General features: G+C 58.7%; 54 protein-coding genes and 1 tRNA gene (1 of these 55 running past the window's edge). 24 read left to right on the top strand and 31 right to left on the bottom strand.

The window, feature by feature from the left end; translation table 11 throughout:
- A protein-coding gene (locus C7964_RS15005; RefSeq protein ID WP_110280485.1) for an HAD-IA family hydrolase crosses the window boundary here: on the bottom strand, positions 1-45 show its 5' end (the start). Its footprint begins 624 nt before the window's first position; the window shows 45 of its 669 coding nt (coding positions 1-45); it begins with the start codon at positions 43-45; the stop codon falls past the left edge of the window.
- Positions 46-165: 120 nt separating this feature from the next.
- Between C7964_RS15005 and glmU the strand changes: the two genes are divergently transcribed.
- Genes glmU through C7964_RS14990 form a run of 3 tightly spaced genes read left to right on the top strand, consistent with a single transcriptional unit; the run spans position 166 to position 4,018 of the window.
- A complete protein-coding gene (glmU, locus tag C7964_RS15000; RefSeq protein ID WP_110280484.1) occupies positions 166-1,509 on the top strand; it encodes a bifunctional UDP-N-acetylglucosamine diphosphorylase/glucosamine-1-phosphate N-acetyltransferase GlmU in 1,344 nt (447 codons plus the stop codon).
- A gap of 2 nt (positions 1,510-1,511) precedes the next feature.
- Entirely contained in the window at positions 1,512-3,335 is a 1,824-nt protein-coding gene (gene glmS, locus C7964_RS14995) for a glutamine--fructose-6-phosphate transaminase (isomerizing) (RefSeq protein WP_110280483.1), read from the top strand.
- Entirely contained in the window at positions 3,335-4,018 is a 684-nt protein-coding gene (locus tag C7964_RS14990; protein ID WP_110280588.1) for a DNA alkylation repair protein, read from the top strand. The genes glmS and C7964_RS14990 overlap by 1 nt, the downstream gene beginning before the upstream one ends.
- Positions 4,019-4,098: 80 nt before the next feature.
- Here the strand turns inward: C7964_RS14990 and C7964_RS14985 are convergent, their stop codons facing one another.
- A complete protein-coding gene (locus tag C7964_RS14985; protein ID WP_181417206.1) occupies positions 4,099-4,572 on the bottom strand; it encodes a D-galactarate dehydratase in 474 nt (157 codons plus the stop codon).
- Positions 4,573-4,658: 86 nt separating this feature from the next.
- Here C7964_RS14985 and moaA point away from each other — a divergent pair, with 86 nt between their 5' ends.
- Positions 4,659-5,663: a GTP 3',8-cyclase MoaA gene (gene moaA, locus C7964_RS14980; RefSeq protein WP_110280482.1), complete on the top strand. Its 1,005-nt coding sequence runs from the start codon at positions 4,659-4,661 to the stop codon at positions 5,661-5,663.
- 16 nt (positions 5,664-5,679) lie between these two features.
- Here moaA and C7964_RS14975 read toward each other — a convergent pair whose 3' ends face one another.
- From C7964_RS14975 to argE, 3 genes are read right to left on the bottom strand one after another with little or no spacing between them, the layout of a single operon-like run.
- Positions 5,680-6,312: an SAM-dependent methyltransferase gene (locus C7964_RS14975; RefSeq protein ID WP_353652422.1), complete on the bottom strand. Its 633-nt coding sequence runs from the start codon at positions 6,310-6,312 to the stop codon at positions 5,680-5,682.
- Positions 6,273-7,436: a M20 aminoacylase family protein gene (locus C7964_RS14970; protein WP_110280480.1), complete on the bottom strand. Its 1,164-nt coding sequence runs from the start codon at positions 7,434-7,436 to the stop codon at positions 6,273-6,275. The genes C7964_RS14975 and C7964_RS14970 overlap by 40 nt, the downstream gene beginning before the upstream one ends.
- A gap of 36 nt (positions 7,437-7,472) precedes the next feature.
- Positions 7,473-8,660 (bottom strand): acetylornithine deacetylase, encoded by a 1,188-nt coding sequence (gene argE, locus C7964_RS14965; RefSeq protein WP_286163980.1) that lies wholly within the window; start codon positions 8,658-8,660, stop codon positions 7,473-7,475.
- Between the two features lie 187 nt (positions 8,661-8,847).
- On the opposite strand from argE, the gene C7964_RS14960 reads away from it, so the two are divergent.
- The 6 genes from C7964_RS14960 (at position 8,848) to yghX (ending at position 15,642) form a co-directional block, all read left to right on the top strand.
- On the top strand, positions 8,848-9,852 hold the full coding sequence (locus C7964_RS14960; protein ID WP_110280479.1) for an ABC transporter ATP-binding protein: 1,005 nt from the start codon (positions 8,848-8,850) through the stop codon (positions 9,850-9,852).
- Positions 9,845-10,864: an ABC transporter ATP-binding protein gene (locus tag C7964_RS14955; RefSeq protein ID WP_110280478.1), complete on the top strand. Its 1,020-nt coding sequence runs from the start codon at positions 9,845-9,847 to the stop codon at positions 10,862-10,864. Before C7964_RS14960 ends, C7964_RS14955 begins: the two co-directional genes overlap by 8 nt.
- Positions 10,865-10,901: 37 nt before the next feature.
- Positions 10,902-12,611, top strand: a complete 1,710-nt coding sequence (locus C7964_RS14950; protein ID WP_110280477.1) for a peptide ABC transporter substrate-binding protein — start codon at positions 10,902-10,904, stop codon at positions 12,609-12,611.
- 121 nt (positions 12,612-12,732) lie between these two features.
- Positions 12,733-13,740 carry an ABC transporter permease gene (locus C7964_RS14945; RefSeq protein ID WP_110280476.1) on the top strand — a complete coding sequence of 336 codons (1,008 nt, stop codon included), beginning with the start codon at positions 12,733-12,735 and terminating at the stop codon, positions 13,738-13,740.
- Entirely contained in the window at positions 13,733-14,683 is a 951-nt protein-coding gene (locus C7964_RS14940; protein ID WP_181417205.1) for an ABC transporter permease, read from the top strand. The genes C7964_RS14945 and C7964_RS14940 overlap by 8 nt, the downstream gene beginning before the upstream one ends.
- Before the next feature lie 71 nt (positions 14,684-14,754).
- Complete coding sequence (gene yghX / locus C7964_RS14935) at positions 14,755-15,642, top strand: YghX family hydrolase (RefSeq protein ID WP_110280474.1); 888 nt, start codon at positions 14,755-14,757, stop codon at positions 15,640-15,642.
- A gap of 95 nt (positions 15,643-15,737) precedes the next feature.
- Here yghX and C7964_RS14930 read toward each other — a convergent pair whose 3' ends face one another.
- From C7964_RS14930 to C7964_RS14920, 3 genes are all read right to left on the bottom strand, one after another.
- Positions 15,738-17,255, bottom strand: coding sequence for an NAD(P)(+) transhydrogenase (Re/Si-specific) subunit beta (locus tag C7964_RS14930; RefSeq protein ID WP_110280473.1), 1,518 nt, complete (start codon positions 17,253-17,255; stop codon positions 15,738-15,740).
- Between the two features lie 12 nt (positions 17,256-17,267).
- Positions 17,268-18,848: a Re/Si-specific NAD(P)(+) transhydrogenase subunit alpha gene (locus C7964_RS14925; protein WP_110280472.1), complete on the bottom strand. Its 1,581-nt coding sequence runs from the start codon at positions 18,846-18,848 to the stop codon at positions 17,268-17,270.
- A 104-nt stretch (positions 18,849-18,952) separates the two neighbouring features.
- Positions 18,953-19,402: a methyltransferase family protein gene (locus tag C7964_RS14920; protein ID WP_110280471.1), complete on the bottom strand. Its 450-nt coding sequence runs from the start codon at positions 19,400-19,402 to the stop codon at positions 18,953-18,955.
- A 79-nt stretch (positions 19,403-19,481) separates the two neighbouring features.
- On the opposite strand from C7964_RS14920, the gene C7964_RS14915 reads away from it, so the two are divergent.
- Genes C7964_RS14915 through kynU form a run of 3 tightly spaced genes read left to right on the top strand, consistent with a single transcriptional unit; the run spans position 19,482 to position 21,796 of the window.
- Positions 19,482-20,240 (top strand): SDR family NAD(P)-dependent oxidoreductase, encoded by a 759-nt coding sequence (locus C7964_RS14915; RefSeq protein WP_110280585.1) that lies wholly within the window; start codon positions 19,482-19,484, stop codon positions 20,238-20,240.
- A complete protein-coding gene (locus C7964_RS14910) occupies positions 20,240-20,593 on the top strand; it encodes a DUF1304 domain-containing protein (RefSeq protein ID WP_110280470.1) in 354 nt (117 codons plus the stop codon). The genes C7964_RS14915 and C7964_RS14910 overlap by 1 nt, the downstream gene beginning before the upstream one ends.
- Before the next feature lie 9 nt (positions 20,594-20,602).
- A complete protein-coding gene (gene kynU / locus C7964_RS14905; protein WP_110280469.1) occupies positions 20,603-21,796 on the top strand; it encodes a kynureninase in 1,194 nt (397 codons plus the stop codon).
- On the opposite strand, the gene C7964_RS14900 is transcribed toward kynU, so the two are convergent.
- The gene (locus C7964_RS14900; protein ID WP_110280468.1) at positions 21,793-22,650 is read right to left on the bottom strand and encodes a YihY/virulence factor BrkB family protein; all 858 of its coding nucleotides are present in this window, start codon (positions 22,648-22,650) and stop codon (positions 21,793-21,795) included. The two genes, kynU and C7964_RS14900, sit on opposite strands and share 4 nt — an antisense overlap.
- 188 nt (positions 22,651-22,838) lie before the next feature.
- Between C7964_RS14900 and C7964_RS14895 the strand changes: the two genes are divergently transcribed.
- Positions 22,839-23,489: a P-loop domain-containing protein gene (locus tag C7964_RS14895; RefSeq protein WP_110280467.1), complete on the top strand. Its 651-nt coding sequence runs from the start codon at positions 22,839-22,841 to the stop codon at positions 23,487-23,489.
- Here C7964_RS14895 and C7964_RS14890 read toward each other — a convergent pair.
- From C7964_RS14890 to C7964_RS14880, 3 genes are read right to left on the bottom strand one after another with little or no spacing between them, the layout of a single operon-like run.
- Positions 23,486-24,796, bottom strand: coding sequence for a TRAP transporter large permease (locus C7964_RS14890; protein ID WP_110280466.1), 1,311 nt, complete (start codon positions 24,794-24,796; stop codon positions 23,486-23,488). The two genes, C7964_RS14895 and C7964_RS14890, sit on opposite strands and share 4 nt — an antisense overlap.
- Positions 24,793-25,332 (bottom strand): TRAP transporter small permease, encoded by a 540-nt coding sequence (locus C7964_RS14885; protein WP_181417204.1) that lies wholly within the window; start codon positions 25,330-25,332, stop codon positions 24,793-24,795. The genes C7964_RS14890 and C7964_RS14885 overlap by 4 nt, the downstream gene beginning before the upstream one ends.
- Before the next feature lie 9 nt (positions 25,333-25,341).
- The gene (locus C7964_RS14880; RefSeq protein WP_110280465.1) at positions 25,342-26,373 is read right to left on the bottom strand and encodes a TRAP transporter substrate-binding protein; all 1,032 of its coding nucleotides are present in this window, start codon (positions 26,371-26,373) and stop codon (positions 25,342-25,344) included.
- Between the two features lie 301 nt (positions 26,374-26,674).
- Here C7964_RS14880 and C7964_RS14875 point away from each other — a divergent pair, with 301 nt between their 5' ends.
- Genes C7964_RS14875 through C7964_RS14860 form a run of 4 tightly spaced genes read left to right on the top strand, consistent with a single transcriptional unit; the run spans position 26,675 to position 30,560 of the window.
- Positions 26,675-27,304 carry a paraquat-inducible protein A gene (locus C7964_RS14875; protein ID WP_286163979.1) on the top strand — a complete coding sequence of 210 codons (630 nt, stop codon included), beginning with the start codon at positions 26,675-26,677 and terminating at the stop codon, positions 27,302-27,304.
- Complete coding sequence (locus tag C7964_RS14870; protein WP_110280464.1) at positions 27,274-27,909, top strand: paraquat-inducible protein A; 636 nt, start codon at positions 27,274-27,276, stop codon at positions 27,907-27,909. The genes C7964_RS14875 and C7964_RS14870 overlap by 31 nt, the downstream gene beginning before the upstream one ends.
- Positions 27,906-29,999 carry a PqiB family protein gene (locus tag C7964_RS14865; RefSeq protein ID WP_110280463.1) on the top strand — a complete coding sequence of 698 codons (2,094 nt, stop codon included), beginning with the start codon at positions 27,906-27,908 and terminating at the stop codon, positions 29,997-29,999. The genes C7964_RS14870 and C7964_RS14865 overlap by 4 nt, the downstream gene beginning before the upstream one ends.
- A 3-nt stretch (positions 30,000-30,002) precedes the next feature.
- Positions 30,003-30,560: a PqiC family protein gene (locus C7964_RS14860; RefSeq protein ID WP_110280462.1), complete on the top strand. Its 558-nt coding sequence runs from the start codon at positions 30,003-30,005 to the stop codon at positions 30,558-30,560.
- On the opposite strand, the gene C7964_RS14855 is transcribed toward C7964_RS14860, so the two are convergent.
- The 6 genes from C7964_RS14855 to C7964_RS14830 form a co-directional block, all read right to left on the bottom strand.
- Positions 30,557-31,402, bottom strand: a complete 846-nt coding sequence (locus C7964_RS14855) for a metal ABC transporter permease (RefSeq protein ID WP_110280461.1) — start codon at positions 31,400-31,402, stop codon at positions 30,557-30,559. The two genes, C7964_RS14860 and C7964_RS14855, sit on opposite strands and share 4 nt — an antisense overlap.
- The gene (locus C7964_RS14850) at positions 31,402-32,259 is read right to left on the bottom strand and encodes a metal ABC transporter permease (protein WP_110280460.1); all 858 of its coding nucleotides are present in this window, start codon (positions 32,257-32,259) and stop codon (positions 31,402-31,404) included. Before C7964_RS14850 ends, C7964_RS14855 begins: the two co-directional genes overlap by 1 nt.
- The gene (locus C7964_RS14845) at positions 32,256-33,113 is read right to left on the bottom strand and encodes a manganese/iron ABC transporter ATP-binding protein (RefSeq protein ID WP_110280459.1); all 858 of its coding nucleotides are present in this window, start codon (positions 33,111-33,113) and stop codon (positions 32,256-32,258) included. Before C7964_RS14845 ends, C7964_RS14850 begins: the two co-directional genes overlap by 4 nt.
- A complete protein-coding gene (locus C7964_RS14840) occupies positions 33,110-33,994 on the bottom strand; it encodes a metal ABC transporter substrate-binding protein (RefSeq protein ID WP_286163992.1) in 885 nt (294 codons plus the stop codon). The genes C7964_RS14845 and C7964_RS14840 overlap by 4 nt, the downstream gene beginning before the upstream one ends.
- A gap of 146 nt (positions 33,995-34,140) precedes the next feature.
- Positions 34,141-37,305, bottom strand: coding sequence for an efflux RND transporter permease subunit (locus tag C7964_RS14835; RefSeq protein ID WP_110280457.1), 3,165 nt, complete (start codon positions 37,303-37,305; stop codon positions 34,141-34,143).
- Positions 37,305-38,405, bottom strand: coding sequence for an efflux RND transporter periplasmic adaptor subunit (locus C7964_RS14830; RefSeq protein ID WP_110280456.1), 1,101 nt, complete (start codon positions 38,403-38,405; stop codon positions 37,305-37,307). The genes C7964_RS14835 and C7964_RS14830 overlap by 1 nt, the downstream gene beginning before the upstream one ends.
- Positions 38,406-38,606: 201 nt before the next feature.
- Here C7964_RS14830 and C7964_RS14825 point away from each other — a divergent pair, with 201 nt between their 5' ends.
- Complete coding sequence (locus C7964_RS14825) at positions 38,607-38,894, top strand: DUF1330 domain-containing protein (RefSeq protein ID WP_110280455.1); 288 nt, start codon at positions 38,607-38,609, stop codon at positions 38,892-38,894.
- On the opposite strand, the gene C7964_RS14820 is transcribed toward C7964_RS14825, so the two are convergent.
- The 7 genes from C7964_RS14820 to C7964_RS14790 are packed head-to-tail and all read right to left on the bottom strand — an operon-like array spanning position 38,891 to position 45,320.
- A complete protein-coding gene (locus tag C7964_RS14820) occupies positions 38,891-39,820 on the bottom strand; it encodes an AEC family transporter (RefSeq protein ID WP_110280454.1) in 930 nt (309 codons plus the stop codon). The genes C7964_RS14825 and C7964_RS14820 overlap by 4 nt on opposite strands.
- A 15-nt stretch (positions 39,821-39,835) precedes the next feature.
- Positions 39,836-40,639 (bottom strand): MBL fold metallo-hydrolase, encoded by an 804-nt coding sequence (locus C7964_RS14815; protein ID WP_110280453.1) that lies wholly within the window; start codon positions 40,637-40,639, stop codon positions 39,836-39,838.
- A complete protein-coding gene (locus tag C7964_RS14810) occupies positions 40,636-41,424 on the bottom strand; it encodes a TatD family hydrolase (protein WP_110280452.1) in 789 nt (262 codons plus the stop codon). The genes C7964_RS14815 and C7964_RS14810 overlap by 4 nt, the downstream gene beginning before the upstream one ends.
- A 10-nt stretch (positions 41,425-41,434) precedes the next feature.
- Positions 41,435-42,541 carry a DNA polymerase III subunit delta' gene (locus C7964_RS14805; RefSeq protein ID WP_110280451.1) on the bottom strand — a complete coding sequence of 369 codons (1,107 nt, stop codon included), beginning with the start codon at positions 42,539-42,541 and terminating at the stop codon, positions 41,435-41,437.
- Positions 42,538-43,146 carry a dTMP kinase gene (gene tmk / locus C7964_RS14800; RefSeq protein WP_110280450.1) on the bottom strand — a complete coding sequence of 203 codons (609 nt, stop codon included), beginning with the start codon at positions 43,144-43,146 and terminating at the stop codon, positions 42,538-42,540. Before tmk ends, C7964_RS14805 begins: the two co-directional genes overlap by 4 nt.
- On the bottom strand, positions 43,143-44,324 hold the full coding sequence (locus C7964_RS14795; RefSeq protein ID WP_110280449.1) for a D-alanyl-D-alanine carboxypeptidase family protein: 1,182 nt from the start codon (positions 44,322-44,324) through the stop codon (positions 43,143-43,145). The genes tmk and C7964_RS14795 overlap by 4 nt, the downstream gene beginning before the upstream one ends.
- Positions 44,325-44,354: 30 nt before the next feature.
- On the bottom strand, positions 44,355-45,320 hold the full coding sequence (locus tag C7964_RS14790; protein ID WP_286163978.1) for an SPOR domain-containing protein: 966 nt from the start codon (positions 45,318-45,320) through the stop codon (positions 44,355-44,357).
- Positions 45,321-45,565: 245 nt separating this feature from the next.
- Here C7964_RS14790 and C7964_RS14785 point away from each other — a divergent pair.
- Both C7964_RS14785 and C7964_RS14775 read left to right on the top strand, forming a co-directional pair.
- A tRNA-Ser gene (locus C7964_RS14785) sits at positions 45,566-45,655 on the top strand.
- Positions 45,656-45,908: 253 nt separating this feature from the next.
- Positions 45,909-46,610 (top strand): tetratricopeptide repeat protein, encoded by a 702-nt coding sequence (locus tag C7964_RS14775; protein WP_110280447.1) that lies wholly within the window; start codon positions 45,909-45,911, stop codon positions 46,608-46,610.
- A gap of 19 nt (positions 46,611-46,629) precedes the next feature.
- On the opposite strand, the gene C7964_RS14770 is transcribed toward C7964_RS14775, so the two are convergent.
- The 6 genes from C7964_RS14770 to C7964_RS14745 form a co-directional block, all read right to left on the bottom strand.
- Positions 46,630-46,953, bottom strand: coding sequence for a hypothetical protein (locus tag C7964_RS14770; RefSeq protein ID WP_110280446.1), 324 nt, complete (start codon positions 46,951-46,953; stop codon positions 46,630-46,632).
- Between the two features lie 136 nt (positions 46,954-47,089).
- Complete coding sequence (locus tag C7964_RS14765; protein WP_110280445.1) at positions 47,090-48,604, bottom strand: sugar ABC transporter ATP-binding protein; 1,515 nt, start codon at positions 48,602-48,604, stop codon at positions 47,090-47,092.
- On the bottom strand, positions 48,601-49,602 hold the full coding sequence (locus tag C7964_RS14760) for an ABC transporter permease (RefSeq protein ID WP_110280444.1): 1,002 nt from the start codon (positions 49,600-49,602) through the stop codon (positions 48,601-48,603). Before C7964_RS14760 ends, C7964_RS14765 begins: the two co-directional genes overlap by 4 nt.
- Before the next feature lie 11 nt (positions 49,603-49,613).
- On the bottom strand, positions 49,614-50,588 hold the full coding sequence (locus C7964_RS14755) for an ABC transporter permease (protein ID WP_110280443.1): 975 nt from the start codon (positions 50,586-50,588) through the stop codon (positions 49,614-49,616).
- 48 nt (positions 50,589-50,636) lie between these two features.
- Positions 50,637-51,434 carry an SDR family oxidoreductase gene (locus tag C7964_RS14750; protein ID WP_110280442.1) on the bottom strand — a complete coding sequence of 266 codons (798 nt, stop codon included), beginning with the start codon at positions 51,432-51,434 and terminating at the stop codon, positions 50,637-50,639.
- Positions 51,435-51,510: 76 nt separating this feature from the next.
- Positions 51,511-52,479, bottom strand: coding sequence for a sugar ABC transporter substrate-binding protein (locus C7964_RS14745; RefSeq protein ID WP_110280441.1), 969 nt, complete (start codon positions 52,477-52,479; stop codon positions 51,511-51,513).
- A gap of 386 nt (positions 52,480-52,865) precedes the next feature.
- Here C7964_RS14745 and C7964_RS14740 point away from each other — a divergent pair, with 386 nt between their 5' ends.
- From C7964_RS14740 to C7964_RS14730, 3 genes are read left to right on the top strand one after another with little or no spacing between them, the layout of a single operon-like run.
- Positions 52,866-54,548: an extracellular solute-binding protein gene (locus C7964_RS14740; RefSeq protein ID WP_353652421.1), complete on the top strand. Its 1,683-nt coding sequence runs from the start codon at positions 52,866-52,868 to the stop codon at positions 54,546-54,548.
- A gap of 23 nt (positions 54,549-54,571) precedes the next feature.
- Complete coding sequence (locus C7964_RS14735) at positions 54,572-55,381, top strand: SDR family NAD(P)-dependent oxidoreductase (protein ID WP_110280439.1); 810 nt, start codon at positions 54,572-54,574, stop codon at positions 55,379-55,381.
- Between the two features lie 60 nt (positions 55,382-55,441).
- Entirely contained in the window at positions 55,442-56,752 is a 1,311-nt protein-coding gene (locus C7964_RS14730) for a M24 family metallopeptidase (protein ID WP_110280438.1), read from the top strand.
- The last annotated feature ends 199 nt before the right edge of the window (positions 56,753-56,951 follow it).

Here is a 56,951-nt window from a genome sequence, read left to right as displayed (position 1 = left end):
TGCCAGCGTGCCGTCAAGATCAAAGATTACAGTGCGTTTTGTCATCAGCTTTCCCTTTGTTGCCATTCACTCTGTAACGCCCTGTAAACTGATGTGAACCCCCTTCCCCTTGTGATACTGAAAAAGGGCAGTAGAAGGCAGGGAACAACAAGGTTCGAGGCAGCAATGGCAACCGCATTGATCATCTTAGCCGCAGGCATGGGCACGCGTATGAATTCCGACCTGCCCAAGGTCCTGCATGAAATCGCAGGCGCGCCGATGCTGGTGCACGCCATGAAAGCCGGTGCCGCGCTGGACCCCGCACGCACCGTCATCGTCGCAGGCCACGGGGCAGATATGGTCGAGAAAGCAGCCAAGGCCTATGACGCTGACGTGACCATCGCAATCCAGTCCGAACAGCTGGGCACTGCCCATGCCGTCGCACAGGCCCGCGACGCTCTGGCAGGTTTCGATGGCGATGCTTTGGTGCTTTATGGCGATACACCGTTCATCCGCCCCGAAACACTCGCCGCCATGACCGCGGCTCGCCTGACCCACGACGTTGTAGTGCTCGGGTTTGAGGCCGCTGATCCGGGGCGCTACGGGCGGCTGATCATGCGGGGCGATCAGTTGGACCGGATTGTCGAATTCAAGGATGCATCGGATCAGGAACGCGCCGTAACACTCTGCAATAGCGGCGTTATTACGGCTGACAGTGCGACACTTCTTGATCTGGTTGCCGCGGTTGGCAATGAGAACGCCGCCGGCGAATACTACCTCACCGATATCATCGGCATTGCCCGCGCGCGGGGGCTTTCCGCTACCGTGGTCCGTTGCGATGAGGCCGAAACGCTTGGCGTGAATTCCCGCGCCGAACTGAGCCGCGCCGAGGCGCTCTTCCAGCAAGACGCGCGATATCAGGCCCAAGAGGACGGCGTCACCCTGACCGCCCCCGAAACCGTTTTCTTCGCCCATGACACCGTCATCGGCCGCGATACGGTGATTGAACCCAATGTCGTCTTTGGCCCCGGTGTGACGGTCGAATCGGGGGCTATGATCCGGGCCTTCAGCCATCTTGAGGGCTGCCATGTCGCGCGCGGCGGGGTGATCGGCCCCTATGCGCGGCTGCGCCCCGGCGCGGAACTGGCCGAGGACGTCAAGATTGGCAATTTCGTTGAGATCAAGAACGCGCAGATTGCCGAGGGTGCGAAGGTCAATCACCTGTCCTATATCGGCGATGCCACAATCGGCGCGCGTAGCAATATCGGCGCGGGCACGATCACCTGCAATTATGACGGCGTGTTCAAACACCACACGACAATCGGGCAGGATACATTCATCGGCTCCAACACAATGCTGGTGGCCCCTGTCAGCGTCGGCGATGCAGCCATGACCGGCAGCGGATCAGTGGTGACCAAGGACGTGCCAGCCGGTGCTTTGGCCGTGGGCCGCGCGCGGCAGGAAAACAAAGCGGGCTTTGCCATACGCCTGTTCGAAAAACTCAAAGCACGCAAAGCAAAAGGGTCTTAACCATGTGTGGTATCATTGGCGTATTGGGCGATCACGAAGCCGCCCCCCTTTTGGTCGAGGCGCTGAAACGGCTGGAATATCGCGGCTATGACAGCGCGGGTATTGCCACGATCAACGATGGCGCACTGGACCGGCGGCGTGCGGTGGGCAAGCTGGTAAATCTCTCGGACCTGCTGGTGCATGAACCGCTGGCGGGCAAATCCGGGATCGGACACACCCGCTGGGCCACCCATGGCGTGCCCAACGTCGTGAATGCTCACCCCCACCGCGCCGGTGGCGTGGCCGTTGTGCACAACGGGATCATTGAAAACTTCCGCGAATTGCGCGCCTTTTTGGCCGAACAGGGCGTCGGTTTTGCCACCGACACGGACACGGAAACAGTTGCCTTGCTGGCAGATCACTTCCGCAACCAAGGGCTGTCGCCCCGCGATGCGGCGGAACAGACGATTGCACGGCTTGAAGGGGCCTATGCGCTTTGCTTCCTCTTTGATGGCGAAGACGATCTTCTGATCGCGGCGCGCAAAGGCTCCCCCCTCGCAATTGGTTATGGCACGGGCGAGATGTTCGTGGGCTCTGATGCGATTGCCCTGGCCCCGATGACCGACCGGATCAGCTATCTCGAAGAAGGCGACTGGGCGGTGATCACGCGCAACACGGTCGAAATCCGCGACGCGAACGGCACTATCGCCAATCGCGCGATCAAGACGATCCAGATTGACAGTGCCATGGTCGACAAGGCCGGTTTCAAGCACTTCATGGCCAAGGAAATCGCGGAACAGCCTGTCGTGTTGCAAGGTGCGCTGTCGCATTACATCAACGCCGAAGCCACCGCCGTCACCATGCCCGACCCCGAGATCGACTTTGCGCAGGTCGAACGGATGACGATGGTGGCCTGTGGCACCGCCTTTTATGCCTGCCTCGTTGCAAAATACTGGTTTGAACAGATCGCAGGCATCCCTGTCGAGGTCGATGTCGCCTCTGAATTCCGCTACCGCGAACCGCCTGTAACCAAGGGCACGGTTGCACTTTTCATCAGCCAGTCGGGCGAGACCGCCGATACGCTGGCAGCACTGCGTTACATGCAGGGCAAAGCGGACAAGATTATGTCGGTCGTCAACGTCCCCGAAAGCTCGATCGCGCGCGAGAGCGATATGCCATTGCCCATTCTGGCGGGAACCGAAATCGGCGTGGCCTCGACCAAGGCGTTTACCTGCCAGCTGACGACGCTGGCCATCCTCGCCCTGCGCGCCGCACAGATGCGCGGCAGGATCAATGATGCGGAACTGGCCGAAAAGCTGGCCGCCTTGCGCAGCCTGCCCGGGCTTTTGAGCCTCGCACTCGGGATCGAGGACAAGACCAAGTCGATTTCGCGCAAGCTGGCCGAGGCGCGCGATATCCTGTTTCTGGGGCGTGGCGCGATGTATCCCCTCGCACTGGAAGGCGCGCTTAAACTAAAAGAAATCAGCTATATACATGCCGAAGCTTATGCGTCTGGCGAACTCAAACACGGCCCCATCGCCCTTGTCGACAAACACGTCCCGATCATCGTGATGGCCCCGCGCGACAGTCTCTTTGAAAAGACCGTGTCGAACATGCAAGAGGTCATGGCACGCGGTGGCAAGGTGCTCTTGATCACCGATCAAAAAGGCGCTGCCGAGGCAAGTACCGGTGTCTGGGAGACAATCATCATGCCCGAAGTCGATCCGTTTCTTGCGCCAATCCTCTATGCCGTCCCTGCGCAACTCTTGGCCTATCACACAGCCGTCGCCAAAGGCACCGATGTGGACCAACCCCGCAATCTTGCCAAATCGGTGACAGTGGAATGATCACACCCAAAACTGCGATCGCCCAACTGCGCGCCCTCGGCGATGCGGCAAAGGCCGCCGATATGCACCGCTATCACAAAGTGGACCGCCCCTATCTGGGCATCGCCAATCCGGTGATTGACGAACAGGTCAAGAGCTGGCGCGCCGGACTCGCGCTTGAAGAACGCCTCGCACTGGCCAGGGGCCTGTGGAAAGGCAACACCCATGAAGGGCGCATTGCGGCGGCGAAACTGCTGACACAAGCACGGATCAGACCGGATGATGCGGGCGCCTGGGCCTTGATTGTGTCATGGGTGCCGGAGTTTGACGCTTGGGCTGTCGCGGATCACGCCTGCATTGCAGGCCAAAAACGGCTGGTCGCAGACCCGTCCCGTCTGGATGAGGTCGCCACATGGACCACCTCTGACCACATGTGGACGCGCCGCGCGGCCCTTGTGATGACCTTGCCGTGGACCAAGCAGAACCACCCCAAACCGGCCGATCTCGCGATCCGCGAGCGGGTGTTGGGTTGGGCTGCAGGCTATGTGACAGACCACGACTGGTTCATCCAGAAAGCGATTGCTTGGTGGTTACGCGAATTGTCCAAACATGATCCTGCGCGCGTAGGCGCCTTTCTGGATGCGCATCAGGCGGATATGAAACCTTTTGCGGTGAAAGAGGCCGGTCGCAAACTGCCACAATAGGCATTCCTGCCGCCTGATTTTCCATGTCCAATCAAACTTCCGCCGGAGGCATCCTGCCTGATGCCGCACATCCTGCCGGTTCAGAGGGCCGCGAATACCGTCAATTTAGGCAAGGACGTCAGTGGCGCTTCAATCAGGCGCATCGCGGCAAGGCTGATCTGGCTGCCTGAACCTGCAGCCCCGCCCGAGGGGCGCAGCTCGATATTGATCGTTTTATCCTGATACGTGACGCGGCCCGGCGTCAACGCTGCCACCAGTGGCGTTTTCAACCAGATGCCAGCCTCGGCAGGCGATCCCAGCGATGCGATTGTGCGGCCCAAGGGCTGCGCAGCCGCAGGTGCGGTCGCGATCGCTGCGGCACGGTCCTCTGCGCTGGTGGTGTCGAATTGCGCGATCGTCACGGCATTTTGAGGCGGGGGTGGCGGGGGCGCCGGGTTGAGTGTTGGCACGGGTGCGGCAATATCAGCATCCGGTGCAGGCCCGAACGGCCCTTGAAACGAAGGCGTGGAACAGCCGGTTAGGGCGATGACGGGGATAGTCAGGATCAGTCTCATACCCACAGACTATGCTTTCGAAAACACAGACACAACGGAGGCCATGTGCCTTGCGCAAGGCACCGCCCGCGCGTAGGTTCGGTGACATGACACAGCCACTCATTGATCCTTTCGCCCGCGCCATCGAATACCTGCGCGTCTCGGTCACCGACCGCTGCGATTTCCGCTGCGTTTATTGCATGTCCGAGAACATGACCTTCCTGCCCAAGAAGGAACTTCTGTCGCTGGAAGAGCTTGACCGCCTTTGCTCGGCATTTGTCCGCTTGGGGGTGCGCAAATTGCGCATCACAGGGGGCGAACCTCTGGTGCGCCGCGAGATCATGACCTTCTTTCGCGGCATGTCGCGGCATCTGGACAGCGGCGCGCTTCACGAGTTGACCCTGACCACCAACGGCAGCCAACTGGCGCGGTTTGCAGATGATCTCTACGCCGCTGGCGTGCGGCGGGTGAATGTATCGCTTGATACGCTGGATGAGGCCAAATTTGCCGACATCACCCGCTGGGGCCGTCTGCCCCAGGTTCTGAAAGGAATTGATGCCGCGCAAAAAGCGGGGCTGCGGGTCAAGATCAATACGGTCGCCCTGAAAGGCTTTAACGAGGACGAGCTGGAGCAACTGACCGACTGGTGCGCGTCGCGCGATATGGACCTGACCTTCATCGAGGTCATGCCGATGGGCGATCTGGGCAATGAAGACCGCTTTGGCCAGTATTGGTCGCTCAAAGACCTGCGCACGCGCCTTGCCGCACGCTCGGAACTGACGGATTTGCCTGAAAAGACAGGCGGCCCCGCGCGGTATGTGCGTGTTGAAAACACCGGTCAGAAAATCGGGTTCATTACACCGCTCAGCCACAATTTCTGCGAAAGCTGTAACCGTGTGCGGATTACCTGCACTGGCCAGATTTACACCTGTCTGGGTCAGGAGGGCCATTCAGACCTGCGCGCCCCTTTGCGCGCGTCAGAGGCCGATATCGATCTGGAAAATGCGATCCGCGCCGCGATTGCGCTCAAGCCCAAGGGCCATGATTTCGACTATTCACGCCAACAAGTCGACGGGCAGGTCAGCCGGCATATGTCGCATACCGGTGGCTAGGTAAGGTGGAACCACCTTACGGTTTGCGCGCGACAAAATCGATCAGCGCCGCTTGTCCTACGTGGGCACTACCGGATCTTTGATCGCGCTCATAAACAGCACAGCGTTCAATCGTCCAACCTGCAAAAGCCTCGCGCAAAAGCGCTTCGGTATACATGTTCTCGATAAACGGCGGCCCGCCGGTGCCCCGTCCGATCTGCTCGGGCCTGTAGCCATGAAGCAAAATCCGTCCGCCACTGCGCAGCGCGGACTGCATGTTGCGGAACTGGCGCGCCCGAAATGCGGGGTCAGCGAATTGGATAAAGATCGCAACGACCATGTCGTATTGCTGTGACCAGTCCCATCTGTCCCAGTCCGACACATGGGCATCGACCACCACACCCGCATCAGCGGCAAGCTCTCCCGCCCGTGTAATGGCCGTCGGGGAGGGATCAAAGGCGGTCACCTTCATGCTATGACGGGCAAGATGCACACTGTTGCGCCCTTCACCGTCCGCCACGCAAAGTGCGGATGCACCTTCGAGAACCACCCATGGGTTTTCAGCCAGAACCGCCGCCGGCGCGGTGCCGAAAAGATAGCCGTCGCTGCTGCTATAGCGTTCTTCCCACATCAGGCCGCTGGCATCCGCTGTTCGACGATTTCCGCCCACCAAGAGCACCCTGCAGGGATCACCTCATCGCTGAAGTTGTATTCAGGGTGATGGACCGCAGCGGTGTTTCCGTTGCCCACAAGAATATAGGCGCCGGGCCGTTCCTCGAGCATGAAGGCAAAATCTTCGCCGCCCATGATCAAAGGTGCGTCCGCACAAGCGCCAGAGACCGACTTCGCCACTTCGGCAGCAAATTCTGTTTGTTCTGCATGGTTCACCATGACGGGATAACCGCGATAGTAGGTGACATCAGCCTTGGCGCCGAAAGCGGCCGCTGTTCCTTCGGCAATAGCTTTGAGCCGCTGCTGCGCTAGGTCGCGCATCGCCGTCGACATGGTGCGTACAGTACCTTTCATATGCACCCGCTGAGCGATGACGTTGAAGGCCTTGGACGAGCTTTCGATCGCCGTGACGGAGACCACGATCTGATCCACAGGATCCGCATTGCGGCTGACAATGGATTGCAGCGCTGTCACCACATGGGCGGCAACAAGCGTGCTATCCACGGTCTCATGCGGCTTGGCGGCGTGACCGCCTCTGCCTTCGATCATGATATCGAACTGGTCGGTTGCGGCAAAGAATGCACCCGGCCTGATCGCGAAGCTGCCCAAGGGAAGACCGGGCCAGTTGTGCATGCCGTAGACCTCCTGCACGCCCCAGCGGTCCATCATGCCGTCTTCGCACATTTCACGACCACCGCCGCCACCTTCTTCTGCTGGCTGGAAAATCACAACAACGGTGCCGTCGAAATTCCGTGTCTCGGCCAGGTATTTCGCAGCCCCCAAGAGCATCGCCGTATGCCCGTCATGCCCGCAAGCATGCATCGCACCGTCTGTCTTGGATTTATAAGGAAGACCGGTCTGTTCGTGAATCGGGAGCGCATCCATATCGGCGCGCAACCCGATGACTTTGCCCGACGTATTGGATTTACCCTTGATGACGCCCACGACTCCTGTGCGCCCGATGCCTGTCACAACCTCATCGCAACCGAACGCTGTGAGCTTTTCGGCCACCATAGCCGAGGTGCGGTGCGTCTCGAACAGGATTTCGGGATTTTCATGCAGGTCGTGCCGCCAAGCGGTGATTTCTGGCAGCAGTTCGGCAAAGCGATTCTTTACAGGCATAAGTCGGGCTCCGGTTGGGGTGTGGCTTTATGTGTCTCACTCGGCCAGCATGTCCACAAGGCGGCGCATGAATGCCTCACCCTGCTGGAACTGGTCAACGGTGATGTATTCGTTGGGCTGATGGGCCTGCGCGATATCGCCGGGGCCGCAGATCACGGCCGAATAGCCGCGTTCCTGAAACTGCCCTGCCTCTGTGCCGTAGCTGACGACATTGCGGGCGTTCTCGCCGGTCAGTTTGCGGACAAGTGCTTCGGCCTTGCCCTCATGCTCGGGCACAAGGCCCGGCACATGGAAATACTGATCCGCAGTGATGCCCGCCTCGGGGCGGATCGCTTTCATCTCGGCCTCGATTTCGGCAAGCTTGGCCTGAAAGCGTGCCTGCCATGCGGCGATATCTTCACCCGGCACAATGCGGAAATCGAAACCGAAGTAGCAATCCTTGGCGGTGATGTTATGCGCCGTTCCGCCGCTGATCGTGCCGACATGCAATGTTGTGTAGGGCGGCACGAATTCCGCCGCCAGATCGCTGGGGGTTTTGGCCGCGTTTTCGGCGTTCACCTCATTGGCCCAGTTGATCAGCTTGGCAGCCATCATGATCGCACTCACGCCTGTGGGTGCCAGAGAGGAATGCACCTCGAACCCACGGAAATGCATCTTGTAGCCGATGCCGCCTTTATGGCCTGTCACGACCTTCATCATCGACGGCTCGCCCACCAGAACCGTATCGGCCCGCGGCAGGCCCATGCTGACCAAATGGTCGATCATCGGCGGCGCGCCTGTGCAGCCGACCTCTTCATCATAGCTCAGCGCGATTTGCAGCGGGCGTTTGATCCCGCGTTCAAGCGCTAGTGGAACAGCCCAGAGCGCCAGCGCATCAAACCCTTTCATATCGCAGGTACCCCTCCCGTAAAGCCTGCCCTGCCGCTCGGTCACCTTGAAGGGGTCGGTATCCCACGACTGCCCGTCAACAGGCACAACATCCGTATGACCAGAGAGCACCACGCCGCCATCAATCTGCGGACCCACATGGGCGTAAAGTGCGGCTTTAGTGCCGTCTTCATTGGGCACGCGGGTGGACTCGATTCCAAATTCGTTCAGATAATCTTCAACAAAATCAATCAGATCAAGGTTGCTCTCGCGGCTGACCGTGGGAAAACCGACAAGGCGGTCCATCAGTTCTCTGGCGGTGAGTGTCATATCAGTCCTTTCAAGATCAGCTGCCATCCTCGCATCTTTTCGCGCAAGATGCCCATATTGATGGCAACCCTACTCTGACGTGTCCAATCTGGGTCTGCAATTAGGTTATCACTTGCGGTACCGCAATTTGATGATACCGTCTGTGGTTAGCGCAACCAGTCACATGAGAATCTGGTGCAAATAACAAAGTACCGAACCACCTGGGAGGTTCCATATGCTCGATGGGGCGCTGCCTGTCCTGGATGTCCGGGACCTCAAAACCGTTTTCAAAACACGCGGCGGCGAGGTTCATGCGGTCAACGATGTCAGCTTCTCGCTGCGCCCCGGTGAATTGCTGGGTGTTGTCGGCGAGAGCGGTTCGGGCAAATCCGTAACGATGATGTCTTTGCTGGGCCTGCTGCCCTCGCCACCGGCTGATGTGCGCGGCGGAACCGTTATGTTCGATGGCAAGGACCTGCTGCGCGTGACACCCGAGCAATTGCGCACGGTGCGCGGTGGCAAAATCGGTTTTGTGTTCCAGGACCCGATGACCTCGCTCAATCCTGTCTATCAGGTCGGGTTCCAGATCATGGAACCGCTGCGCAAACACATGGGTATGAACAAACGCCAGGCCGCAGAGCGTGCGCAAGAGCTGTTGGAACTGGTGGGTATCCCTGATGCCAAGCGCCGCCTGAATGACTACCCTCACCAGTTTTCCGGCGGGATGCGCCAGCGTGTGATGATTGCTATCGCTTTGGCCTGTGATCCGCAGGTTCTGATCGCGGATGAGCCGACAACAGCGCTCGATGTGACGATACAGGCGCAAATTCTGGAACTGATGAAGGAGTTGCGCGACAAGCTGGGGATGGCGGTGATCTGGATCACCCATGACCTTGGGGTCATTGCGGGGATCGCGGACCGTGTGATGGTCATGTATGGCGGCCAAGTGGTTGAACATGCACCGGTGAAAGAGCTCTTCAGCAACCCGCAGCACCCCTACACCCGCGCCCTGCTGAAGACGATTCCGAAGATTCATGGGGCACGGTCCGCCCGTCTGACGATTATCGAAGGCCAGCCGCCGATCATGACCGGTGCGCCCACCGCATGCCCGTTTCGTGAGCGCTGTGATGTGGCCTTTGATCGCTGTGCGGTGGAAAATCCGCCGCGATATGATCTGGGCGAAGGCCACGACGCCGCCTGCTTCTTTGACGCCCGCACCGGAGAGCCACGCGATGCTTGATGACACCAAAAAGCCGCTGGTTTCGGTCAAAGACCTGAAAATGCACTTTCCGATCCATGCCGGGCTTTTGCGCCGCCGTGTGGGTGAAGTGAAGGCGGTTGATGGTGTCAGCTTTGATGTATTTGAGGGGGAAACCCTTGGTCTTGTTGGCGAATCCGGTTGCGGCAAGTCCACCTGCGGGCGCGCTGTGCTGCGCCTTTACGACATCACGTCAGGGTCGATAACAATTGACGGGCGCGAAATCGGCGCGACACCGCAACCTGCCCTGCGTGACATGCGCCCCACGATGCAGATGGTGTTTCAAGACCCGCAGGCCTCGCTGAACCCGCGCATGACTGTCGAGGATATCATCAAAGAACCGCTGGACGAGCATACCAAGCTGTCGGATGCCGAGAAGCGCGAAAAAGTGGGTGAATTGATGGATGCGGTCGGCCTGAACCGCAAATTCGCCAAACGCTATCCGCATGCATTCTCGGGTGGGCAGCGCCAGCGGATCGGTATTGCCCGCGCGCTTGCACTGAACCCAAAGTTCATCGTTTGTGACGAACCGATTGCCGCCCTTGATGTGTCTATTCAGGCGCAGGTGGTGAACCTGCTGGAAGACCTGCAGGAACAATTCGGCCTCACCTATTTGTTCATCAGCCACGATCTGTCGATGGTGCGCCATATCGCGACACGCGTTGCGGTCATGTATCTGGGCAAAGTCGTTGAACTGGCACCGCGCGAAGGGCTCTATGCCGACCCGCTCCACCCCTACACGAAAGCGCTGCTCTCGGCTGTTCCCGAACCGGACCCGAGCCTTGCGCGCGCAACGCGGCGGATCATCCTCAAGGGCGATGTCCCCTCGCCCGCGAACCCGCCCGCGGGCTGTAATTTCTGCACGCGCTGCCCTGCTGTCATGGACATCTGCAAACGCGTGGAACCCGCATACCGCGAGGTGCAGCCAGGCCGTTTCACGGCCTGCCACCTTTATAACGAGACAACGAACACTGCTGACGAAACGGCAGGTTAAGAGGCAAAAAAATGAGCACCAACAAGGAGAAGATAAAATGAAACTCAAAACAGCCCTGATGGGCGCTGTTGCCTGCCTTGCGATTGCGCCGATGGCCCATGCGCAAGAGCGCGGCCGCGACGGCAACGTAAATATCATCTATTGGCAAGCTGTCTCAATCATGAACCCGTTCCTGTCGGGTGGTACAAAAGACATCGAAGCGGCCAGCCTCGTGCTCGAACCGCTCGCGCGCTATGACGAAACCGGCATGATGGTGCCTTATCTGGCAACGGCTATTCCGACCGTCAGCAATGGCGGCGTGTCCGAGGACCTGACATCCATCACATGGCAGATCGACCCCGATGTCGTCTGGTCCGATGGCTCACCAGTAACATCGCGCGATGTCCAGTTCACATTCGAATACTGCACCGCTGACGGTGGTGGCTGTGCGCAAGGCGCGAAATTCTCGAACGTGGAAAGCGTCGAGATGCTTGACGACAAGACAGTGAAGGTGAACTTCACCGGCCCCGCACCGAACCCCTATCAGGCCTTTGTCGGCCACGAATCGCCCATCATTCAGGCGGCCCAGTTTGCAGAATGCCTTGGCCCACGTGCACCTGAGTGCACCGATGCCAACTTCATGCCCATTGGCACAGGTCCGTTTGTAGTGACAGACTTCCGCGTCAATGACGTGGTCCAGTTTGAAGCCAACCCGAACTACCGCGACCCAAGCAAGCCAGCCTTCGCAACTGTGACCTTCAAAGGCGGCGGTGATGCAACGGCCGCTGGCCGTGCTGTTATGGAAACTGGCGAATTTGACTACGCCTGGAACATGCAACTTGCACCTGATGTGATCGCCTCCATGGCCGAAGGTGGCATGGGTGTGCCTGTCTCCGCATTCGGGACCTTGGTCGAGCGGATCGAGATGAACCTGACCGACCCATCGCCAGCACTGGAAGAAGGCGTGCGCTCGACTGTGGCCGCACCACACCCCTTCCTGACAGATGCCCGCGTGCGTGAAGCGCTCTCTATCGCTATCGACCGCGATCTGCTCGTTGAAGTGGGTTACGGTCAGGCTGGTCGTGCGACCTGTAACCTCGTGCCGGCCCCTGCGCTTTATGCGTCCGACAACACCGCCTGTCTGACACAGGACATGGACCGCGCGAATGCGCTGTTGGATGAGGCAGGCTTCATGATGGGCTCCGATGGCGTTCGCGTGAACGCAGACGGCGTGCGTCTGTCGATCCTCTTCCAGACATCCACGAACGCGGTGCGTCAGGACTTTCAGGCCCTGATCAAGCAGTGGTGGGAAGAGATTGGCGTTGAAACCGAACTGCGCAACATTGATGCGGGTGTCTTCTTTGGTGGTGACCCGGGTTCGCCCGACACATTCCAGCGTTTCTATGCGGACGTTGAAATGTACGCCAACAACTTCCCCGGCACAGACCCACAGGCCTATCTGGGCGCTTACTTGTGCGACAACATCCCATCGCCGGAAACACAGTGGCAGGGCGAGAACATCAACCGTGTCTGTGACCCGGCCTATGATGCGCTTTGGGCCGAGTTGGCCGCGACTGCGGATCTCGAAGAGCGGGGCCGCATTGGCCGCGCGCTCAATGATATGCTGACAAAAGACAGCAACATCATCGTGCCGCTGGTCGACCGTGGTCGTGTGTCTGCACATTCCGTCACACTTGGCGGCGTTGTCCTGAACACATGGGACAGCGAGCTGTGGAACATCGCCGACTGGTACCGCATCAGTCAGTAAATCACTGACGCAGCCCCGGACCACGATCCGGGGCCTCTTGCCCCGCGCAAGAGGTCCCGGAGCAAGTCCGGGACTGCGCCGCCCCTTCCTTCTTCCAAAGCCATGTACAGAGGCGTCGTAAATGCTGACCTACACCATCCGTAGATTGCTGCTGTCGATCCCGACGCTTATCTTCATTGCTTTTGTGATTTTCATGCTGCTGGAGCTTGCCCCCGGCGACCCGATGGCCAGCATGCCCCTGTCGATCCCGCCCGAAGTGCGCCAGCAAATGCGCGAGGCACTGGGACTGGGCGAACCTTGGTGGATCCGCTTCCCGCTCTGGCTCAACCAGTTCTTTATCGTCGAGCCGCAATACTGGATCGACAATGCCTTCGGCACCAATTTTGCCGACGGTGCCCAGCGCATCATCAGTTTCCAGTCGCGCAGCCCCGTCTTTGACGTGATCGCACAGCGCCTGCCACAGACGCTCTGGGTTGTGGCGATGTCCTATGTCGTGGGCGTGCTGATCGCCCTGCCCATCGGGATCATCAGTGCCTACAAGCAGTATTCCGTCTTCGACAATGCGGGTACATTCGTCAGCATGATCGGTTTTTCGGTGCCGCCCTTCTTTTCGGGCGTTCTGCTGATCGTGATCTTCTCGGTCCAGCTGCAATGGCTGCCGTCGATCTATGACACCACGCTGGTGGTGAATTCGTGGGAGACATTCAAAACCCAGCTTTTGCAGATGATCATGCCTGTGATGGTGCTGGCGCTGCAAACCACAGCACAGGTCAGCCGCTATATGCGCGCGTCGATGCTGGATAACCTCAGCCAGGATTACGTCCGCACAGCCCGCGCCAAAGGCATGTCGGAAAGCGTGGTCGTGCTCAAGCATGTGCTGCGCAACTCGATGATCCCTGTTGTGACCGTGATTGCCTTGGGCATTCCGTCGATCTTTGGCGGTGCAATCATTACCGAACAGATTTTCAAAGTGAACGGCCTTGGTCAGCTTTTGATTATCGCGCTGCAAGGCTCGGATATTCCGATGGTCATGACAATCACCTTCCTGCTCGCGGTGCTGATCGTGATGATGAACCTGATTGCCGATGTTCTCTACGGCATACTTGATCCGAGGATCCGCTATGACTGATGCAACTGTGGCAAAAGAAGCGATCGAAAAGCCCCGCAACCAGTGGCTGGATGTCTGGGACCAGTTCAGGACCCACAAAGGCGCGGTGTTCGGCTTGGGCTTTCTGATCTTCATCACGCTTTTCGTGACCATTGGTCCATGGCTTTGGCAGGTGGACCCCGGGAAGCTTGATATCCGCAACAAGGATGTGCGCCCGATCTACATGCTGCTGTTTGACAGCGACGCCAAGGTGAACTGGGCCAACCCGATGGGCACCGACAATCTGGGCCGCGATATCATGGCCAATATCATGCAAGGCGGGCGGATTTCATTGGCCGTAGGCTGGACCGCGATGATTTTGGCTGTGTTCCTTGGCACGCTGATTGGTGTGCTGGCAGGGTATTTCCGCCGCCTTGACGGGTTGCTGATGCGTTTCACCGATCTGGTGCTGTCCCTACCGCTCTTGCCGCTCTTGCTGGTCATGATGCTTTTGTTCCGCGATCCGCTGCGTGCGGCCTTCGGACCCGAGAACGGGATCTTCATCCTGATTGTTGTGGGCATCGGGATTACATCCTGGATGCAGACCGCACGGATCGTGCGTGGCGACGTCATGGCGCTCAAAGAGCGGGAATTCGTCCTTGCCGCCCGTTCCATCGGCACACCGCCACGGCGGATGATTACACGGCATATTTTGCCCAATGTGCTCTCTCCGATCATGGTCTCTGCCACGCTGGGCCTTGCCACAGCGATCATTACCGAAAGTGCTTTGTCTTTCCTTGGCCTTGGCTTCCCGTCGGACTTCCCGACATGGGGCAAGATCCTGTTTGACAGCGTTGACCGCATGACAGCCTTCCCCGAGCGCGTGTTGTGGCCCGGCCTTGCGATTTCGCTGACGGTACTGGCGGTGAACTATATCGGCGACGGGTTGCGCGATGCGCTTGATCCACGCATCCGCGGCTTGTGATTTGCCTTAGGGCTTGCGCGGCATAAATCTGTTGGATCGGGACAAACCCGTTCCAACAGGAGATCGCATCAATGACACGCATGACGGCCAAGGACTTTGATCAAGAACTGCTTGATCTATATGATTTCTACGCACACGGCAAAATTTCCAAACGTGAGTTTCTGGATAAGGCGGGCAAATTCGCCGTGGGCGGTCTCACGGCTGCGGCCCTGCTCAGCATGCTCAGCCCCGACTACGCGCTGGCCCAGCAGGTGTCGTTCAACGACCCCGATATCTTGCCCGAGTACATCACCTATCCCTCGCCCAACGGCCATGGCGAGGTGCGCGGCTATCTGGTCAAACCCGCTAATGCCACCGGACCGCTGCCTGCGGTGCTCGTGATCCACGAAAACCGTGGTCTAAACCCCTATATCGAAGACGTCGCCCGCCGCGTTGCCAAGGCAGGGTTCATGGCGCTGGCCCCCGATGGTCTGACATCCGTGGGCGGCTATCCCGGCAATGACGCCGAAGGGCGCGAATTGCAGCGCACGGTGGATGGCGAAAAGCTGATGAATGATTTCTTTGCGGGGTTTGAACACCTGATGACCCGCGACGACAGCACCGGCAGCGTGGGCGCTGTGGGCTTTTGCTATGGCGGCGGTGTGGTGAATGCACTGGCTGTGGCCTATCCTGAAATGAACGCAGGTGTGCCCTTCTATGGTCGCCAAGCAGCGGTTGAGGATGTGCCGCGGATCGAGGCCCCGCTTATGCTGCAATACGGCGCGCTGGACGAGCGGATCAATGAAGGGGCAGCGGCCTATAGCGAAGCACTCGCAGCCAACGGCAAGGTGTTTGAGGAATACTTCTACGAGAACGCCAACCACGGTTTCCACAACGACAGCACGCCGCGTTATGATGAGGCGATGGCCGAACTGGCATGGGATCGCACGATTGGCTGGTTCAATACTTATCTGACGTAAGAGGCGAGGGTTTCACCCACCCTACGTAAATGCAAAGGGGCGGCGCTTTGCAGCGCCGCCCCTTTGCGTAAGGTGGGTTCAAACCCACCTTACCTTCAATCAATCTTGGGCAACAATTCATCCAGGGACTTCTTCGCGTCCCCGTAGAACATGCGCGTATTCTCTTTGAAGAACAGCGGGTTCTCGATGCCCGAATACCCGGTGCCCTGCCCGCGCTTGGACACAAACACCTGCTTGGCTTTCCAGCATTCCAGCACTGGCATGCCAGCAATCGGGCTGTTGGGGTCGTCCTGTGCCGCAGGGTTCACGATATCGTTGGAGCCGATCACGATGGCCACATCCGTATCAGGGAAGTCCTCGTTGATCTCGTCCATCTCCATCACGATGTCATAAGGCACCTTGGCCTCTGCCAGCAGCACGTTCATATGCCCCGGCAAACGCCCCGCAACGGGGTGGATCGCAAAGCGCACGTTCTTGCCCTTGGCACGCAGTTTGCGCACCAGTTCGGACACCGCCTGCTGCGCCTGCGCCACCGCCATACCGTAACCCGGAATGATGATGATGCTGTCGGCCTCGTTCAGCGCCGTTGCAACACCGTCCGCATCAATGGCGATCTGTTCACCTTCAACTGCCATCTGCTCGCCCTGCGGGCCGCCAAAGCCACCCAGGATCACGCTGACAAAGGACCGGTTCATTGCCTTACACATGATGTAGGACAGGATCGCACCGGACGAGCCAACCAGTGCACCCACAACAATCAACAGATCATTGCCGAGTGAGAAGCCGATCGCGGCCGCGGCCCAGCCGGAATAGCTGTTCAGCATCGACACAACGACAGGCATATCCGCGCCGCCGATCCCCATGATGAGGTGATAGCCGATGAAAAGGCCCGCCAGCGTCAGCAGAACCAGCGCCCAGGAACCGCTGCCGCCCATATAAGCGATCAGCAGGATCACAGAAAGGGCCGCCGCACCTGCGTTCAGCAAATGACCACCGGGCAATTTCTTGGCCCCTGTGTCCACTTTGAACGGCAGCTTGCTCGAATTGCCGGCGAGCTTTGCATAGGCGATGACGGAACCTGTAAAGGTCACCGCACCGATCCAGATGCCCAGCACCAGTTCGACCCGCAGAATGCTGATCTCGACACTGGATTTCTTGGCAATCAACTGACCGAATGCGCTCAGCCCGTCATAGATTTCCTTGGGCAGGCCGATGGCCGTAATCCCATCCGGCCCGACAGCGCCCATGACCTGACCATTGGCTTCATACAACGCGCCGATGGTGTTGATCATCAGGTCGGCGTTGAAGCCTACGAAAACCGCTGCCAGACCGACCATTGAGTGCATGATCGCCACAAGCTCGGGCATCTGTGTCATTTCGACCTTGGTGGCCAATTGATAGCCCACCATGCCGCCCAATGCGATCAGGATGACCGACAACAGCCCCAGACCGGAACCCGGGCCTACAAGCGTCGCAAAGACCGCCAAAGCCATGCCTGCGATGCCGTACCAGACCGCGCGTTTCGCGCTTTCCTGCCCCGAAAGGCCACCCAGCGACAGAATGAACAGGATAGCTGCGACCACATAGGCCGCGATTGTGAATGCGTTTTCCATTGCTCTGCCCCTTTAGGATTTCTGGAACATGGCGAGCATACGCCGTGTCACGAGGAAGCCGCCGAAGATGTTGACCGCTGCCATAAAGATACCAAGTGCCGCCAATATCGTGATCAGCGCGTTGCTTGATCCGATCTGGATCAGCGCGCCCAGAATGATGATCGACGAAATCGCGTTGGTCACAGCCATCAGTGGTGTGTGCAGCGAATGCGCGACGTTCCAGATTACCTGGAAGCCGATGAACACCGACAGAACGAAGACGATGAAGTGCTGCATAAAGCTGGCTGGCATACCGGGAATCAGGCCGATCCCGAGGATCAGTGCCGCACCAATCGCCAAAAGCCCGACTTGGGTCTTGGTTTCTTTCTTGAAGGCCGCCACTTCGTTCGCGCGCTTTTCTTCCGCGGTCAGTTCCTTTGGCTTTTCCTTCTTGGGCGCAGCTGCAATCGCCGCCACTTTGGGTGGTGGTGGCGGGAAGGTGATTTCGCCCTTATGCGTCGCGGTCGCACCACGGATGACGTCGTCTTCCATATTGTGGTTTGGCGTGCCGTCTTTTTCAGGCGTCAGATCCGTCATCATGTGACGGATGTTGGTGGCATAGAGTGTCGAGGACTGCGCCGCCATCCGGCTTGGGAAATCGGTATAGCCGACGATGATCACACCGTTGTCGGTGACGATCTTTTCGTCTTTCACAGTCAGTTTGCAGTTGCCGCCACGTTCCGCTGCAAGGTCGACGATGACCGAACCGGGCTTCATCGCCTCGACCATGTCTTTGGTCCAAAGTTCGGGCGCATCGCGGCCCGGGATCAGCGCCGTGGTGATCACGATGTCCATATCAGGCGCGATTTCGCGGAATTTGGCCAGCTGTGCTGCCGCAAACTCGGGCGAGGACACGGCGGCATAGCCACCGGTCGCAGACCCGTCCTGCTGTTCTTCCTCAAAATCGAGGAAGACAAATTCGGCCCCCATGGATTCAACCTGTTCGGCCACTTCGGGGCGTACGTCGAAGGCGTATGTGATGGCACCCAGCGATGTCGCGGTACCGATCGCAGCAAGACCTGCCACACCCGCACCAACAACCAGCACTTTTGCCGGCGGCACTTTACCCGCAGCAGTCACCTGACCGGTGAAGAAGCGGCCAAAGTTGTTACCGGCTTCGATGACAGCGCGGTAGCCCGCGATATTCGCCATGGAGGACAATGCATCCATCTTTTGCGCACGGCTGATGCGTGGCACCATATCCATGGCGATCACGGTGGCGCCTTTCGCGTTGGCAGCCTCCATCAATTCCTTGTTCTGCGCAGGGTAGAAGAACGAGATCAGCGTCTGTCCTTCGCGCAGTTTCTTGACCTCTGCATCCGATGGCGGGCGCACTTTGGCGACGATATCGGCGGCCTTGTAGAGCGCCGCCGCGGTTTTCACCACCTCGACACCAGCGTCTTTATAGGCCTGATCAGAAAAACCCGCAGCGAGACCGGCGCCGGTTTCGATGATGCATTCATACCCAAGCTTTTGCAGGTCTTTGGCGGATGCCGGGGTCATCGCGACCCGGTTTTCGCCCTCGAATATCTCTTTTGGTGTGCCGATCTTCACGGACCATCCCCCATATCTGTTCTGGCAGTTCCCATGCATTATAGCGCGCAAGAATATTTCACAAGGGGATGGCTGGCATGACATTAAGTGTCATGCGCTAACAATCACACCCAGCGGCGCGTCTTTTGGCAATAGCGGGCGAAATCTGCGCGAAATTTGACCCTGAGCCGGTTTTCCTCGGGGATAATGAAGCGCTGCGTGATGGTAAACATAAAGAGCGGGACAAGCAGCAAAGCAACAGGCGCATCCCAGCGCAAGGCGAGCCCCGCAAGCACCAGCGTGTCCCCCAGATAGATCGGATTGCGGGTGCGCTTGAAGATGCCTGTCGTGACCAGATGATCGGCCTCCAGATGCGGCACAATAGTGGTGCGTCTTTTGCGCATCTCGACCGCCGCAAGCAGGATCAGCACAATCCCGCCGCCCACCAGAAGCCCCCCCAGCAGATCCATGACAGGCCCGCCGATGGCCCAGGACATGGGCTGAAGGGCTGCAATCCACCATGTCAGCACGACGGCAAGCAGCAACCACACGGGAGGGATGTCGATCCATTTCATGCCAAGTGTTGTGCCGCAGCGCTTTGCACTTGTCCATGCCCGCTGACCCGTTAGGGTCTGGCAAAACGGAGGAATGATCATGGAACATGCGGGCAAACACGCACTGGTCACGGGCGGCGGTTCCGGTATCGGTGCAGGCATTGCGCTGGCCCTGGCGCAGGCAGGTGCCGAGGTAACAATCACCGGACGACGCGCGGATAAACTGCAAGAGGTTGCATCGCTGTCCCAACGCCTGCACGCCGTCGTCATGGATGTGGATGACGAGGCGTCCGTGCGTGACGTCATCGCGCAAGCTGCCCGCGCCCGTGGCCCGATCCAGATATGTGTTGCCAACGCAGGGATAGCCGAAGGTGGCCCGTTCGAAAAAACCACACTTGCCCAGTGGCGCAAGACCATGACCACCAACCTTGATGGTGTCTTTCTGACCTTTCAGGCCGCCATGGCGACGCTCGAAGATGCCACCCCTGCCCGCATGATCGTGATCAGTTCGATTGCCGGTGTGCGCGGTCTGAAAAACGCCATTCCCTATACCGTGACCAAACATGGTGTCATCGGTTTGATCCGTGGTTTGTCCGAAGAGTTCATGCGCCGCCCCATTACATTCAACGCGCTCTGCCCCGGCTATGTGGACACCGATATCGTGCGCAACCAGTTGCCCGGCCTGATGAACCGCTTTGATCTGGACGAACAGGGTGCGATTGACGTGATCGCCAAGGGAAACCGGCACCGCAAGCTTTTGGAGGTGGATGAAACCACGGCAGCGGCCATGTGGCTCTGCTCGGACGGTGCGCGCAGCGTGAACGGGCAAACGATCCAGATTTCGGGAGGTCAGGTCTAATGATTGGTCCTGTTCTCGTCGTTCTTGTGGCACTGATCCATGCCTATTTCGTGGTGCTTGAAATGTTCCGCTGGGAAGCGCCACGGACCCGCAAGGTTTTTGGTACCACGCCGGAATTTGCGGCCGAAAGCAAAGTGATGGCCGCCAATCAGGGCTTGTATAACGGGTTTCTGGCGGCAGGGCTGGTCTATGGTCTTGTGATGGGGGTCGCTGGCGGGCAGATGGTGGTTTTCCTTCTGCTTTGTGTCGTCGTTGCCGGAATCTATGCCGCGTTTTGCGGCATCAAAGCGGCACTTTACGCACAGACGGTGCCTGCAACGCTCGCGCTGCTTGCGCTTTTCTTGAATATCTAGGAACGCACCATGACTGATTTCGCCGCCACCAAAGCCATGTTTCACCTGCCCGAAGGCATGATCTATCTGGATGGCAATTCGCTTGGTCCTTTACCCAAGGCGACGGCTGCGCGTGTCGCGCGCGCTGTGACCGACGAATGGGGTGAGAAGGTGATTACCGGATGGAACCGTGCGGGTTGGATGGCACAGCCAACCGCTTTGGGCGACCGGATCGGGCGGCTGATTGGCGCAGAACCGGGCCATGTGGTGCTGGGGGATACCCTGTCGATCAAGGTCTATCAGGCCCTCGCCGCCGCCATTGATCTGGTGCCGGATCGCAAGGTGATCCTGACAGATAACGGGAATTTCCCGTCGGATATCTACATGGCCGAAGGCTTGATCAAATCACTGGGGCGCGGCCATGAGCTGCGCATCGTGGACCCCGAGGATGTGGAACATCATATCAATGACGACCTTGCTGTGCTGATGCTGACGCAGGTGGACTACCGCACCGGGCGTTTGCACGACATGAAGGCCCTGACAGAAAAGGCCCATGCGGCAGGCGCGCTCACCTGCTGGGATCTTGCACATACCGCGGGGGCCATGGCGGTCGACCTGCAAGGCTGCAACGCCGATTTTGCCACAGGTTGCACCTATAAATATCTTAACGCAGGCCCCGGTGCGCCCGCGTTTATCTATGTGGCCCCCCGCCATATCGACAACTGCCAGCCCGCGCTGTCAGGCTGGCTGGGCCATGAGGCACCTTTCGCCTTTGATCTGGATTACCGCCCTGGCACAGGGATCGAGCGGATGCGCGTGGGCACGCCACCTGTGTTGCAGATGGCCGCCCTTGATGCGTCACTCGATATCTGGGACCAGGTGGACATGGACGCGCTGCGTTCCGCCTCGATCGCACTGACCGAGCAGTTCATCGCAGGGGTCGAGGCGCGCTGTCCGCAGCTCACACTTGCCAGCCCGCGCGATCCGCATGGGCGAGGCAGTCAGGTATCCTTTGCCTTCGCCGATGGCTATGCCGCGATGCAGGCCTGTATCGCGCGCAATGTCATCGGTGATTTTCGCGCGCCCGACATCATGCGGTTCGGGTTTTGCCCGCTTTTCATTGACGCAGGCGATGTGGACGCAGCCGTGGATGTGATTGCCGATGTGATGGACAACAGGTTGTGGAATGATCCGGTCTATAAACAGGTCGCACGGGTAACCTAGACGTAAGTGGTATCCTCAGCCTCTGGCGGGGTGTCGTAGCCGTGCACCTGAACGTTCAGCGCGGCCCCCAGCAGGATCAGATAGGCGCTGACGTAAAGCCAGAGCAGCAGACCGATGACCGCACCGATTGAGCCGTAAACCTCGTTATAGCTGGCAAAGTTTGTCAGATAGAACGACAGCCCCGCCGAGGCCGCAACCCAGAGCACCACGACCACGAAAGCGCCGACGGTAAACCATCGGCCACGGCCTCCGATCCGTGCGGGGCCGAAACGGTAAAGCAAACTCAGCCCCAGCATCAGGACGCCCAAAGCGATCAGCCAGCGGATACCTTCGAGCAACCACGCCGTTGAATTTGCGACAGGAATGAAGGCCAGACCAATCGGCACAATGACCACCACGAACAGTGCGACAATCGCCAAAGTCACCAGAGCAAATGTCAGCAACAAGGCCACGATGATTTGCCAGATGCCGTTGCGCATCCGCTGACCCGCAATCGCGTTCAGCCCGCCAATCAACGCCGCCACCCCTGCCCTGCAAGACCAGAGTGCCAGCATGATCGACAGGCCAGTGGCCCAGCCCAGAGCATCCGCTGGTGCGGCCACCAGACGCACAACCTGTGACGAAATCAGGTTATAGGCATCGGGCGGGATGATATCCTGCATCAAGGTCAGCTGTTCGGCGATCACCACCGGATCGGCAATCAACCCGAAAATCGCGATCACCGCGGCAATGCCAGGGAAAATCCCGAACATGCCGAAAAACGCGACGCCCGCAGCGATCAGACCAAGATGCTTTTCGCCCGCAGTCGTCCAGACCGCGGCAAGGATCCGCCATATCCGCTTGATTTTGGTCATGCGTCGGGTCGCCTGCCTTTTGTTCATTGCCCTTCAACCTAGTACAAAAGAGCGGCAACCGCCACTTTTCTCAACAGAAACCTGCGGTTGGCTTTGCCATTGACAACATGTCCACAAAAAACGGTCGCGTCAGAGCGCAAGACGCGGTAGGATTTTGAAAAGCCGGGGCCAACCCAGAGGCAGATGCAGTGAACACTTTGAACACACATACCAACACGCTCGCCGAGCGTGTGTTGGAGCAGGACAGTGACCGCTATCTGGTGGCGATTACCGGTGCGCCGGGCTGTGGCAAATCCACCTTGGCCAGCGAAGTCGCGCGGCGTCTGAACGCGCAGGGCCGCAAGACAGCCGTCGTCTCGATGGACGGGTTTCATCTTGATAACCGCATTCTAGAGGCGCGCAATCTGCTGCCCCGCAAGGGTGCGCCTGAAACCTTCGACGCGCCGGGTTTCTTGCGCCTGATCCGCGCACTCATGACCGGCGAAGAGGTTTTTGCCCCGGTGTTTGACCGCACCCGCGATCTGGCCATCGCCGGTGCTGTTGCGGTGCCAGCCGCTGCAAAGGTTGTGATTGTCGAAGGCAATTACCTGATGTTCGACGAAGCCCCCTGGTCTGCGCTTGCAGAGCTTTGGGACCTGTCAGTGCGTGTGAATGTCCCGATGCCGGAACTCCGCGCGCGCCTGATCCAGCGCTGGTTGAGCTTGAACTATTCGTCTGCCGTGGCCACCCGGCGCGCAGAAGGCAATGACATTCCCAACGCCAGGCGCGTGATTGAACGCGCCCTGCCCTGCGATATTGATCTGAACGGCGAACCGCTCCAGAACGGCATGTCAGCCTAGACAAACACCAGCGTGATTGCAGGGAACATCAGCAGAAGAAAGACCCGCACCACATCGGAGCCTACAAAGAAAAGCACCGACCGGTAGGTTGCCGTCATGGGCGTCTCTTTGTCCATGCTGTTGATAATGAACAAATTCATACCCACAGGCGGTGTGATCAATCCCACCTCGACCACGATCAGCACCAAGATACCGAACCAGACCGCCAGTTCCTCGGTCGTCATGCCGAAATCCATGGCCGAGATGACCGGCCAGAAGATCGGCACCGTCAGCAGGATCATCGACAGGCTGTCCATCAGGCAGCCGAGGATCAGGTAGAAGACAAGGATGAGAACCATCACCATCCACGGGCTGAAACCCTGGTCTGTGACCCATGCCGAAAGTTCCTGCGGCACCTGTGTCAGCGCCAGAAACCCGTTGTAGAAAGCGGCCCCTAGCACGATGAAAAAGATCATGCCCGTGCCGGTGGCGGTTTCTGTAATGCTCTGGCGGAACACCTGCCAGTTCAGTGTTCCCGAGAACAGCGCGATCAGCCCCGTGCCCATGGCCCCCACAGCGGCCCCTTCGGTCGGTGTAAACCAACCCTGATAGATACCGCCAACCACCAGACCAAAGACAAGCAACACCGGCCAGACCGCGCCCAGCGCTTTGATGCGGTCAGCGTAGGCAACACGCGGGCGCGTGCCTGCCTGATCGGGGTAGAGCCGGACATAGATGGCAATGGTCAGCATATAGCCAAGGGCCGCAAGGATACCGGGAATAAAGGCGGCTGCAAAAAGCGTGGCGATGTTCTGCTCGGTCAGGATCGCATAGATCACCAGAATCACAGACGGCGGGATCAGGATGCCCAAGGTTCCGCCCGCCGCAAGCGTCGCCGTCGAAAACCCGCCCGAATAGCCGTATTTGCGCAATTCCGGCAGGGCGACCTTGCTCATGGTCGCCGCTGTCGCAAGCGATGATCCGCAGATCGCCCCGAACCCCGCACAGGCTCCGACCGACGCCATGGCCATCCCGCCTTTGCGATGACCCAGCCATGCCTCTGCCGCCTTGAAGAGCGACCGCGACATGCCCGAATAGGTCGCAAACTGGCCCATCAGCAGAAACATCGGGATGATCGACAGGTTGTAGCTTGAGAAGGTGGAAAACACCTCGGATTTCAGCCGTGCCATGAACACAGTGTTGCCGTCGGTCGCCAGCCACAGCCCGCCGATGCCGCACAAAAGCATCGCAAGCCCGATGGGCGCGCGCAGGAAGATCAGCAAGAGCAGCACGGGAAAGGACAAAAAGCCCAAGGTCAGATCGGTCATATGTCGCGCTGCCCTGTCAGGCGCATGGCGGCGCAATAGAGGCTGACGATACTGGCGGTGACTGCGGCGCCAAAGCTTGCCGCATAGGCCCACCAGATCGGGAACTGGATCAGGTAAGAGGTTTCATTATAGCGGATCTTGTCCTGCATCCCCGCAAAAAGCCGCCAAGTGATCAACACGATGGTCGCGGCCATCACAACGGTCCAGAATGTGCTCAGCGCCGCGTTGACGCGTGGCCCGAGACCTTTCGTGAAGACATCGACGCGGGCGTGGGCCCCGCTGAGTTGTGTCAGCGGCAAAAAGGCGAAGATCGCAAAGGCTACGCCCGCTTCGACCAGTTCGAAATCGCCAAGGATCGGACCGACACCCAGATCAATCAGCCACTCACCAAGCCCGCGCAAGGCACCGCCGTGGGCCAGATCGCTGAGTTCGCGCACGCTGACGCTGACGCAGACCATCAGTACCAGCAGGCACAGGACGATGCCGCCAAGCAGGGCCATGACATTGGCGAGTGTATGAATCGCGCGGTGCAGCATCAGCGCGGCTTAGTTGCCTGCGGCGTGTTTGGCAATCAATGCCTGCGCCTCTTGGTAAAGCCCTGTGCCATCAATGCCTGCCGCATCGGCCTGGGCGATCCAGTTGTCAATCGTGGGTTGGCTGGCCGCGCGCCAGTCGGCAACCTGTGCTGGTGTCAGCGTGATTATCGTGTTGCCCGCCTCTTGGGCCAGGGCCCGTCCGGGCGCGTCGTACTCTTGCATTGTGCGCCCCGCGAAAGCGGAAAATTCAAGGCCTGAATTGGCATCGATGACCGCCTGAAGGTCGGCGGGAAGATTGTCATAGGCCTCTTGGTTCATGGCGAAAATGAAGGCGGTTGTATAAAGGGCCTCACCGGGAAATTCGGTGTGGTTGGTGACCAGCTCCTGCACTTTGAGCGAGGGCACGACCTCCCAAGGGATCACAGCCCCATCAATGACACCGCGTGACAGGGATTCCGGCACCGCAGGCACCGGCATCCCGACAGCGGTCGCACCCAGTTCGGTAAACAGCGTTGTTGTCGTTCGGGTCGGGGCACGCAGTTTCAGACCGCGCAGGTCGGCCACGTCTGTGACAGGGCGGTTGGCATGGATCACACCGGGGCCGTGCACCCAAAGCCCAAGGGGTTTGAAGGCGGCAAAATCGGTATCCATCATCCGTGTTTCTGCCAGTTCCCAAAAGGCGCGTGAAGTAGCTTCGGCATCGGGGGAAAGAAACGGCAACTCGAAAACTTCAAGCTGCGGGAAGCGCCCGGGCGTATACCCTGCCACTGTCCAGATAATATCGGCGACACCATCAATCGCCTGATCAATCAGCTGCGGCGGTGTGCCGCCCAGTTGCATGGACGGAAAACGGTCAATCTTGATACGGCCATCACTGTCGGCCTCGACCTGATCGGCCCAGACATCCAGAATATGTGCAGGCACATTGGCCTGCGCTGGCAAGAATTGATGCAGACGCAACGTGACCTCCTGCGCGACGGCAGCTGTGGACAGGCAGGCGGCAGCAAGAACGCTCATCAGCGCGGTACGGGTCGTTTTCATGATGATCCTCCAGAAACAGTTGGCGCCATTGTGGTGATCACAAGCCTGCCCGCAAGGGGCAATTCACCGGTTTGATACGGTCTTCTGTGCGGCAAAGTCACCAGCCTTGTGCCTGATGAACAAAATGCAGCCGATCGGAAAGCATAGCCGTCCGAAACAGACAGCAAGAGAGGCCGGATCGCGCCGCATACTCTCTGCAAGTTGAGTTGTCGTGGCGGCAGACGTAGCATATCTGTCCCATACGCGATAACCTCGCGTGACGTCTGGGGCAGGTCCCCGCGATGGCAGGAGCCCGAACCGCGTGAGCATACACACGACGCCCCTTGATGATCTTGTCGCCTGTCCGCAGTGCGACACGCTGCATATGGCGCATAGCCTACCGGAAAACTCGCAGGCCCATTGCCAGCGTTGCGGGATTGTTTTGATGACCTCGCAACCTTCGGCCATCGCGCGCGTGCTCAGCCTTGCGTTGACCGCCTTCGTGATGATGATTGCCGCAATTAGCTTTCCTTTTCTGACATTGGATGCGGGCGGTCTGCAAAACGCGACATCGGTTCTGGACGCGGTGATGGCCTTTAAGGACGGCTATGCGTTCCCTTTGGCGGTCGCAGTCGCTTTCTTTATCATCGTGATCCCGCTGATCCGCCTGAGCGCGCTGATTTACGCGCTGGGTCCGCTGGTGCGCGAGGCCAAGCCGCGTCAAGGTGCGCGCCAGGCCTTTGCCTTGGCCGAGAAACTGCGCCCTTGGAGCATGGCTGAAATTTTCATCGTTGGTGTGACTGTTGCGCTGATTAAGGTGGCAGGTCTTGCCGCTGTGACAATTGGCCCCGCATTTTGGGCCTTCGCCGGGGTCGTTGTGATTACCGTCCTCAAAGATCAATTGATTTGCAGGTATTCGATTTGGGAAGAGCTGGACAAAGCCTCGGCCTGATTACGGCCCGCAGCGCAGGATTGGTGGCCTGTCAGCGATGCGGACAGGTGCATCCGCTGGAGACGCGCATCTGCAAGCGGTGCGAGGGGCGGCTGGTCAGCCGTGATACCCAGAGCCTGCAGAAGGTCTGGGCGTGGCTGATCGCGGGTATGATCGCCTATATTCCGGCGAATATCTATCCGATGCTGCTGACCTCGACACTGGTTGAACGCTCGGAGAGCACCATCATCGGTGGCGTGGTCGAGCTTTTCGATCACGGCTCTTACGGTATTGCGCTCATTGTCTTTGTCGCCTCGGTGATGATCCCTGTCGGGAAATTCGTCGCCATCATGTATCTGGCCATCAGCGTGCAGCGCCATTCCGGTGAAAACCAGCACGAACGCCACGTGGCCTATGAGGTGGTCGAGTTCATCGGGCGCTGGTCCATGATCGACGTCTTTGTCGTTGCAATCCTGTCGGCACTCGTGCAACTCGACACTATCGCAACCGTCAACCCCGGCATCGCGGCAGTCAGCTTTGCGTTGTCTGTCATTTTTACCATGTTATCCGCACAGGCCTTTGACTCCCGCCTGATCTGGGACGCAGACAGGACCAAGCAGCAATGAGTGATCCGAACACAAACGGGCCAGCACCGCTCGACGTGAGACCCGTGAAAAAGAAGATCTGGCAGCGCCTGTCCTTGGTCTGGCTTGTGCCCATCTTTGCCTTGGCGATTTCGCTTTGGGCCGCGTGGCAGAACTATGCGGATCGCGGCACGCTGATCACGATCAGCTTTGAAAACGCGGCAGGGATCACAGCGGGGGAAACCAGTATCAGATACCGTGATGTCACCATCGGTGAGGTGGAGGATGTCGAGTTTTCGGATGGTCTGACCGATGTGCTTGTCCATGCGCGGATCGACCAGACTGTTGCACCCTTTCTTGATGACGACGCCCAATTCTGGGTTGTGCGCCCTGATGTGTCCGTGCGCGGCATCACCGGTCTCGATACCGTCCTGTCCGGCGTTTATATCGAAGGAAACTGGGACACCGAGGCCGATGTGGCCCAGACACAGTTCATCGGTCTGGAAGAGCCTATCCTGACCCGCGCAAACCAGCGCGGCACCACGGTGACCCTGCGCGCCGATGATGGCGGCAGCATCTCGGCGGGTGCACCCGTGCTGCACAAGGGGATCGAGGTCGGCTATCTGGAGCAGCCGCAGCTGTCCCTCAATGGCAGTCAGGTTGTCGTCACCGCCTTTATCGAAAGCCCCTATGACCGCCGCATAACCAGCAGCACGCGATTCTGGGATACCTCTGGCTTTAGTGTCTCCTTTGGCACCGGGGGCGTGTCCTTGAACGTCAGTTCACTCGCGTCTGTGATCGAAGGCGGGATTTCATTTGATACGGTTGTCTCGGGCGGCCAGCCAATTCAGGATGGCGCCATTTTTGACATCTTCGACAGCGAAGAGGCCGCACGCGAGAGTCTCTTCACCGATCCCAACGCAGAAGTATTGCGTGTTGCGGTGCTTTTCGAACAGTCAGTCAGTGGTCTGGCCGTCGGGTCCGAAGTCCGCTTTCAAGGCATCCGTATCGGCGAGGTCAGCGACCTGAACGCCATTGTGGTGGGCCAAGGTGCCAATGCCGAAGTCCGCTTGCAGGCCGTGCTTGCGGTGGAACCTTCACGCCTTGGCATGGGCAGTGACGCCACTGTCGAAGAGGCGTTCAACCTGTTGTCCGATTTTGTCACACGCGGCCTGCGGGCACGTATGGTGACAGGGAATATCCTTGCAGGCACACTTTTTGTTGAACTGGTGGAAGTTGAGGACGCGCTGCCTGCCATCATGAACCTGACATCCGGCGACTATCCGGTCATTCCCACAACGGATTCGGAAATCTCGGACGTAGCCGCCACCGCCGAAGGCCTGCTGTCGCGCATCAATGCGCTGCCTGTTGAAGAACTTATGGATGGTGCGATTGACCTGATGGACAGCATCGAACGGCTGGCGAATGACGATTCCACCCGCAATGCGCCGGCGGCCCTTGTGTCTTTGCTGGACGAATCCCGTGCCTTGATTGCCTCGGAGGATTTGCAGGCCATTCCCAATGACCTGCGCACTGTCATTAATGACATCAACGGTCTTGTGGCCGAAGCAAGCGAAACCGGCATCATCACGAACCTTGATGCGGCGATCGCCACCGCGGCACAGGCGGCTACGAACATCGAACAGGCCACACAAAACCTGCCGCAGATCACCGCAGATATCCAAGCGCTGACAACCCGCGCCAACCAATTGGAGCTGGAGGCGCTGGTTGCCTCCGCAACCGAGACACTGAACGCGATTGATGCGTTCCTTGGGACCGACGACGCGATTGCATTTCCTGCCGAAGCCAACGCCGCCCTCGTGTCTTTGCGCCGCTTCCTTGATGAAGTCCGCGAAGGCGGTGCCATTGAAAATGTGAACGACGCCCTTGCCTCGGCCAGCCAGGCCGCCAGCGCTGTGGAAGATGCGGTCAGCACCCTGCCCGCCCTGTCCGCGCGCGCAAATGATCTGGTGACCCAGATCACGACGGTCGTGAACAGTTATGGCGAGCGGTCCCGCTTCAGCGCCGAAACGCTGTCAACGCTGCGCGATATTCAAGAAGCGTCCGATGCGATTTCCTCGCTCGCGCGCACCATCGAACGAAACCCCAATTCCTTGTTGATCGGACGGTAAATCATGCTTTCACGCTTCACAGTCCTTGTCCTGACAGCCCTTGCCGCCTGTTCACCCCTGGCCGAGCGGGTCGCAATGACACCGCTCCCCTCCTCGGTCGAGCTGCGTCCCTTGGTGGGCAGTGCAATGATCCGGACGGTGTCTTTGCCAACATATGCCGCCGCAGAAGAGATTGCCGTGAAAACTGCCGACGGGCGCATCACATTACGTGAAGACGTGCTCTGGGCGGACGAGCCAGAGCGCGCTGTCACATTGATCCTGACGCGGACCCTCAGCGACATTCTGAACACCGATGTCGGCCCTGATCCTTGGCCCTTCATCGGCCTGCCCGATGTATCCGTCGATGTGCGGGTCGAACGGATGCTGGGGGGTCTGGATGGCACGTTCGAGCTGCGCGGCCAGTTCTTTGTTGCCAGTGAAGGTGCGGATTTCCGCAACAGCACCCACCGTTTTGACATCATCGAACAGGTCACGGACGGATCAGTCGAAAGTATCGCTGCGGCGCAATCGGCTGCCTTGCTGAAACTGGCCGAACAGATTGGCGCTGTGCTCGGGCGTTAACCTGCTGCGTCACCCAGCGTTGCCGTGGCGCGCCGCACCTTCAGGTTCGCCCGTACGAATGCCACGATAAAGATCGCTGTAAGCACAAGGATAACCGTCGGCGCAGGCGCGCTGTCGAGAAAGAAGCTGAGATAGACGCCCGCAAGACCTGCGAACATCGTCACCCCCACCGCAATCGGCAGCATTAATGCAAAGCGTTTCGTCAGCAAAAACGCAATCGCCCCCGGTGCGATCAACAGACCGATGGACAGGATAATCCCCACCGCCGAAAGCGTGGCGACAATCGTCAAGGAAATCAGCGCCAACAGCCCGTAGTGCAGCCATCCAACCCGCAACCCGACCGCCTGGGCCTGCACTGGATCAAAGGCATGGAGCATGAATTCGCGCTGCTTGGCCAGAATGATGACCGCAACAAAGGCGGCAATTGTGCCAGCCGTCCAAAGGTCTGCGTTATCAACCCCCAGCATATTGCCAAAGAGGATGTGATCGAGGTGCACATCCGTTGTGATCTTTGTGTAAAGCACAAGCCCGAAGCCGAACATGCCCGAAAATACGATCCCCATGACGGTATCCTGCTTGACCCTACTATTGGCCGCCAGAAAACCGGTGCTGAGCGCGCAGGTCATCCCCGCCACAAAGGCCCCGATGATCAGCGGGATGTTCAGCATATATGCAATGACAATGCCCGGCAGAACCGCGTGGCTGATGGCATCGCCCATCAGCGACCAGCCTTTCAGCACAAGATAACAGGACAGCAGGCTTGTCGGCACAGCAATGATCGCCATCATCAGGAAGGCTTTGTTCATAAAGGCGAACTGGAAGGGGAAGAGGAGCGTTTCCATCAATTGGCCTCCAGTGCAGCGGCCGCACGGCGGCGCGCGGCCAGATAGCCGTGTTTAGGTGCGAAAACAAAGGCCCCAAGAAAGATCAGTGTTTGCAATGTCACGATGATCCCGCCTGTGGCGCCATCGAGATAATAGCTGAGATACGCACCCACAAAGCTGGTCCCTGCCCCGATGGTGACGCTCAGCACCAACAACCGTGGGAAACGGTCTGTCAGCAGATAGGCTGTCGCCCCCGGTGTCACCACCATTGCGATGACAAGAAAGGCACCCACGGTTTGCAAGGCGGCAACGCAGGAGGCCGCCAGCAGCGTAAAGAACACCGCGCGCAACAGATCGGGCCGCAGCCCGATGGACCGCGCGTGGTTCTCGTCAAAGAATGCGACCATCAGGTCTTTCCATTTGGCCAGCAGCACGGCCAGGGTCACAAACCCGATGATCGCCAGTTGCAGTGTATCGGAGGGCGTGATCGCAAGGATATTGCCCATTGTGATCGTCTGAACGCTCACCGATGTGGGCGAGAGCGACACCATGAAAAGCCCCAGCCCGAAGAAGGACGTAAAGATCAGACCAATGATCGTGTCCTCTTTCAGCCCCGACCGCTGGTTGAGAAACAGCATCGCCCCTGCGGCCAACCCGCCTGCGGCAAAGGCCCCCAAAGCAAAGGGCAGACCCAGCATATAGGCCCCCGCCACGCCCGGTACGATCGAATGGCTGAGCGCATCACCGATCAGCGACCAGCCTTTGAGCATCAGATAGGCAGAGAGAAACGCGCAAACCCCGCCAACCAAAGCACTGACCCACATGGCGTTGAACATGTAGCCATAGCTGAAAGGTTCCAGCAGCAGCGCGATCATGTGGGCTCTTTCTCGGTGCTGCCGCCCTCGCTGTAGACAACAAAGGGGCGCTCGTCATCGGTGATCACACGGATCTGGCGGCTGTCGTCATCGTCGTGCAGGTCTGAACCGCCCAGCACGAAGTGACGCAACACGCCGCCAAAGGCGATTTCGAGGTTTTCGTGGGTAAAGACATCTGAGGTCAGACCGTAGGCGAGCACCGTTTGCTTGACCAGAATTGTGCGGTCACAGAACTCCGGCACGGACCCGAGATTATGGGTCGAGACCAGTATCACCCGCCCCTCATCACGCAGATCGCGCAAGAGGGCGACGATCGCATCCTCGGTTTGCACATCAACGCCGGTGAAGGGTTCATCAAGCAGGATCACCTGCCCTTCCTGCGCCAAGGCACGGGCCAAAAACACCCGCTTGCGCTGGCCGCCTGATAACTCGCCGATCTGACGCTTGCGGAAATCCGACATATTCACCCGCGCCAGCGCGTCACTCACCGCCGCATGATCGGCGGCTTTGGGGCGGCGAAAGAACCCCATGTGGCCATAGCGGCCCATCATCACCACATCCTCGACAAGGACCGGGAACGACCAATCCACCTCTTCGGATTGCGGCACATAGGCCACGATATTGCGGCGCAGCGCCTCTTGTACCGGCATGCCAAGCACCGAGATTTCGCCGCGTGCGGCAGGCACGAACCCCATGATCGCCTTGAACAGCGTTGATTTTCCGGCACCATTTACCCCCACAAGGGCGGTGATCGTCCCTGTGGGGATTTCAAAGCTCGCGTTATGCAGTGCGGTGTGCCCGTTGCGGTAGGTCACCGTCACATTCTGCGAGATGATGCCGGGGCTTTGGGTCATTCAGTCAGGCCTGCTGCAATGGTTTCTGTGGTGACGCGCAAGAGATCTAAGTAGGTCGGCACGGGGCCGTCCGCCTCTGTCAGGCTGTCAACATAAAGCACGCCCGCATATTCCGCATCTGTCTCGCGCGCGACCTGCTCGGCGGGGGCCTGACTGACGGTGCTTTCGCAGAATACGGCAGGGATGTTGTTCTCGCGCACTGTGTCAATCACGCGGCGCACCTGTTGGGGTGTGCCCTGCTGGTCGGCGTTGATGGGCCAGAGGTAGAGTTCCTGCATCCCGAAATCGCGCGCAAGATAGCTGAAGGCACCTTCACAGCTGACAAGCCAGCGCTGTTCGGCAGGCACGGCAAGGATCTGGTCGCGCAGAGGCGCAATGGTCGCAGTGATTTCGGCTTTATAGGCCTCGGCGTTGGCGCGGTAGGTTTCGGCATTATCGGGGTCATGTTCGACAAAAGCGTCGCGGATATTGTCGACATAAATCAACGCGCTCTCAAGGCTCATCCAGGCATGGGGGTTGGGTTTGCCGTCGTAGGACCCTGACGAGATGCTGAGCGGTGTGATCCCGTCCGAGAGTGTCACGCTGGGCACGTCCGAGAGGTTGCTGAAGAACTGTTCAAACCAGAGCTCAAGGTTCAGCCCGTTCCACAGGATCAGATCGGCATCTTGCGCGCGGATGATATCGCGGGGGGTGGGTTGATAGCCGTGGATTTCGGCCCCTGCCCGCGTGATGCTTTCCACAATCGCCGCGTCACCTGCCACGTTCTGGGCCATATCGGCGATCACCGTAAAGGTCGTGACGGCTTTGAAACGGTCTTCCTCGGCCATGGCGGCAGAGGAAAACACGGCAGCGCAACACACAAAGGAGAGGCATTTGATCATAGTCATTGGAGTGTCCTTTCGGTAGAGAACTGTCAATCGAAAAGATGCTTATGCGACTTATTCGCAATTGTAAAATGAAATGAGAATGGTTCTCATGTAGTCACGAAGAGGTGATCATCAGACCGTGATAGCTCTATCCGTCGCCCCTATTCCGCCGGTGCGACGGCGCCAATTTTCGCCTCGCTCAGGTCTGGTTTGCGGATCGCCAGACGCAGCAGGGGCGGCACCGTCAGAAGCGTGAGGAAGGCCGACATTGACAGGCCACCGACCACAACAGCACCCAAACCACGGTAAAGCTCTGACCCTTCGCCAGGGAAGATGACCAAGGGCAGCATCCCCATGATGCTGGTCAGCGTCGACATAAAAATCGGTCTGATCCGGTTGCGTGTGGCCTCTTCGATGGCGTCAACTGGCTCCATCCCCTCTTCGCGCAGATGGAAGAGCGTCTGGTGCACGATCAGGATCGCGTTGTTCACAACGATGCCCACCAAGATCACGAAACCCAGCAGCGTGAGCATATCCATCGGCTGGGTCTGGTAGAGGTTCAGCACCGCGAGCCCCCCGACCCCGCCCGCCGCAGCCACCGGCACAGCAATCAGAATGACCAGCGGCAGGATAAAGCTCTCAAACAGCACTGCCATGACCAGAAAGACGATGACAAGCGCCACAATCAGGTTGATCTGGATCGCGTTCCAGGTCTGGCTGAGTTGATCGGCCGTGCCGGACACGCTCAGGCGGATATCGCTGGGGATGCCCTGCTCTTCCAGTACAGCAACGACCTGTTGTTCCAAAATCTCGACCGCCTGTTCCAGCGGAAGGCTATCGGCAGGGCGCACTTCGAGCGTGACCGTCCGCAGGCGTTCACGGTGTCTGATCTCGGTCGGACCGGCGGTGAGCATGACATCCGCCAAGGCCGATACCGGCACGATCTGGCCGCCCGGCGTGACAACAGGATAGTTGCCCACATCTTGCGTACGGGCCGCGTCACTTATCGTCGGGTCCCCTTTCAGCACCAGATCAACACGTTCTGAGCCCACCGTAATCTGCGCCACGCGCAACCCGTCGTTAAAGGCATCAACCGTAGCCGCCAGCCCCGAACTGTCCAAACCGGCATCGGCAAGGCGCAGGCGATCGGGGATCAGGCGCACCTCTGGCGCACCCAGTTCAAGCCCGGGTATAGGCCGGAACTGGTGACCTTCCGCACGCGGCAGAACGCCGGAAACAAGGCCCGCCGCGCGTCCCGCCACAGCGAGAATTTCATTCAGGTCCTGACCCGAGATATTGAGCTCAATCGCGCGGCCACCACCCACCCCGCGCCCGAAAAGCGACGGTTGGGTCATGAATCCGAAGGTGCCGGGTTCGGCAAAGATCGGGCGGCTGAGGATCGGGATCAGCTCGCCTGCGCGCTGGCTGTCGACCGTTGCTGCACCGACGAAGGAATTGCCCGGTGTGGCCACAAAGAAGAAACTGTCGATGGCTGGCACGCCATCTGCGGTTTGCGTTTCGGGGGCCACTTCCCACAATGGCTGGGCCACGTCTTCGATACGCTGCGCGATGGTTTCAGTGGTTTCAAGGTTATAGCCGGGGGGCGGAATAATCAGGCCAAAGACCAGATTGCGGTTGCCTTCAGGCAGATATTCCAGACGCGGCAAAAAGGCCCAGCTGGCGACGGCAGCGCCACCGGCAATCAATGTCACCATGATGATACCGATTGTACGGATGCGGACCGTCATCCGCACATAAGCCATAACGAGATTACGGAACCCCCGCCCCAGGTGGTCGATCCCCCAAAGCGGGACCATCTTTTGATCATCACGGCGGAGCAAACGGCTTGCCAGTGCAGGGATCACGGTAACGGCAACAACCAGCGACAACAGCACAGAAACAGAAATCGCCACCGCGATATCACGGAACAGCTGCCCTGCCTCAAGCTGCATCACCAGAATGGGCACAAAAACCAGCACGGTGGTCAAGGCAGACACTAGGATCGCCCCCCAGACCTGTTTGGCACCCAGATAGGCCGCCTCGCGCCGTGAATGACCTGCCTCGCGCAGACGGTAGATGTTTTCCAGCACCACAATCGCGGCGTCCACAATCATACCCACCGCAAAGGCGATGCCCGCCAGCGAGATCACGTTCAATGTGCGCCCTGTGGCGGCCATCACAACGAAGGTCGCGACAATAGATACCGGAATCGACAGCGAGATGATCACAACCGCCCGCGGCGAACGCAAAAACAACATCAGGATCAGTGCCGCGAGCGCACCACCGATATAGATATTTGTGGTCACAAGATCGATCGCACCTTCGATATAGATCGTCTCGTCATAAACCTGTTCCAGAACCAGACCCTGGTCGGTCATCGGCCCTGCCTGCAACTCCTCCAGCACGACGCGCAGTTCTTCCATGACCGTGATCACATTCGCACCGGATTCGCGGACCACATTGAAGGCAAGGCTGGATTCTCCCTTGAACCGCAGCCGCGCGGTTGGTTCCTGATAGGCAAAGGCCACATCTGCCACATCACTGACACGCACCCGCCCGATGCCGCCGCTTGCTGCATCCGAACGCAGCACAACGTTGCGGATCGCGTCTTCGGTATTGAGATTGCTTTCCGTGCGCACCACATAGCGGCGCTTGCCCTCATCCACATCCCCTGCGGAAATCGAGATATTCTCGGCGCGCAACCGCTGCACCACCTCGGGCACGGTCAGGCCAAAGCGTGAGAGGCGCTGCGGGTCCACGACCACCTGCAATTCGCGCGTCACCCCGCCAAAGACGTTGACAGCGGCGACACCGGGGATCCGCTCGACACGGTCCTTGACGATGTCTTCGATGAAATCACCAAAGTTCGGCAAGGGTTGTGTATTGCCTTCGGCGGCCGTGATCAGCACCCATGCGATAGGGCTGTCGTCGGCGCCAGAGGTGTTCAGCGTCGGCTCATTCGCTTCCGCAGGATAGCCGCCCACGCGGTCAAGGCGGTTGGAGACCAGCAAGAGCGACTGGCTCATATCCGTCCCTATCGCAAATTCAAGCGTAACCTCGGCCTGACCCGTCCGCGAGCGGGACGTCATGATTTCAAGCCCGTCGAGGCCGCGCAGTGTTTCTTCCTGCGGGTTCACGATTTCACGCTCGATCTCGGAGGGGGCGGCGCCGGGCCAGCTGGTCGAGATCACAACGATGGGTTTGCGCACATCGGGTGCGAGCTGGATAGGAATTTGCGTAAGGGCCAGCGCACCAAAAAGGACGGCCATCAGAACCGCCGCAATGACCGCGACGGGGCGTTCGATGGAATACCGGATGATATCCATCAATTCGTCTCCAACAGGTTGGCGGCAATGGCCTGGCCCGGACGCAGCCGTTCATTCCCGCGGACAACCACCAGATCGCCTTCGGCAAGGCCATCAACCACTTCATAACGGTCGCCCAAAGGCACACCCAAGGTCACATTGCGCGGCTGCGCCTGATCCTCGGCGGCGACAAAGACGGTCCAGCCGCCTGCCCCTTGCACAAGCGCGTCTTTTGGCACCGAGAGCACATCACGCGCAGCCCCGACGGGGATATCCACGGTCAAACTCTGCCCGACAGCGGCGTTGCCTTCAGCCGACAGTGATGGCGCTGCAAAAAGCACGGCGCGCGTGCGCGTCGAAGGATCCTCGACAGGCAGAATGGCGCGCAGTTCCAGCATCAGCTCCGCACCGGTTTCGGTCTTGGCGGTCACAATCTGGCCAGGGGACAGAAAATTAGTGTAACGCGATGGCACGCTGGCCTGCACCTCGAAGGCGTCGGTATCCAAGAGACGCACCAGCGGCGTGCCTGCCTGAATAAAGGCACCGGGGATCGTGTTCACTTCGAGGACAACGCCTGAAAAAGGCGCTGTTATCCGGCTCTGCTCAAGCTGATAGCGGGTTTCAGCAAGGCGTGACTCGGCGCTTTTCTCACGGGCCTGCGCTTCAAAAAACTGGGCCTCAGCTTCGAGAAAATCGGCCTGTGCATCGTCAAACCGTCCTTGGCTAAAGGATGACCCGCCACGCAACGCCTCAATCCGGTCAAGTGCGATGCGGGCCCGGTCAACACGCGCACGGGCGGTTTCAATACCTGCGGCGGCTTCGGCCAGTTGCGCCTCGGACTGGGCCACCTGAATTGTCAGCAGATCATCGTTCAATTCGACCAAAAGATCGCCGGTTGTCACGCGCGTACCTGCGAGAACGGCTACCATGTCGACATTTCCTGCAACGCGACCCGCAACATTGCCGTCACGTGCGGTTGTCACCTCGGCAAAGACAGGGACAGTCTCGGCCAATGCGCGCGTTTCAACAGATTGCACACCAACTGCCGCAGGTCCCCCCTGCGCCTGCAAAATCGAAGCAGTCGTCGTCAGGACAATCACAAAAACAGGTAGCAAACGCATTGGTGTTCTCCGATGAAGGCTTGACCTAAAGTAGCGTGACGGCCGTGAAGTCAACGATTGGGCGGGTTCACCGCGCCAAACACGCCCTTTCTGGCGCATCTGCTGAAAAAGTAAGCAAAGCCAACCTGCAAACGCGCGCTTGTCATCACAAGATCAAGCGCAGATGGTGCCACAAAAGACCAATGCGAAGGAGCGAACAACATGCCAAAGGGCTATATTATCGGCCATGTCACTGTGACAAACCCAGAAGCCTATCAGGCCTATATCACACAGAACACGCCCATCATTCAGGGCTATGGCGGGCGACCCTTGGTGCGCGGGGGCCAGTCCGAGAATCCCGAAGGTCCGGAATACAGCCGCCATGTTGTTTTCGAGTTTCCCGATTACGCGTCAGCCACGGCAGCCTATCATGATCCCGCCTATCAGGAGGTGGCCCAGATCCGGCGCGACAATGCCACCAGCATGATCGTCGTGGTCGAAGGCGTCTAGGGCAGAACCGCCAGCCACACCCAGACCGTCAGGATCGACAGCGCGGTGCCCACCAAGACAGCCGAAGCCGCAACACGTTTGGCCTTGCCGTACATATTGGCAAAGACATAGGCATTGACGCCCGGCGCCATCGCCGCCGTCACCGTTGCAGACCGCAAGGCCGCATCAGAGAGGTCATTTGCACGGACCAGCCCCCATGCGATCAAAGGATGCAGGACAAGCGAGACCGAGACAACAAACAAGATGGTCCGCATGTCACCTTCCGGCCGGTAGCGATACAGCACACCGCCCAGACCGAAAAGCGCCGCCGGCAGGGCCGCGCGGATCATCAGATCAATCGCGTCGGTCAGCACCGAAGGCAAAGGAATTCCGCCTAGATTTACAGCAAAGCCCAGCGTAATGCCGATGATGAGCGCATTGTGGAACATCGCATTGAGCACTTTGCCCGGCAAGGCCGCAACAGAGCCGCCGCGATTGCGTGCGATCTCCATCGCGGTAATGCCCACCATATAACAAAACGGTGAATGGATCGCGATGATGGCATAGTTCGCCTCGAGTGCTGAGACACCGTAGGCGCGTTCAGTGATGGGCAGTCCCAACAGAAGCGAGTTTGAAAACAGGCAACAAAACCCGATGACAACGCTGTCTTCCCATTCGCGTCCGAAAATAAAGCGCGCGCCCAGAAAACCCGTGACAAAACCCGCAAATGCGCCGGCGTAGAAACTAGAAAGGAGGGTCAGATCAAAGTTCTGCTGCAGATCAAGTGTCGAAATGGCGCGAAACAACAAGCAGGGTATCGCAAAGCCTTGGGTGAACTTCATTAACCCTTCGACACTGCTGTCACTGAAATATCCTTTCCAGACAGCGACATAGCCAAATCCCATGACAAGAAAAACCGGCAGGATGACGTTGATCAGCGCGGCCATGTCGGATCCTTCAGATTAGGGTGCAGAAATGGTGATTGTCATGCCGTCATAAGCAGGGCTGACATGTTCCGGTGTCTCTGCAGCGACTGTCTCATAATCCAGATCGTTGTGCATATTCGTCAGGATCGCCTGTTTGGGGGCCACGCGCGCGATCCATTCAAGCGTATTGGCCAGGTGCGAATGGGTCGGGTGCGGTTCACGGCGCAACGCATCGACGATCCAGTAGTCCAGCCCTTCCAGCATCGGCCAGACGTCATCGGGGATGGATGAGACATCGGGAAGATAGGCCACATCGGCAATGCGGAACCCCAGTGCTTCGATGGACCCGTGTTGAACCTCGAACGGGCGCAGCACGATATCGCCCCCTGCCCCGCTGATCGTGATATCGCCGTCAATCGTGTTCAGTTCGCAAATGGGCGGATAGGACGATCCTTTGGGCTGCACAAAGGCATAGCCGAAACGCCCCAGAAGATCGTTGGTCGTATCGCCATCGGCCCAGACCTGCAGCCGCTCGCGTTTGTTGAAAACGACCATGCGCAGGTCATCAATCCCGTGCACATGATCGGCGTGACCGTGGGTATAGACGACAGCATCCAACAGGCCGACGTCAGCGTCGAGCAACTGGCTGCGCATGTCCGGCGTTGTGTCAATCAGGACGCGGGTGTGCCCGTTGCCACTGGTGCGGGTGACAAGCACGGAACACCGTCTGCGGGCATTCTTGGGGTTGGTGGGATCACAGGCCCCCCATAGCCCGCCAAGGCGCGGTACACCGCCGGAGGATCCACAGCCCAAGATGCGAAAGCTGATCTGGTCGCTCATGCGGCGGCCTTCCAGAACAAACGGTCAAAGTTTGCGGTCGTCTTACTGGCGAAATCCTCATAGGACAGACCAAACACCTCTGCCCCGACCCGCGCGGTATGGGCGGTATAGGCGGGCTCATTCCGTCTGCCGCGATAGGGCGGTGGTGCGAGATACGGACTGTCCGTTTCAACCAGAATGCGGTCGATCGGGGCCGCGCCGAAGATATCGCGCAGCTCCTGACTTTTGGGAAAGGCCGCGATGCCGGACATGGAGAGGTAGAAGTCCATCTCCAAAGCGGCCTCTGCCAAGGCGGCGCTGCTGGAAAAACAATGCATTACGCAAGTATAGGCGCCATTGGCGTATTCTTCTTTCAGAATACGCGCCATGTCGTCATCTGCGGCGCGGGCATGGATGATCAGGGGCAGCTTGGTTTCACGGGCCGCGGCGATATGGACGCGCAAGGATTTCTGCTGAATAGCGGCGCTTTCGGCAGTGTAGTGATAATCGAGGCCCGTTTCACCGATCCCCACGAACTTAGGATGATCAGCCAAGGCGATCAGCTCTTCCACTGTCGCCAGCGGCTCATCGGCGGCGCTCATCGGGTGTGTGCCCGCAGCATAAAAAACAGGGGCGTAAGTCTCGGCAATCGCCCGCACCTGCGGTTCCAGACGAAGCCGCGTGCAGATCGTGACCATCCGCGACACACCCGCCTCCGAAGCGCGCGCAACGACCTGATCCCGCTCGGCATCAAAATCCGCGAAATCAAGGTGGCAGTGGCTGTCAACGATGGTGGCGTGGGTCATTATGGGGCCTTCAGATGAGGGCTGTCGCTTGCGCCGTCTCTTCTATTTTGAAGATCATATCAAGGATCAGCGCGGCAGGGTCAAGGTTCACAGCGCGCCCGTGGCGTGACCGGTCCGTCAAGTCTTGCTGCAATTGCGCCCAGCGTCGTGCTGCGCGGTCATCCGGGGCCAGACGCGCAAGCAGCCGCGCTTCACCCGGCGCCCCTTGTGCGGACGGTTCACCCATCAGGCCCGCGCGTGCGGTGCGCGACAAAAAGAGATCAATCAGATCAAGCGTCATGCCAAAGCGCACCTCGCCCGCTTTGCCGACACAGGCATCCGCAAGGTGCAAAGCTGCGGGGCGGTCCATGCGCGGCAGGCGTTCAAGGGTTTTGATCAGTTCCGCATAAAGCGCCAGCCCGTCATGGTTCAACAGCCGGATCGCATCACCCGCAGAACCACCCGCAAGAGTGGCAAGGCTCTCGGATTGTTCGGACGGGTGGCCTGCCTGTGCCAGTGCGCTTTGTAAATCAGCGGCGTTCAGACGCGCACAGCGGAGTTCGCGGCAGCGCGAGCGGATCGTCGGCAAAAGCCTTGACGGCTGATGCGCGACCAGAAGGATCGTGCAATTCGCGGGGGGCTCTTCCAGCTCTTTCAGGATCGCGTTGGCCGCGTTGCGGTTCAATTCATCCGCGGCATCCACGATGACCACACGCCGCCCGCCATCCGCTGCGGACATCTGGAAAAACGTCTTGAGGCTGCGCACTGCATCGACGGTGATTTCGGTTTTCAGCTTTTTGGTTTTATCATCCCACGGGCGGCGGATGAGCGACAGGCGCGGATGGGCACCGGACTGGATCAGGCGCGCATCGGGGTGGTCAGGATCAACAGCGAGCGTGGGGTCACCGAAAAGCCCAACCTCCGGATTGGCCAGCAGGAAGGTCGCAATCTTCCATGCCAGCGTGGCTTTGCCCACGCCGCGCGGGCCGGTAATCAGCCAGCCCGAATGCAGCCGCCCCGCCCCGAAAGCATCCAGAAAATCCGCCTGTGCCTTGTCCTGACCGAACAACACCTGCGTTTCGCGTGGATGCGGTGCGCCGGCAATGCGATCCGGTTCTGGGATCTCTTCATCGCTCATGCGTAGGCCGCGATTTCGCTGGCGATCTGGTCCGCTGTGCGGTTACCGTCGATCAACACGCAGCGGTCGGGATTGGCATGGGCCAAGGCCAGAAACCCGTGGCGCAGCGTTTCCTGAAAGCCCAGACCAAAGTCTTCAAACCGGTCCTCGCCGGACTTGCGGGCCAGACCACGCTGGAGCGCTGTTTCGGGGTCCATATCAATGATGAAGGTCAGGTCGGGTTCGCGACCGATCATCAGGCTATGCAAACTGTCTACGATCCCGCGCAAATCGCCGCGGGTGGCCCCCTGATAGACGCGGGTACTGTCGGCAAAGCGATCCGAGATCACGGTCTTGCCGTCTGCCAGTGCGGGTTGGATCGTCTTTTCCAGATGATCGCGACGGGCGGCCGTAAATAACAGAATTTCGGTCTCGGGAGACCAGCGGTCCGTATCACCGGTCAGCAAAAGCGCGCGAATTTCCTCGGCACCGGGGCTTCCGCCCGGTTCTCGGGTCAGGATAACATCTTCGCCCTTCGCGCGCAGATGGTCTGCAAAACGGCGGGATTGTGTGGATTTGCCAGAGCCGTCAATGCCCTCGAAGGTAATAAAACGGGGCTTGCTCATGCCTCTTCCGGCACCTCGCCCACGTTTGCCGGACCATATTTCTGCCAAAGCACCAGCGCCGCCGTCCGCAGGCGTGTCGCAAACCCGCCCCGTGCAACATCCTCTTCGGCGACCAGAGGAATGCGCTTCTCGGGCAGGTCATCAAACGTAATGACCAGTTCGCCCAGTTGCTGGCCCGCTGTGATCGGCGCCTCGATCGGGCTATCATAGACCACTTCTGCGTCGATATCGCCCTGATTGAGAACCGGTACCAAAAGGGAAAGGTCCTCGGCCACTGTCAGACCGACCGTCGGCATTGCGCCCATCCAGACGTCTGCCGTCGCAATGCGCGTCCCCGCTTCTGCCACGTCCTTTTCGGCAAATTGGCGGAAGGCCCAGTTGATGATCCTGACAGATTCCTCGGCCCGTGCTTCGCGGCTATCAAGACCGGTAATCACCCAGATGATGCGACGGTCATCCTGTTTGGCAGAGCCCACGAGACCGAAGCCGGCCTCCATCGTGTGACCGGTTTTCAGGCCATCCGCCCCCAGCCCCATCGCCAGAACGGGGTTGCGGTTGGCCGAATTGGACGGAACGCGCCCGTCAAAGGGAAAATCGGTTTCGGCGAAAAGCGGATAGAACGTGGGGAAATCCGTGATCAGACGGTCTGCCAGAATACCGAGGTCTTCCATCGACATCCGGTGTCCTGCAGCGGGCCATCCGCTCGAGTTGACGAAGGTCGAGTTCATCATGCCCATCTGGCGCGCGCGTTCAGTCATCATGCGCGCAAAACCGGCCTCGGACCCGTCAGGCGAAAGCGCCTCTGCGAGCACAACGCTGGCGTCATTGCCCGAGACAACGATCACACCGCGCAACAGATCTTCGACGCGCACACGGTCGGTCGTGTCAAGAAACATGGACGAGCCACCAAAACTCGCCGCATGGGACGACACGGGCAGTTCTTCGTTGATGTCCAGACGGCCATCCGCCACGGCCTCGAACGCCATGTAAATTGTCATCAGCTTGGACATCGAGGCCGGAGGCAAAGGTGTCTCGGCATTCTTGGACAACAACACGGTGCCGGTCGACTGGTCATAGATATAGGCGGCTGTCGCACTTGTCTCAAAGGCAAGCGCCCAGCCCGGCGTGAACAGGCAAGTGGCAATGACGGCAAAGGGGCGCAAGAAACCAAAACGCATGAGGACAGGTTCTCCTTTTTCGAAGGGCTTTTACTCTGTGGCTTCGATCACAAAGGCATCAACAAAACCCAATTCTTTCAGCCGGGTCACATCGGCAGCATCGGTCAGCGGCCCCGCGATCACACGCCATACGGTGCGTCCGCCAAGCTCTTCGGGGCTCACTGTTGCTTCAATCCCGGCCTCGGCAATCGTGGCGACGGCACTATTGGCATTGCGCTCCACGCTGAACACGCCGATCTGCGCCCGCGATCCCGCAGGCAATGGTGCGGGGGCTGCAAGCACGGAAGACACATCAATCGGCGCGCTAGGGGTGGCAACATCAGCAGCCACGGAGGCCGTGGCCGCAGCCGTTTCCTCTGCGGCGGCTGTGGCAGCTTCAACAGCTGCAGGCAAAACAACTGCAGCGGTGGCCGCGGCAGCTTCACCTGCCCCGCTCTCTTCCGCATTCTCCAAAGGTGTGGCTTCAACAGCGACAGGGGATGCAAGGCTCGCAACGACGGGGTTCTCTTCTGCGGGGGGCACCTCAACCTCTTGGCGGCGCAGCACAACGACCTCAAGCCGCGTCGGCGCACCGGGCAGCATACCCAGCGCATCAGCGGCATCCGAGGACACCTGCAACAGCGGACCGGGATTGTCGCGCTCACGGCGGAACAGCGCACCGATTACCTCCTGGCCGCCTTCGGTGTTGCGGATCACAACACGCTCGGGGTCTGTCACCTCGGGGTGGGCAACCCAGACACCGCCCAATGACGGGCGGCCGTCCCACAATCCGTCGCTGTTGATCGCGAAAATATCGGGGCGTTCGATATCGACATCACGTTGCATGCGCTGGCCAAGCGCATTGGCTGGCAAAGGTGCAGCGGCAGCCTGGGAAGCGTTACTGGCGCTTGGAAAGGCGAATTCTCCGTTCTCGTCGCAAGCGGTCAAACCGATTGTCGCGGCCACTGCCAGCGAAACCGGCCATTTTCTCGCGTTCAAAAACACAAAGCCTGTCATCATTTGCCCCTCTGTTGCACCTGCTCTGCGGCAGGTATCAGCTGTTTTCAGCCATCTTTGTTGCTGCTCTATGCCCTTTTGATGGACATGATCGCACGGCGCAAAACGCGCGCCGCTTCCTACGCAGCGAAATGATAGCCTTCGTTGAAACGTTTTGAAAGGCTCTCGCTTATTTTGTCGGCGGAATTCCCCAAAGTGTGAACGTGCTTTTCGAATCAGAAACGACCCGCTAACAGGGCCGTGTCGGAGGAGTGGCAGAGTGGTTGAATGCACCGGTCTTGAAAACCGACGTAGGTGAAAGTCTACCGTGGGTTCGAATCCCACCTCCTCCGCCATGATAGCCCGAGCGGCTTTTATGCGCACAAATGCCTCCCGCATCTCCAAATTGCAGTGCAAGTTCAAGGGCTTGACCTTCAAGTGGCCTATCGCACTCTTGACGCAACAAAGCGGCATCACCTTTGATGGTCTATGCTGGCGCGCCCAGCACAGACAAAACGCGCATATTTTGAGCTGCTGGCGTTCCGCGCTCAGATTTGACCTTTTCACCGATCCAGTGCACTGTGTTTTTGTTTAATGTTTGGTAGTTTAATGAGTATCCTACGTCATGCCCTTTGGGCCTCGGTTCTGGCTTTGTCATCGGGGTCTGTCGCAACAGCACAAAGCTTTGACAGGGCCATGATGGCCTTTGACGAAGGCGATTATCAGGTTGCACTCGAAGAATTGCTTCCCCTCGCGCAGGGCGGCGATGTGCTCGCGCTCTATAACGTCGGTATAACTTATGAGGATGGCTTCGGAGACTATGCCGAAGCCGCAAAATGGTACCGGCTTGCCGCTAAGCAGGGCGATGCTGCAGCACAGACCAATCTGGGCTACATGTACGACAACGGCCAAGGCGTGCCCCAAGACGATGCACAGGCTGTCCGGTGGTACCGCAAGGCCGCCGAACAGGGAAATATAACGGCGCAATTCAACCTTGGTGTGATGTATCGCAACGGTGAAGGTGTGCCGCAGGACTTGTCGCAGGCGCTCCAATGGTACGCCATGGCGGCCAAACAAGGCGATCCCTTTGCCCAATCCACGCTTGGCGTCATGCACAGAAATGGCGAAGGCGTCCCACAAGATGACGTCAAAGCCTATATGTGGTATGCTATCGGCGACGTGAACGGGTTCGAGGGCGGCGATATCCTTCGGGCGTCAGTCGCTCAGGACATGTCAGTCGAAGACGTTTCACTTGCGCAGCTTATGGCGCATAAATGCCTGAGCAGCGGGTATGCCGACTGCGACTGGTAGTGCGGCGCCAGACATCAACCTAACGATTTCGTGCTAGTTTCTGCCGACATGCGTCACTGCATGTCTTGGCGTCCGCACGTGCAGAGACCGGCAGTTGCGATCCGCAAGCAACGCAGCGCCGTACGTGCTGCTTGCGTTTGGTTTCCCGCTCTACCCTGATTTTGGTCCGGCGCACGGCTTGCCGCTGACTATCGGTGAGCGGGGCACCCCCGTTTTCGCGCCGGAAATCCTCTTTCAGCTCACTGGCTGCCTCTTCTCCGCTCTTTTCTTTCACAGTCGTTTCCTTCAGCGCCGAAAGCACTTTGGTCAACTTTGTAAAGACAGGGTCGGGTTTGACAGCCATGGGCGTAGTCTAGCGATGGTTACCGCAACCGACAAGCGAGACGATTCAATGCTATTTCGTGACAATCAAACGTGACGTATTCACGCTTTTTCGTGACGCATATACGTTACGGTGACATGAAAAAGGCACGTGCATCTTAGGCGACTTTGTTCGTGGGTGTGATTCCGGAAATGGCTTGGATCAGGTTGTCTTCTGTCACTTCTTCGCTGGTGAAGGTCCGCATCACCTTGCCGCTGTACATCGCGACAATCCGGTCACTGACGTGCAGCACCTCGGGCATTTCCGAGCTGATGACGATAACAGCATAGCCTTGTGCGGCAAGCTCACGGATCAGGTTGTGAATTTCCGACTTGGAGCCCACGTCGATGCCGCGTGTTGGTTCATCCACAATCAGCACGTTGGGGTGCATCGACAGCCATTTGCCGATCACGATCTTTTGCTGGTTACCACCTGAGAGATTGCCCACGGTCTGTTTCCAGCCGGGTGTGCGAATGTCCAACTTATCGCGGTATTGATCGAAAATCGCAATCTCGGCACCTTCGGCCACAAAGGGGCCTGCCGTCAGATCACTGACCTGCGGCAATGTCATGTTGTCACGACAATTCATACCCAGCACGAGGCCCTGCCCCTTGCGGTCTTCGGGCACAAGCGAGATCCCCATCGCAATGGCATCGGCGGGCGAGTTGATCTTGATCTCGTTTCCATCGAGGTGAATGGTGCCCCCGCTGGGGTTGCGCAGGCCAAAAAGCGTCTCGGCAATCTCTGTGCGCCCGGCGCCCACCAGCCCGTAGAAGCCCAGAACCTCGCCGCGGCGCACCTGAAAGCTAACGTTTTCAAAGAGTTTGCCGCAGGACAGGTCGCGCACTTCGAGTGCTATGTCGCCCAACTCATGGGTGACGGCTGCACGGCTGAGGTCAAGCTTGCGCCCGATCATCATCTGCGTGACACCTTCCTCATTGGTTTCGGCGGTGACGACCGTGCCCTGATATTGCCCGTCGCGCAGCACCGAGATCCGGTCTGTGATCTTGAAAATCTCTTCCATGCGGTGCGAGATATAGATGATCCCCACGCCTTGCGATTTCAGGTCGGCGATGACGTCGAAGAGGACGACTTTTTCGGCGTCGGTCAGGGACGCGGTCGGTTCGTCAAAGATCACTGCCTTGGCATCCACAGTCAATGCGCGGGCAATTTCGACCATCTGCTGGTTGGCAATAGACAGGTCGCCAACACGTGTCTTGGCGTTAAATCCGACTTTCAACTTCTCAAGGATGGCATCGGTTTGCGCATAGAGCTTGGCCCAGTCCACACGGCCGAAGGATTTGAGTGGCAATTCACCAAGATAGATATTCTCGGCCACACTCAGTTCTTCGGCAAGGCTGAGTTCCTGATGGATGAACACAATCCCCTTGGATTTCGCCTGCAAGGGCGAGGTCATGACCGTTGGCTCTTCACCGACGATGATCTGGCCTTCGTTGGGCTGGTGGATCCCGCCCAGCACCTTCATCAAGGTCGATTTGCCAGCGCCATTTTCGCCCATCAGCGCGTGCACCTCGCCCGGCATGACCGCAAAGGACACACCATCAAGCGCGCGCACACCGGGAAAAGTCTTGACGATGCCCTCAAGCCGCAGTGCGGGGGTTTGGTCGGTCATGTCTTCAACTCCTCTTTGCCTTTGAGGTTCAACTGGCGGTCAAGAAACAGTACCGCGATCAGGATCAGGCCGATCACAAGGTTTACCGTTTCGGTATCCGCGCCGATGTGGCCCAAGCCTTTGCGCAACAACTGGATCGCCAGAACGCCGCCCAGCGTCCCGATGATGGACCCCGCCCCGCCGGTGAGCTTGGTGCCGCCAAGCACCACCGCGGTGATCACCCAAAGTTCGTAAAGCTGTCCGTCGTTGGGGTTGACCGAACCGGATTCCGAGTAGAACACCACGGCCGACAATGCAGCCAGAAAGCCGATAATCATGAAATTGATCATCATATGCGGCCCCACACGGATACCGGCGTTCACAGCCGCCTCGCGGTTATTGCCGATGGCATAGGCGTTGCGCCCGTGCACCGTGCGCGTCATCACATACCAGATCACGAGGGTCACAGCCGCCAGAAACCATGTGGCCGTGTGCAGCCCGAGGAATTGCGCCTCGGCAAAGTCCACCAGTGTCCAGTTCAGCTCGGATGTGGGGTTTTCGCCGTTGTACATGAAGACCAGCCCGCGAAAGCCCAGCATGGACCCTAAGGTGACGATGAAGGCATCAACACCTGTCTTCCACACGATCAGCCCGTTGACAGCCCCAAGCACCACGCCGGTCAGAAGTGCCAGCGCCCAGGACACAGGGATCACCCAATCGCCCAGACCGGCAAAAATCGCCCACGACATGCTGTCGAGCAGGATCACCGCCGCCAGCGCAAAGATCGCACCCACGCTCAGGTCGATGTTGCCGTTAATCATGATGATCGTCATGCCCATCGCGATAATCCCGATCGGCGCCGACTGCTTGAGCAGCAGCAGCATATTATCAAGGTCCATGAACGGCTTGTCCGAAAGGGACAGGAATTCACCTGCGACGCTGAAGAAAATCAGTTCAAGCACCACAAAGGCCCAGATCGCGCCAGTCTTGATGAACGGTGTCATTTTTCCCGCCTGCATATCCCCGCCCCCTAAGCGATGTTCGACCAGAGCTTGCCACGCTTGGCCGCGATATCGAGCCAGACAGCAAGGATGATGATGATCCAGGTCACAACAAACTGGACGTAGAATTGCAGACCGACCAAAAGCAGTCCGTTCTGGATAAATCCGAGGATCAGCACGCCAATGACCGTCTTGAAGATCGTCCCCGACCCGCCCAGCAGCGATGCACCCCCTAGGATGACCGCCGCCAGGACCTCAAGTTCAAGCCCCTGCCCCACGGTGTTCTGCGAGCCCAAGGACCGGCTGGCCTGAATAAGGCCAGCGGTGGCAACGCAACCTGCCGACATCAGGTAGCAAAGAAATACAGTGCGCGCGCGCTTGATGCCCGAGAACGTGGCCGCCGTGCCGTTGCCGCCAACGGCGTAGACCTTGCGCCCGAATGGCGTCTTGGCGAGGATAATCCCGAGCAGCGCGGCAAGGGCAAGGAACATCAGGATCGGTACGGGAATACCCAGCGCCGTGCCTTGCCCGAAGACATCAAACCATGTGCCGTCCTTATCGGCGATATCCATATTCTTGCCGCCCGAATAGGTCAGCGTCAGACCATGGATGGCCGATAACATGCCCAAGGTGACAATCAGCGAGTTCAGCTTGAGATACCCCACCAAGAAACCGATGAACGCACCCAGACAAAGCGTCATGGCGAACATTGCAGGGATCGCCAGCGCCGGTCCGATCTTGTCGTGCAGATCCAGCACCACAATGGTCGAGAACGACATCATGGAGCCCACTGACAGATCAAGATTGCCGCTGATCACGACAAAGGTGACCCCCAGGGCCATGACACCCAAAATCGCCGAAGACCGGATGACACCCATCACGTTATCAGGGCTCAGGAACCGGCCGTTGGCCAATGTAAAGCCGATGATAAAGAACGCAAATGCGATCAGAATACCCTGCCGCGCCAGTATCTTACCAATATCTTGTTTCGACAGTGTCGCCATTATTTCCTCCCTGACACCACTTGCGTGGTTTGCTGATCCATGACGGGATCAGACGAGTACCATGCCCCCATCGATCATCACGATCTGGCCGGTCATGTAGTCGCTATCCGGCGCTGCCAGATAGTTTGTTGTGCCGGTGATATCGGCAGGCGTGGCTACGCGACCGCGCAAAATCTCGGACGAGAATTCTTCCATCGCTTGTCCGGGCCGCTCGGCTGCACCAATGTCCATCAGGTCTTTGTCGACCTGCTCCCACATTTCCGTGGCCACCACACCGGGCGCAAAGCCGTTCACCGTGATATTGTGTTTGGCAAGATCACGTGCGCCGGATTGCGTCAGCGAAACAACCGCAAATTTGCTCGCACAATAGGGTGCAACGTTATCAAACCCTTGCCTGCTGGCAATTGAGGCGGTGTTCACAATCTTGCCACCGGTGCCCTGGGCGATCATCTGATGGGCGGCTTCCTGCATGCCGATCATGCAGCCCAACCCGTTGATCCCCATGATGAAATTCCAGTTCTCTTCTGTCACATCCAGAAAGTTCATCGGCTTGTTAACGCCGGCGTTGTTGAACATCACATCCAGCTTTCCGAATGTGGCAACGGTCTTGGCAATCATCTCCTTGACGGCAGCGCGGTCGGTTACATCGACCTTTGCGTGCATCACTTTCGCGCCCAGATCAGTGGCTATGGCGCGGTTCAATTCAGCTATTTCTGCTGCTTTCTCTGCGTTAATATCTGCAAAGCATACATCGGCACCCTCTTGGACAAGCGCCTCGCCTATCGCGCGACCAATACCCTGCGCGGCACCGGTGACGATACAGGAACGACCGGAAATACGGGCCATCCTATCCCCCCTTTTTATTGATCTTCAGTGAGCGAAGGCGGGAAGCCGAAGCCCCCCGCCCCCGTTGGGAGGGTCTTTAGAAGACAGGCTTCGTGAACTCGCTCATGTTGTCCTGTGTGATCTTCGGAGTGTCGAAGTAGTTCAGGAACGGCAGCTCTTCACCATTGAGAAGGTCAATCGCTGTCTTCAGCGCGGCTTCTGCATCGTCCACAGGGGATTGATAGATCGAACCCCAGTATTCGCCACGCTCCATTGCCTCGTAACCGACTGCAAAGTTTGTCGCACCGACGAAGGTAATCCCCTCGGTCCGGCCAGCGGCATTCGCTGCGTTCAATGCGCCAACACCCATGTTGTCATCACCAGCGTAAACGCCGTCGATGTCATCATACTTCACAAGAAACGCTTCCATCACCTGCTGTGACTTCTCGCGGTTCCAGTCGCCTGGCTGCGTTTCAAGCAATGTCACGTTCGGGCAAACCTCTGGCAGGCGCTCTTCAAAGCCCTGGGCGCGCTCGATCGCGGTGGTGTAACCGGGCTGACCGGAAATCTGCACAACCTGTGCTTCATTCTCGATGCCCAGCGCCTTGAAGCGGTCACACATGATCTCGGCCGAGCGTGAACCTTGCGTGATGTTGTCCGGCCCCGAGAAAGAGGCAACGAAGTCAAAACCTGCTTCGGCGATGTTCGAGTTGGTGACAACAACGGGAATGTCTGCCTGTGCGGCTTTACGCACCGCGGGGATCACAGCTTCGCCGTTTGTCGGCCAGATGATGATGGCGTCAACCTCTTGCTGGATGAGGTCCTCCATCTGCGCGATCTGGCGGGCAACGTCGCCGCCGGCGTCAAGCACGACGACTTCTACATTGTCGTTTGCCTCAGCAGCAGCGATGAACGCCTGCTCGTAAGTAGTCTGATAGCTGTCAACGCCCACGTTGTTTTGTGTGATGCCGATACGCATCGGGCTGTGGCCATCAGCGAACGCCGCGCCAGCGGTCGCGATTGCGGCTGTTGCAACGGTTGCAGTCAAAGTTGTTCGGATTGTCATGTTACGTTTCCTCCCTGAAATCGTCTGATGTTCTTTATCGCCCCACTCCTCCGGCGGGGAATCGCACTGCTCTCGTGAACAGGCGATGCAGACAAGGATGCGCGCCGACGCAACGGCAAACCTCACCATTAATATCCATTATGAATATCATTATATCCGTTTTGGATATTTTTGTGATACGATTCAACTCCCTCAACAATGATAGTGATCGGACGTGGAAAATGTCAGCCGACAAAATATCCAAAACGAACAAATTAGCCCGTAAGGCAGCACCCCCGCGACGTCAGGGTCCTGTTGTAGCGCCCGGAAAGGGGCATTCAAGCGCAATGAACGCAATGACCGGAGATAACATGAGAAGGTTTGCTGCCCCAGAGGCAAAGACTGCCATGCTTCGCGCAATTGCCTTTGCCGAGGATCTGGGCGACGAGCTGGAAGACTTTGGCCATCTGTCTTCGCCCAATCCCAATATCCGGATTATTGCCGCCCTGATGCGCGGCCATATCGAGGGAAAGGTCGTCACGGCAACGTCACTGATTGGCGCAAGCCGTGCGCCCTATGCGACAGCCAGCCGCCGCTTGCAAGAGATGTTCGAGGCAGGGCTGGTTGAAAAACGCCCCCGCACACGGACCGGCAAAAGCTATTCCATGCACCCCAGCGAAACGCTTCTGGAGCACTGGATGCAGATGTCCAACCGCCTTGAGCGGCTTTCGGCAAAGCACTTCGGCACCACATCGGCACTTGGGAGCACCGAGGATTACTACTTTGGCGGCACCTATATGAACGTCAAATCAATCCCGCCCCTGCAAGTCCTGCCTGAGCCGCTCAAGCTTGCAGGGGGATTGCGGGTTCTGGTGCATGGTGATCCGACGTTTATGGTCATGGATAACCTCAAACGCCAGTTTGAACAGACGCTTGGTGCCCAGATCCATCAACGTGCCTTTTCCATTGATCGCCTGCGCTCGGAGGCCAAGATCAACGCCGAGCGCAAGGCAAGCCGCTACGATATTATCGCGGTCGACCTGCCGTGGGTTGGTGAATTTGCCGACAGCGGAATCCTGATGCCTCTGGAAGAGGTGATGGATATCGCGCAGCTTGATCCCGCAGATTTCCACACGGCAGGCTGGCAGGCCGCGCACTGGAATGGCAAACTTTACGGGGTACCAGCACAGACAACCCCTGAACTCCTGTTTTATCGCAAGGATCTCTTTGCACAGAACGGATTGGTGCCGCCGCAGACGACGGACGAATTGCTGACAGCAGCCAAAGCCTTGCATGCACCTCAGCGGGGGCAGTACGGCATCGCATGGAACGCGGCGCGTGGCACGGCTTTGGGCCACACGGTTCTCATGACCTTGGCGGATTTCGGTCAGCCTATCCTTGATCTTCCCAGGATCGCGGGCGGTTTTGACACCGCACATCTTGCCAACGGAAAGTATCGCGTCACGATTGATACCGAAGCGGGGTTGCGGGCAGCCGAGTTTCTTCTTGAGCTTTTGAAATACTCACCGCCAGAAATCCTGTCGATGTCCTGGTATGAGCGGGTCCGCCCCTATGCAAGCGGCCGCATTGCAATGGCCTACGGCTATACCCTGCTTGCCCCCTATTTCGAGCTCGACGATTCATCGCCTGCGCAAACACAAACGGGCTATCTGCCACATCCGGCGGGTCCGAATGCATCACCTGTCGCCCCTGTCGGCGGTTATATGATGGGTATTCCTGCAAACCTGCCCAAGGAACGCGTCGCGGATGCTGTGGCGGCCTTGCGGGTCTTTACATCACCCGAAGCTCAAAAACTCTACGTCCAGAACGGCAGCCGCACGAACCCGCGTTACTCTGTTGCAGCTGACCCCGATGTGCGGCGCGTATCGCCCATCTTTGAAGCCGTTGATGCCATGTCATGGCGCGACGAGCTCCAATTCTGGCCGCGCCCGCCCATCCCGGAAATCAACGACATTATCCAGATTTGTGGCGAGGAATTCCACGACATGCTGCGTGGAATTGTCAGCCCGAAAGAAGCACTGCGTCGCGCACAAGGGAGGGCGGACGCCATCATCTATCGCACGCAATGACGTGTTAACAGGAGGAGAGACCAATGGACCCCAATCGCCTGAAAGGGAAAAACATTCTGATCACCGGTGCCGCGCGCGGCATGGGAGAAGCCAACGCCAAGGCATTTGCCGCCCAAGGCGCCAATGTCTGCATCGGCGATCTGGACGGGGATCAGGCACAAGTCGTGGCAGACGCGATCAACGCCGAAGGCAATGGCAAAGCCATCGCGGTGAAGATGGATGTGACCAAGCGCGAAGATAACGCAGCCGCAGTTGCCGCCACGGTTGAGGCATTCGGATCCATCAACGTGGGTGTTTTCAACGCCGGTCTGAACAAGCCCCGTTTCTTCATGGATATCGATGAAGACAACTGGGACATGATCATGAACGTCAACACCAAAGCCATGTGGCTGGGGATGCAGGAAACCGCCCGCCAGATGATCGCGCAGGGTCCGATGGAGGATCACCCCTATAAGCTGATCAACGTCGGCTCGATTGCGTCGCGCAAGCCGCTGGTTGATGTGACCGTCTATTGCACCTCGAAATACGGCTGTCTGGCGCTGACGCACTGCGGTGCGATTGGTCTGGCCGAGCATAACATCACCGTCAACGGCTATGCGCCCGGTGTTGTTGTGACGCCGCTTTGGGAACAACTCGACAAGGATCTTGTCGATATCGGGTTCAAGGAAAAAGAAGGCCAGGCCTACGACGACATCGTGCGCGATGCGCTCCAGATCAAGCGCGTGTCCTACCCCAAGGACATTGTCGGCACTGCCTCTTTCCTCGCGTCCGATGACAGCGATTACATGACCGGCCAGATGATCCACATCGATGGCGGCTGGTGCATCCAGTAACGCACCACCCTTTCAATTTCCAAAATTCAGACGGGGCCATGCGCCCCGAAGGAGACCGCAATGTCAGAACGTCCGGGCAACGCCCTAATGCCGAACCTGCTCACCCCCATGGACCTCGAGCCCAACTGGGAATGGCGCGACAAGCTGCCGGCCCATGGCCATATGTCCGTGGATTTCGAACGCCGCATCGACCACGACCGCCTGCGCCGCTATCGCCTTGCGCGGACACGCCAGTCTTTGCAAAACTCGAACGCGGGCACGCTTCTTTTGTTCGATGTGAACAATATCCGCTACGTCAGCGCGACCAAGATCGGCGAATGGGAACGCGACAAGATGTGCCGTTTCTGTCTGCTGACAGGCGATGACAGCCCCTATGTGTGGGATTTCGGATCCGCCGCAGAGCACCACAAACGCCATTCCGACTGGCTCGAGCCCAGCCACTGCCTTGCCGGTGTTGTGGGCATGCGTGGTACGATCCCGCCAGAATTCGGACTGATGAAGAAATACGCCAAGCAGATCGCCGGATTGATCCGCGATGCCGGTATGGCCGATATGCCCGTGGGTGTGGACTATGCTGAAACGGCCATGTTCCACGCGCTGCAAGAAGAAGGCCTGAACGTGGTTGACGGCCAGCAGATCATGCTGGCGGCGCGCGAGATCAAGAACACGGATGAAATCCAGCTTTTGACCCAGGCGGCAGCCATGGTCGATGGCGTCTACCACATGATCTACGAAGAGCTGAAACCGGGTGTGCGCGAGAACGATATTGTCGCGCTTTCCAACAAGATGCTCTACGAAATGGGATCAGACGATGTTGAGGCGATCAACGCCATTTCCGGCGAACGCTGCAACCCGCATCCACATAACTTTACCGACCGTCTGATCCGGCCGGGCGATCAGGCCTTCTTTGATATCCTGCAATCCTATCAGGGCTATCGCACCTGTTATTATCGCACGTTCAACGTCGGCCGCGCGACCCCGTCGCAGAATGACGCCTATACCAAGGCGCGCGAATGGATCGACGCGTCTATCGCGATGATCAAACCGGGCGTGTCCACAGATAAGGTGGCCGAGGTCTGGCCAACGGCCCAAGAGCTGGGCTTCGCAAGCGAGGATCAGGCCTTCGGTCTGCAATTCGGTCACGGGCTTGGCCTTGCGCTGCATGAACGACCCATCATCAGCCGTGCTGTGTCGATGGATCACCCGATGGAGATCAAGACAGGCATGGTCTTTGCGCTGGAAACCTACTGCCCTGCCACGGACGGTTATTCCGCCGCTCGGATCGAGGAAGAAGTCGTTGTGACCGAGACAGGGTGCGAAGTCATCAGCCTCTTCCCTGCTGAAGAGCTGCCAATCGCCAACCGCTACTAGAACACCGACAGGCCGCTGCATTTTCGTGGCGGCCTGCACACACGCCTTATCAAACGACGATCCGGCAAGGGGGGAGCCCGCCATGGCCAAAGCCAAAACAAATTCCGAGGACTATCTGCGCATGTACCGCCAGATGGTCCGTATCCGCAGCTTTGAAGACAATGCAAACCAGCTGTATCTCTCGGCCAAAATGCCGGGC

The organism is Loktanella sp. PT4BL (genome assembly GCF_003201935.1).
Classification (GTDB): Bacteria; Pseudomonadota; Alphaproteobacteria; order Rhodobacterales; family Rhodobacteraceae; genus Yoonia.
The sequence above is the reverse complement of the archived record's forward strand: the minus strand, read 5'-3'. Positions and strand labels throughout refer to the sequence as shown.

Excerpts from the sequence above, each read along its gene's own strand:
- glmU (WP_110280484.1), top strand. The coding sequence starts at position 166 with ATGGCAACCGCATTGATCATCTTAGCCGCAGGCATGGGCACGCGTATG.
- glmS (WP_110280483.1), top strand. The coding sequence starts at position 1,512 with ATGTGTGGTATCATTGGCGTATTGGGCGATCACGAAGCCGCCCCCCTT.
- C7964_RS14985 (WP_181417206.1), bottom strand. The coding sequence starts at position 4,572 with ATGAGACTGATCCTGACTATCCCCGTCATCGCCCTAACCGGCTGTTCC.
- moaA (WP_110280482.1), top strand. The coding sequence starts at position 4,659 with ATGACACAGCCACTCATTGATCCTTTCGCCCGCGCCATCGAATACCTG.
- C7964_RS14970 (WP_110280480.1), bottom strand. The coding sequence starts at position 7,436 with ATGCCTGTAAAGAATCGCTTTGCCGAACTGCTGCCAGAAATCACCGCT.
- argE (WP_286163980.1), bottom strand. The coding sequence starts at position 8,660 with ATGGCAGCTGATCTTGAAAGGACTGATATGACACTCACCGCCAGAGAA.
- C7964_RS14960 (WP_110280479.1), top strand. The coding sequence starts at position 8,848 with ATGCTCGATGGGGCGCTGCCTGTCCTGGATGTCCGGGACCTCAAAACC.
- C7964_RS14955 (WP_110280478.1), top strand. The coding sequence starts at position 9,845 with ATGCTTGATGACACCAAAAAGCCGCTGGTTTCGGTCAAAGACCTGAAA.
- C7964_RS14950 (WP_110280477.1), top strand. The coding sequence starts at position 10,902 with ATGAAACTCAAAACAGCCCTGATGGGCGCTGTTGCCTGCCTTGCGATT.
- C7964_RS14945 (WP_110280476.1), top strand. The coding sequence starts at position 12,733 with ATGCTGACCTACACCATCCGTAGATTGCTGCTGTCGATCCCGACGCTT.
- C7964_RS14940 (WP_181417205.1), top strand. The coding sequence starts at position 13,733 with ATGACTGATGCAACTGTGGCAAAAGAAGCGATCGAAAAGCCCCGCAAC.
- yghX (WP_110280474.1), top strand. The coding sequence starts at position 14,755 with ATGACACGCATGACGGCCAAGGACTTTGATCAAGAACTGCTTGATCTA.
- C7964_RS14930 (WP_110280473.1), bottom strand. The coding sequence starts at position 17,255 with ATGGAAAACGCATTCACAATCGCGGCCTATGTGGTCGCAGCTATCCTG.
- C7964_RS14920 (WP_110280471.1), bottom strand. The coding sequence starts at position 19,402 with ATGAAATGGATCGACATCCCTCCCGTGTGGTTGCTGCTTGCCGTCGTG.
- C7964_RS14915 (WP_110280585.1), top strand. The coding sequence starts at position 19,482 with ATGGAACATGCGGGCAAACACGCACTGGTCACGGGCGGCGGTTCCGGT.
- C7964_RS14910 (WP_110280470.1), top strand. The coding sequence starts at position 20,240 with ATGATTGGTCCTGTTCTCGTCGTTCTTGTGGCACTGATCCATGCCTAT.
- kynU (WP_110280469.1), top strand. The coding sequence starts at position 20,603 with ATGACTGATTTCGCCGCCACCAAAGCCATGTTTCACCTGCCCGAAGGC.
- C7964_RS14900 (WP_110280468.1), bottom strand. The coding sequence starts at position 22,650 with ATGACCAAAATCAAGCGGATATGGCGGATCCTTGCCGCGGTCTGGACG.
- C7964_RS14890 (WP_110280466.1), bottom strand. The coding sequence starts at position 24,796 with ATGACCGATCTGACCTTGGGCTTTTTGTCCTTTCCCGTGCTGCTCTTG.
- C7964_RS14885 (WP_181417204.1), bottom strand. The coding sequence starts at position 25,332 with ATGCTGCACCGCGCGATTCATACACTCGCCAATGTCATGGCCCTGCTT.
- C7964_RS14880 (WP_110280465.1), bottom strand. The coding sequence starts at position 26,373 with ATGAAAACGACCCGTACCGCGCTGATGAGCGTTCTTGCTGCCGCCTGC.
- C7964_RS14865 (WP_110280463.1), top strand. The coding sequence starts at position 27,906 with ATGAGTGATCCGAACACAAACGGGCCAGCACCGCTCGACGTGAGACCC.
- C7964_RS14860 (WP_110280462.1), top strand. The coding sequence starts at position 30,003 with ATGCTTTCACGCTTCACAGTCCTTGTCCTGACAGCCCTTGCCGCCTGT.
- C7964_RS14855 (WP_110280461.1), bottom strand. The coding sequence starts at position 31,402 with ATGGAAACGCTCCTCTTCCCCTTCCAGTTCGCCTTTATGAACAAAGCC.
- C7964_RS14850 (WP_110280460.1), bottom strand. The coding sequence starts at position 32,259 with ATGATCGCGCTGCTGCTGGAACCTTTCAGCTATGGCTACATGTTCAAC.
- C7964_RS14845 (WP_110280459.1), bottom strand. The coding sequence starts at position 33,113 with ATGACCCAAAGCCCCGGCATCATCTCGCAGAATGTGACGGTGACCTAC.
- C7964_RS14840 (WP_286163992.1), bottom strand. The coding sequence starts at position 33,994 with ATGATCAAATGCCTCTCCTTTGTGTGTTGCGCTGCCGTGTTTTCCTCT.
- C7964_RS14835 (WP_110280457.1), bottom strand. The coding sequence starts at position 37,305 with ATGGATATCATCCGGTATTCCATCGAACGCCCCGTCGCGGTCATTGCG.
- C7964_RS14830 (WP_110280456.1), bottom strand. The coding sequence starts at position 38,405 with ATGCGTTTGCTACCTGTTTTTGTGATTGTCCTGACGACGACTGCTTCG.
- C7964_RS14825 (WP_110280455.1), top strand. The coding sequence starts at position 38,607 with ATGCCAAAGGGCTATATTATCGGCCATGTCACTGTGACAAACCCAGAA.
- C7964_RS14820 (WP_110280454.1), bottom strand. The coding sequence starts at position 39,820 with ATGGCCGCGCTGATCAACGTCATCCTGCCGGTTTTTCTTGTCATGGGA.
- C7964_RS14815 (WP_110280453.1), bottom strand. The coding sequence starts at position 40,639 with ATGAGCGACCAGATCAGCTTTCGCATCTTGGGCTGTGGATCCTCCGGC.
- C7964_RS14810 (WP_110280452.1), bottom strand. The coding sequence starts at position 41,424 with ATGACCCACGCCACCATCGTTGACAGCCACTGCCACCTTGATTTCGCG.
- C7964_RS14805 (WP_110280451.1), bottom strand. The coding sequence starts at position 42,541 with ATGAGCGATGAAGAGATCCCAGAACCGGATCGCATTGCCGGCGCACCG.
- tmk (WP_110280450.1), bottom strand. The coding sequence starts at position 43,146 with ATGAGCAAGCCCCGTTTTATTACCTTCGAGGGCATTGACGGCTCTGGC.
- C7964_RS14795 (WP_110280449.1), bottom strand. The coding sequence starts at position 44,324 with ATGCGTTTTGGTTTCTTGCGCCCCTTTGCCGTCATTGCCACTTGCCTG.
- C7964_RS14790 (WP_286163978.1), bottom strand. The coding sequence starts at position 45,320 with ATGACAGGCTTTGTGTTTTTGAACGCGAGAAAATGGCCGGTTTCGCTG.
- C7964_RS14775 (WP_110280447.1), top strand. The coding sequence starts at position 45,909 with ATGAGTATCCTACGTCATGCCCTTTGGGCCTCGGTTCTGGCTTTGTCA.
- C7964_RS14770 (WP_110280446.1), bottom strand. The coding sequence starts at position 46,953 with ATGGCTGTCAAACCCGACCCTGTCTTTACAAAGTTGACCAAAGTGCTT.
- C7964_RS14765 (WP_110280445.1), bottom strand. The coding sequence starts at position 48,604 with ATGACCGACCAAACCCCCGCACTGCGGCTTGAGGGCATCGTCAAGACT.
- C7964_RS14760 (WP_110280444.1), bottom strand. The coding sequence starts at position 49,602 with ATGCAGGCGGGAAAAATGACACCGTTCATCAAGACTGGCGCGATCTGG.
- C7964_RS14755 (WP_110280443.1), bottom strand. The coding sequence starts at position 50,588 with ATGGCGACACTGTCGAAACAAGATATTGGTAAGATACTGGCGCGGCAG.
- C7964_RS14750 (WP_110280442.1), bottom strand. The coding sequence starts at position 51,434 with ATGGCCCGTATTTCCGGTCGTTCCTGTATCGTCACCGGTGCCGCGCAG.
- C7964_RS14745 (WP_110280441.1), bottom strand. The coding sequence starts at position 52,479 with ATGACAATCCGAACAACTTTGACTGCAACCGTTGCAACAGCCGCAATC.
- C7964_RS14740 (WP_353652421.1), top strand. The coding sequence starts at position 52,866 with ATGCTTCGCGCAATTGCCTTTGCCGAGGATCTGGGCGACGAGCTGGAA.
- C7964_RS14735 (WP_110280439.1), top strand. The coding sequence starts at position 54,572 with ATGGACCCCAATCGCCTGAAAGGGAAAAACATTCTGATCACCGGTGCC.
- C7964_RS14730 (WP_110280438.1), top strand. The coding sequence starts at position 55,442 with ATGTCAGAACGTCCGGGCAACGCCCTAATGCCGAACCTGCTCACCCCC.